This window comes from Streptomyces sp. NPDC059454 (assembly GCF_042749965.1).
Taxonomy (GTDB): Bacteria; Actinomycetota; Actinomycetes; order Streptomycetales; family Streptomycetaceae; genus Streptomyces.
Genome location: NZ_JBHYVC010000014.1, coordinates 1 through 56,919 on the forward strand (window position 1 = coordinate 1; position 56,919 = coordinate 56,919).

Annotated in this window: 46 protein-coding genes and 6 pseudogenes (1 of these 52 only partly in view); 22 read left to right on the top strand and 30 right to left on the bottom strand. The window is 70.7% G+C overall.

Annotated features, from left to right (window positions below; all coding sequences use genetic code 11):
* Positions 1 to 1,029: 1,029 nt before the first annotated feature.
* Positions 1,030 to 1,563 carry a GNAT family N-acetyltransferase gene (locus ACFXAE_RS12705; RefSeq protein ID WP_384712327.1) on the top strand — a complete coding sequence of 178 codons (534 nt, stop codon included), beginning with the start codon at positions 1,030 to 1,032 and terminating at the stop codon, positions 1,561 to 1,563.
* A 514-nt stretch (positions 1,564 to 2,077) separates the two neighbouring features.
* Here the strand turns inward: ACFXAE_RS12705 and ACFXAE_RS12710 are convergent.
* Complete coding sequence (locus ACFXAE_RS12710; RefSeq protein ID WP_384712330.1) at positions 2,078 to 2,947, bottom strand: alpha/beta fold hydrolase; 870 nt, start codon at positions 2,945 to 2,947, stop codon at positions 2,078 to 2,080.
* Positions 2,948 to 3,177: 230 nt separating this feature from the next.
* Between ACFXAE_RS12710 and ACFXAE_RS12715 the strand changes: the two are divergent.
* Positions 3,178 to 3,270 (top strand): annotated as a pseudogene (locus tag ACFXAE_RS12715) (formylglycine-generating enzyme family protein); the annotation flags it as partial.
* Between the two features lie 650 nt (positions 3,271 to 3,920).
* Here ACFXAE_RS12715 and ACFXAE_RS12720 read toward each other — a convergent pair.
* Positions 3,921 to 4,601 (bottom strand): TetR/AcrR family transcriptional regulator, encoded by a 681-nt coding sequence (locus ACFXAE_RS12720; protein ID WP_384712333.1) that lies wholly within the window; start codon positions 4,599 to 4,601, stop codon positions 3,921 to 3,923.
* A 102-nt stretch (positions 4,602 to 4,703) separates the two neighbouring features.
* Here ACFXAE_RS12720 and ACFXAE_RS12725 point away from each other — a divergent pair, with 102 nt between their 5' ends.
* Positions 4,704 to 5,669, top strand: a complete 966-nt coding sequence (locus ACFXAE_RS12725) for an NAD(P)-dependent alcohol dehydrogenase (RefSeq protein WP_384712336.1) — start codon at positions 4,704 to 4,706, stop codon at positions 5,667 to 5,669.
* A 334-nt stretch (positions 5,670 to 6,003) separates the two neighbouring features.
* Entirely contained in the window at positions 6,004 to 6,315 is a 312-nt protein-coding gene (locus ACFXAE_RS12730) for a hypothetical protein (protein ID WP_384712339.1), read from the top strand.
* Between the two features lie 399 nt (positions 6,316 to 6,714).
* Here ACFXAE_RS12730 and ACFXAE_RS12735 read toward each other — a convergent pair whose 3' ends face one another.
* The 3 genes from ACFXAE_RS12735 to ACFXAE_RS12745 are packed head-to-tail and all read right to left on the bottom strand — an operon-like array spanning position 6,715 to position 11,491.
* The gene (locus ACFXAE_RS12735; protein ID WP_384712342.1) at positions 6,715 to 9,816 is read right to left on the bottom strand and encodes a lantibiotic dehydratase; all 3,102 of its coding nucleotides are present in this window, start codon (positions 9,814 to 9,816) and stop codon (positions 6,715 to 6,717) included.
* Positions 9,813 to 11,120: a lanthionine synthetase C family protein gene (locus ACFXAE_RS12740; protein ID WP_384712345.1), complete on the bottom strand. Its 1,308-nt coding sequence runs from the start codon at positions 11,118 to 11,120 to the stop codon at positions 9,813 to 9,815. Before ACFXAE_RS12740 ends, ACFXAE_RS12735 begins: the two co-directional genes overlap by 4 nt.
* Positions 11,120 to 11,491: a hypothetical protein gene (locus ACFXAE_RS12745; RefSeq protein WP_384712347.1), complete on the bottom strand. Its 372-nt coding sequence runs from the start codon at positions 11,489 to 11,491 to the stop codon at positions 11,120 to 11,122. Before ACFXAE_RS12745 ends, ACFXAE_RS12740 begins: the two co-directional genes overlap by 1 nt.
* A gap of 171 nt (positions 11,492 to 11,662) precedes the next feature.
* Here ACFXAE_RS12745 and ACFXAE_RS12750 point away from each other — a divergent pair, with 171 nt between their 5' ends.
* Positions 11,663 to 12,208 (top strand): transposase, encoded by a 546-nt coding sequence (locus ACFXAE_RS12750; RefSeq protein ID WP_384712611.1) that lies wholly within the window; start codon positions 11,663 to 11,665, stop codon positions 12,206 to 12,208.
* Between the two features lie 123 nt (positions 12,209 to 12,331).
* Here the strand turns inward: ACFXAE_RS12750 and ACFXAE_RS12755 are convergent, their stop codons facing one another.
* Positions 12,332 to 12,901, bottom strand: coding sequence for a TetR/AcrR family transcriptional regulator (locus ACFXAE_RS12755; protein WP_384712350.1), 570 nt, complete (start codon positions 12,899 to 12,901; stop codon positions 12,332 to 12,334).
* A gap of 100 nt (positions 12,902 to 13,001) precedes the next feature.
* Between ACFXAE_RS12755 and ACFXAE_RS12760 the strand changes: the two genes are divergently transcribed.
* Positions 13,002 to 13,868, top strand: a complete 867-nt coding sequence (locus ACFXAE_RS12760; protein ID WP_384712353.1) for a hypothetical protein — start codon at positions 13,002 to 13,004, stop codon at positions 13,866 to 13,868.
* Between the two features lie 280 nt (positions 13,869 to 14,148).
* On the opposite strand, the gene ACFXAE_RS12765 is transcribed toward ACFXAE_RS12760, so the two are convergent.
* Complete coding sequence (locus ACFXAE_RS12765) at positions 14,149 to 15,102, bottom strand: LysR family transcriptional regulator (protein WP_384712356.1); 954 nt, start codon at positions 15,100 to 15,102, stop codon at positions 14,149 to 14,151.
* A 70-nt stretch (positions 15,103 to 15,172) separates the two neighbouring features.
* On the opposite strand from ACFXAE_RS12765, the gene ACFXAE_RS12770 reads away from it, so the two are divergent.
* Both ACFXAE_RS12770 and ACFXAE_RS12775 read left to right on the top strand, forming a co-directional pair.
* A complete protein-coding gene (locus ACFXAE_RS12770; protein WP_384712359.1) occupies positions 15,173 to 16,114 on the top strand; it encodes an NAD-dependent epimerase/dehydratase family protein in 942 nt (313 codons plus the stop codon).
* Between the two features lie 14 nt (positions 16,115 to 16,128).
* A complete protein-coding gene (locus tag ACFXAE_RS12775) occupies positions 16,129 to 17,013 on the top strand; it encodes an aldo/keto reductase (protein ID WP_384712362.1) in 885 nt (294 codons plus the stop codon).
* Between the two features lie 21 nt (positions 17,014 to 17,034).
* Here the strand turns inward: ACFXAE_RS12775 and ACFXAE_RS12780 are convergent.
* Positions 17,035 to 17,295 (bottom strand): annotated as a pseudogene (locus ACFXAE_RS12780) (GDSL-type esterase/lipase family protein); the annotation flags it as partial.
* A complete protein-coding gene (locus tag ACFXAE_RS12785; RefSeq protein WP_384712365.1) occupies positions 17,282 to 17,851 on the bottom strand; it encodes a PadR family transcriptional regulator in 570 nt (189 codons plus the stop codon). The pseudogene ACFXAE_RS12780 and the gene ACFXAE_RS12785, both read right to left, overlap by 14 nt.
* A 74-nt stretch (positions 17,852 to 17,925) precedes the next feature.
* On the opposite strand from ACFXAE_RS12785, the gene ACFXAE_RS12790 reads away from it, so the two are divergent.
* Positions 17,926 to 18,381 (top strand): nuclear transport factor 2 family protein, encoded by a 456-nt coding sequence (locus tag ACFXAE_RS12790; RefSeq protein ID WP_384712368.1) that lies wholly within the window; start codon positions 17,926 to 17,928, stop codon positions 18,379 to 18,381.
* Positions 18,382 to 18,462: 81 nt separating this feature from the next.
* On the opposite strand, the pseudogene ACFXAE_RS12795 reads toward ACFXAE_RS12790, so the two are convergent.
* A pseudogene (locus ACFXAE_RS12795) lies at positions 18,463 to 18,684 on the bottom strand (DUF1062 domain-containing protein); the annotation flags it as partial.
* 88 nt (positions 18,685 to 18,772) lie between these two features.
* On the opposite strand from ACFXAE_RS12795, the gene ACFXAE_RS12800 reads away from it, so the two are divergent.
* Both ACFXAE_RS12800 and ACFXAE_RS12805 read left to right on the top strand, forming a co-directional pair.
* A complete protein-coding gene (locus ACFXAE_RS12800) occupies positions 18,773 to 19,135 on the top strand; it encodes a DUF1304 domain-containing protein (protein ID WP_384712371.1) in 363 nt (120 codons plus the stop codon).
* On the top strand, positions 19,132 to 19,698 hold the full coding sequence (locus ACFXAE_RS12805) for a TetR/AcrR family transcriptional regulator (RefSeq protein ID WP_384712374.1): 567 nt from the start codon (positions 19,132 to 19,134) through the stop codon (positions 19,696 to 19,698). Before ACFXAE_RS12800 ends, ACFXAE_RS12805 begins: the two co-directional genes overlap by 4 nt.
* Positions 19,699 to 20,099: 401 nt before the next feature.
* On the opposite strand, the gene ACFXAE_RS12810 is transcribed toward ACFXAE_RS12805, so the two are convergent.
* Entirely contained in the window at positions 20,100 to 22,094 is a 1,995-nt protein-coding gene (locus tag ACFXAE_RS12810) for a flavin monoamine oxidase family protein (protein WP_384712377.1), read from the bottom strand.
* A 291-nt stretch (positions 22,095 to 22,385) separates the two neighbouring features.
* Here ACFXAE_RS12810 and ACFXAE_RS12815 point away from each other — a divergent pair.
* Positions 22,386 to 24,280 (top strand): annotated as a pseudogene (locus tag ACFXAE_RS12815) (NAD-binding lipoprotein).
* A 740-nt stretch (positions 24,281 to 25,020) separates the two neighbouring features.
* Positions 25,021 to 25,239, top strand: coding sequence for an EF-hand domain-containing protein (locus tag ACFXAE_RS12820; protein ID WP_384712380.1), 219 nt, complete (start codon positions 25,021 to 25,023; stop codon positions 25,237 to 25,239).
* Between the two features lie 190 nt (positions 25,240 to 25,429).
* On the opposite strand, the gene ACFXAE_RS12825 is transcribed toward ACFXAE_RS12820, so the two are convergent.
* Together ACFXAE_RS12825 and ACFXAE_RS12830 are read right to left on the bottom strand one after the other, a co-directional pair.
* Positions 25,430 to 27,598, bottom strand: coding sequence for an MMPL family transporter (locus tag ACFXAE_RS12825; RefSeq protein WP_384712383.1), 2,169 nt, complete (start codon positions 27,596 to 27,598; stop codon positions 25,430 to 25,432).
* A gap of 26 nt (positions 27,599 to 27,624) precedes the next feature.
* A complete protein-coding gene (locus tag ACFXAE_RS12830; RefSeq protein ID WP_384712386.1) occupies positions 27,625 to 28,173 on the bottom strand; it encodes a TetR/AcrR family transcriptional regulator in 549 nt (182 codons plus the stop codon).
* Positions 28,174 to 28,593: 420 nt separating this feature from the next.
* Here ACFXAE_RS12830 and ACFXAE_RS12835 point away from each other — a divergent pair, with 420 nt between their 5' ends.
* Complete coding sequence (locus ACFXAE_RS12835) at positions 28,594 to 30,765, top strand: TerD family protein (RefSeq protein ID WP_384712389.1); 2,172 nt, start codon at positions 28,594 to 28,596, stop codon at positions 30,763 to 30,765.
* Between the two features lie 447 nt (positions 30,766 to 31,212).
* Here the strand turns inward: ACFXAE_RS12835 and ACFXAE_RS12840 are convergent, their stop codons facing one another.
* The 6 genes from ACFXAE_RS12840 to ACFXAE_RS12865 all read right to left on the bottom strand — a co-directional run bounded on the left by ACFXAE_RS12840 (position 31,213) and on the right by ACFXAE_RS12865 (position 36,281).
* A complete protein-coding gene (locus ACFXAE_RS12840; RefSeq protein WP_384712392.1) occupies positions 31,213 to 31,695 on the bottom strand; it encodes a GNAT family N-acetyltransferase in 483 nt (160 codons plus the stop codon).
* 250 nt (positions 31,696 to 31,945) lie between these two features.
* Complete coding sequence (locus ACFXAE_RS12845) at positions 31,946 to 32,509, bottom strand: dihydrofolate reductase family protein (protein ID WP_384712395.1); 564 nt, start codon at positions 32,507 to 32,509, stop codon at positions 31,946 to 31,948.
* 529 nt (positions 32,510 to 33,038) lie between these two features.
* Entirely contained in the window at positions 33,039 to 33,461 is a 423-nt protein-coding gene (locus ACFXAE_RS12850; RefSeq protein WP_384712398.1) for a hypothetical protein, read from the bottom strand.
* Positions 33,462 to 33,463: 2 nt separating this feature from the next.
* Complete coding sequence (locus tag ACFXAE_RS12855; RefSeq protein WP_384712400.1) at positions 33,464 to 33,853, bottom strand: hypothetical protein; 390 nt, start codon at positions 33,851 to 33,853, stop codon at positions 33,464 to 33,466.
* A 629-nt stretch (positions 33,854 to 34,482) separates the two neighbouring features.
* Positions 34,483 to 35,937, bottom strand: a complete 1,455-nt coding sequence (locus ACFXAE_RS12860; RefSeq protein WP_384712403.1) for a M14 family zinc carboxypeptidase — start codon at positions 35,935 to 35,937, stop codon at positions 34,483 to 34,485.
* Positions 35,937 to 36,281, bottom strand: coding sequence for a hypothetical protein (locus tag ACFXAE_RS12865; RefSeq protein WP_384712406.1), 345 nt, complete (start codon positions 36,279 to 36,281; stop codon positions 35,937 to 35,939). Before ACFXAE_RS12865 ends, ACFXAE_RS12860 begins: the two co-directional genes overlap by 1 nt.
* 390 nt (positions 36,282 to 36,671) lie before the next feature.
* Here ACFXAE_RS12865 and ACFXAE_RS12870 point away from each other — a divergent pair, with 390 nt between their 5' ends.
* Positions 36,672 to 38,006: a S8 family serine peptidase gene (locus tag ACFXAE_RS12870; RefSeq protein WP_384712409.1), complete on the top strand. Its 1,335-nt coding sequence runs from the start codon at positions 36,672 to 36,674 to the stop codon at positions 38,004 to 38,006.
* The gene (locus ACFXAE_RS12875) at positions 38,003 to 38,251 is read left to right on the top strand and encodes a hypothetical protein (RefSeq protein WP_384712412.1); all 249 of its coding nucleotides are present in this window, start codon (positions 38,003 to 38,005) and stop codon (positions 38,249 to 38,251) included. The genes ACFXAE_RS12870 and ACFXAE_RS12875 overlap by 4 nt, the downstream gene beginning before the upstream one ends.
* A gap of 94 nt (positions 38,252 to 38,345) precedes the next feature.
* Here the strand turns inward: ACFXAE_RS12875 and ACFXAE_RS12880 are convergent.
* A pseudogene (locus ACFXAE_RS12880) lies at positions 38,346 to 38,468 on the bottom strand (IS5/IS1182 family transposase); the annotation flags it as partial.
* Between the two features lie 170 nt (positions 38,469 to 38,638).
* On the opposite strand from ACFXAE_RS12880, the gene ACFXAE_RS12885 reads away from it, so the two are divergent.
* Positions 38,639 to 39,715 carry a M12 family metallopeptidase gene (locus tag ACFXAE_RS12885; protein WP_384712415.1) on the top strand — a complete coding sequence of 359 codons (1,077 nt, stop codon included), beginning with the start codon at positions 38,639 to 38,641 and terminating at the stop codon, positions 39,713 to 39,715.
* On the opposite strand, the gene ACFXAE_RS12890 is transcribed toward ACFXAE_RS12885, so the two are convergent.
* The 6 genes from ACFXAE_RS12890 to ACFXAE_RS12915 all read right to left on the bottom strand — a co-directional run bounded on the left by ACFXAE_RS12890 (position 39,670) and on the right by ACFXAE_RS12915 (position 46,351).
* On the bottom strand, positions 39,670 to 40,335 hold the full coding sequence (locus ACFXAE_RS12890; protein WP_384712418.1) for a hypothetical protein: 666 nt from the start codon (positions 40,333 to 40,335) through the stop codon (positions 39,670 to 39,672). The genes ACFXAE_RS12885 and ACFXAE_RS12890 overlap by 46 nt on opposite strands.
* The gene (locus ACFXAE_RS12895) at positions 40,332 to 41,663 is read right to left on the bottom strand and encodes a DUF58 domain-containing protein (protein ID WP_384712420.1); all 1,332 of its coding nucleotides are present in this window, start codon (positions 41,661 to 41,663) and stop codon (positions 40,332 to 40,334) included. The genes ACFXAE_RS12890 and ACFXAE_RS12895 overlap by 4 nt, the downstream gene beginning before the upstream one ends.
* Entirely contained in the window at positions 41,660 to 42,658 is a 999-nt protein-coding gene (locus tag ACFXAE_RS12900) for an AAA family ATPase (RefSeq protein WP_384712423.1), read from the bottom strand. Before ACFXAE_RS12900 ends, ACFXAE_RS12895 begins: the two co-directional genes overlap by 4 nt.
* Before the next feature lie 12 nt (positions 42,659 to 42,670).
* Positions 42,671 to 43,231 (bottom strand): hypothetical protein, encoded by a 561-nt coding sequence (locus ACFXAE_RS12905; RefSeq protein WP_384712426.1) that lies wholly within the window; start codon positions 43,229 to 43,231, stop codon positions 42,671 to 42,673.
* Positions 43,228 to 44,157, bottom strand: coding sequence for a DUF4129 domain-containing protein (locus ACFXAE_RS12910; protein ID WP_384712429.1), 930 nt, complete (start codon positions 44,155 to 44,157; stop codon positions 43,228 to 43,230). Before ACFXAE_RS12910 ends, ACFXAE_RS12905 begins: the two co-directional genes overlap by 4 nt.
* A gap of 106 nt (positions 44,158 to 44,263) precedes the next feature.
* Positions 44,264 to 46,351 (bottom strand): BTAD domain-containing putative transcriptional regulator, encoded by a 2,088-nt coding sequence (locus tag ACFXAE_RS12915; RefSeq protein ID WP_384712432.1) that lies wholly within the window; start codon positions 46,349 to 46,351, stop codon positions 44,264 to 44,266.
* Between the two features lie 153 nt (positions 46,352 to 46,504).
* Here ACFXAE_RS12915 and ACFXAE_RS12920 point away from each other — a divergent pair, with 153 nt between their 5' ends.
* The gene (locus ACFXAE_RS12920; protein WP_384712435.1) at positions 46,505 to 47,386 is read left to right on the top strand and encodes an alpha/beta hydrolase; all 882 of its coding nucleotides are present in this window, start codon (positions 46,505 to 46,507) and stop codon (positions 47,384 to 47,386) included.
* 575 nt (positions 47,387 to 47,961) lie between these two features.
* Here ACFXAE_RS12920 and ACFXAE_RS12925 read toward each other — a convergent pair.
* The 4 genes and pseudogenes from ACFXAE_RS12925 to ACFXAE_RS12940 all read right to left on the bottom strand — a co-directional run bounded on the left by ACFXAE_RS12925 (position 47,962) and on the right by ACFXAE_RS12940 (position 52,820).
* Positions 47,962 to 49,702: pseudogene (locus ACFXAE_RS12925) on the bottom strand (pyruvate dehydrogenase).
* A gap of 302 nt (positions 49,703 to 50,004) precedes the next feature.
* Entirely contained in the window at positions 50,005 to 50,343 is a 339-nt protein-coding gene (locus tag ACFXAE_RS12930; RefSeq protein ID WP_384712438.1) for a GNAT family N-acetyltransferase, read from the bottom strand.
* 22 nt (positions 50,344 to 50,365) lie between these two features.
* Complete coding sequence (locus ACFXAE_RS12935) at positions 50,366 to 51,355, bottom strand: pirin family protein (protein ID WP_384712441.1); 990 nt, start codon at positions 51,353 to 51,355, stop codon at positions 50,366 to 50,368.
* A gap of 694 nt (positions 51,356 to 52,049) precedes the next feature.
* Positions 52,050 to 52,820 carry a GNAT family N-acetyltransferase gene (locus ACFXAE_RS12940; protein ID WP_384712444.1) on the bottom strand — a complete coding sequence of 257 codons (771 nt, stop codon included), beginning with the start codon at positions 52,818 to 52,820 and terminating at the stop codon, positions 52,050 to 52,052.
* Between the two features lie 721 nt (positions 52,821 to 53,541).
* Between ACFXAE_RS12940 and ACFXAE_RS12945 the strand changes: the two genes are divergently transcribed.
* From ACFXAE_RS12945 to ACFXAE_RS12960, 4 genes are all read left to right on the top strand, one after another.
* Entirely contained in the window at positions 53,542 to 54,612 is a 1,071-nt protein-coding gene (locus ACFXAE_RS12945; RefSeq protein ID WP_384712447.1) for an LLM class flavin-dependent oxidoreductase, read from the top strand.
* Entirely contained in the window at positions 54,609 to 55,277 is a 669-nt protein-coding gene (locus ACFXAE_RS12950; protein WP_384712449.1) for an NADPH-dependent F420 reductase, read from the top strand. Before ACFXAE_RS12945 ends, ACFXAE_RS12950 begins: the two co-directional genes overlap by 4 nt.
* A gap of 77 nt (positions 55,278 to 55,354) precedes the next feature.
* Positions 55,355 to 55,747, top strand: coding sequence for a GNAT family N-acetyltransferase (locus ACFXAE_RS12955; protein WP_384712452.1), 393 nt, complete (start codon positions 55,355 to 55,357; stop codon positions 55,745 to 55,747).
* A 122-nt stretch (positions 55,748 to 55,869) separates the two neighbouring features.
* Positions 55,870 to 56,919: the 5' portion of a glutaminase gene (locus ACFXAE_RS12960; RefSeq protein ID WP_384712455.1), read on the top strand. The gene runs 294 nt beyond the window's last position; 1,050 of the gene's 1,344 nt are visible here — the first part of the coding sequence; the start codon lies at positions 55,870 to 55,872; its stop codon lies beyond the right edge, outside the window.

Sequence of the window (56,919 nt, forward strand, 5' to 3'; positions counted from 1 at the left end):
GCCGGAGACGGATACCGGCCGGCCCTCCCGCCCCCCGACCAGTACCTCCTGTAAAGGACCCTCACAGTCATGTCCGATCAGCACGCGGCTGCCGCGTTGACCGCTGCAGCAGTGATCGCTGCAATCCTGGTCGCCCGGGCAGCCGTCCTCCACCAGGGCAGTCGAAGGCGTGCCGCGCACCGAGCGCACCTGGTGCGCGGTCGCACCGCACCGTGCGCCGACAGAGCCACGTCATCTGCGACCGCGCTCTCGGACGCCGCTTCCCGCGTCGTGCGAGAGGCTGAACAGCATGTCCACCACTGCTGGCAGCAGCTCCGAACACGGGTCGACCCACCCGAGTGACCTGCAGGAGGGCGAGAGGGGAGGCGCGTATGCCTCCTACTGCATCGGTTCGCCAACCACCCATTGTTGTGCAGCCTCGAGGTCGAAGGCGATGCCCTCCGGGACGTAGGCGAAGCCGTCCCCGGGGCCCTCGCCTCTCGGGCCGTACGTGGCTAGGTCCTGTCCGGCGAGTCGGCAGGATCCTCTTGCCTGCTCCCTAGGCTGCCGCCATGAACAACGAGCTCACTCACGGGGAAAGCGCCTTCAACAACGCTGACGGCCGACGTGCGCTCCGGCCGGGAGCATCACCTACCCCCAGGTGTTCAAGGCCGAGGTCGGCCGGGGGCGCGATCATCACCAAGACCTGGTCCTGCTTGCAGCCGGCCCGCCCGTTCTTGGACGCGCCGTCACCCTCGAGGGTGATTACGCCGTCATCACGCAAACATCGCGGGGCGTGATGGCGCTCGCTGAAAGCGGCTCTGACCGCGGTTCCGTGAACAATCCCGGTGCTGCGGCAGGCTGCCACCGAATCGGTCCGGCCGCTCGACCACGCTGCCGAAGTGGCACGTCGTCTGGTCGGCCGCCGGCCCGGCGCTTCCCGCTTCACGATGTGCGGTGCAGGCGGCTTGACGCCTTGTGGTTGCGGAGCGGCAGCGCGGGCGAGCGCCGGATTACCGATGCGGTGCTTGTCTTCGGCAGGATGGGCACATGACCGAGATCCGCACACCCCGTCTCCTCCTCCGTAGCTGGCACGACGACGACCTCGCGCCGATGGCGGACATCAACGCGGACCCACGGGTCATGCACTGGGTCGACGACGGCTCGGTGCGCGACCTGGACCACACGGCCGAGGACATCGAGCGGTGGGAGGAGGAGTGGGACGAGGAGGGCTTCGGGCTCTTCGCCGTCGAGCTGCTGGCCTCGGGTGAACTGATCGGCTTCACGGGGCTGTCCGTGCCCGAGTTCCTGCCGGAGGTGATGCCCGCCGTGGCGATCGGCTGGCGGCTCGGCTCACAGTTCTGGGGCCAGGGATACGCGTCCGAAGCCGCGCACGCCACATTGGAGTTCGCACTCCAGGACCGCGGTCTGGACCGCGTCATCAGCATCAGCCGGGTGGGGGACGACGCCTCCGAGAACGTCATCCGCAAGCTCGGCATGGAGCCCGAGCGGGAGACGGCACACCCGGTGTACGGCTATCCGCTGCGCGTTCACGCCATCGACCTCACCGAGTTCCAGGTGTGAACCGGCCGAGTCGTCGATCGCCACAAAACAGCCGACCGCTGTCCCCACGTCCCCGAGCGCATCGACCGCGGCAGTACGGACACCCGTGGACGGATGGTGTCTTCCCATCGTCGGCCTCCGCTTTCGCAAAACTGCGGACAGAGCCTTGAAAGCGACCAACCCCAGCACGGGGACGACCCACCCGTGCTGGGTGAATCTCCTCACCCGAAGCACGCCCTGCCTCCGGATGGATGCCCCAAAACCCCCCATAGCCGGCCAGGCCCAGAGGCGGACTGCCGTCCGGGGTGGCCGAGGCCGACGCGTGACCACAGCATCAGCTCACCGCCACCGCCACCGCCACCGCCACCGCCACCGCCAGGAACTTTCACCGCCTCACTGCCTCACCGCCTGGTGAACCGGCACCCCACGGGCCTGCACCCGCAGATCTCATCCGGCAGTCCCGCGGCCCGCCGAACAGAGCAGGTGCGCTGAGCACTCCCCCGCGTTGTTCCACAGGAGACGGCCCGGACGTTCCTTACTCAGGCCGCCCGGCGAGGAAGCCCGCGAGGGAGGACGTAAGCGCTTCTGGAGCCTCCTCGGCCACGTGGTGCCCGGAGTCGATGCCGTGGCCGCGTACGTCCGGTGCCCATTGCCGCCAGATCTTCACCGGGTCCCCGTACAGGTCCTCGAGGTCGTCCCGGAGTGACCACAGGATCAGCGTCGGGCACTGGATCTGTGTCCCGGCGGCACGGTCGTCCTCCTCGTGCCGCCGGTCGATGGTGAGGCCGGCCCGGTAGTCCTCCAGCATCGCCCGCACCACGTCGGGGTTCCTCATGGCCGCGCGCCACTCGTCGTAGTTCTCCTGCCCCATGCTCTGGGGATCGCCGCGGTACCAGCTGTCCGGATCGGCGTTGATGACCCGCTCGGGGACATCCGGCTGAGCGAAGAAGAACCAGTGCCACCACTGCGTGGCGAACTCGGTCGTCACACGGGACAGGTGTTCGGTGAGGGGCAGACAGTCGATCAGCGCCACCCGCGAGACCGCGTCGGGGTGATCGAGGACGAGACGCAGCGCGACAGCGCCTCCGCGGTCGTGCCCGGCGAGCGCGAACCGGGCATGGCCCAGGGAGCGCATCACCTCGACCACGTCACCGGCGACGGCCCGCTTGGAGTGCCCTGCGTGGTCCGGGGTGGGCGCCGGGCCGGTGGACCGGCCGTACCCCCGCAGATCGGGACAGACCACGGTGAAACCACGCCGGACGAGGAGCGGGGCGACGCGATGCCAGGTCGCAGACGTCCGGGGATGGCCGTGCAGCAACACCACCGGCGGCCCTTCCCCGCCGTAGCGAACGAGGATCGATGCTTCATCGACCTGAACCCGCTTGGTCTCAAAGTCTTCGAACAAGACCCGAATCTCCCGCCCTCGTTGACACACCGCCCACGGCACCCACCGGCCCAGGACAACCCCTCGCTCGCCCACGAGGACGACCGGGCCAACAGGCTGCACAAGCTGCCCTCTGTCTCGACAGTTGCCCGTCTTTGGTGATTCACATTCTGTGAACCACTTCTGAGCAGGCAGACCGTCTCCCATGGCAGGTCGTGTCCGGAAGCCCCCTCCCCCAACAAAGCCGCCGGGATCTGGCCCGCTGCGCCCGCCGGCACGGCGCCTACGAGCCGGATCTCGAAGCGATCGGCGTGGGCTTCCGCCTGGCGGCACCGGACGCGTAGAACCGGACACCGTGCCGGCGTCGCATACCGGACGGCATGTCCTCGAGACCGCGCGTCCTCGGCCGTCCCGGCCTGTGCACATTCCGGGGGACACCGACACGTGATCCTGGCGCGCGGGGAAGAGGCCACGGAGGATGTCCAGCACTCATGCGATGTGCGGTGGAGCAGGCGGGTGATCACGACGTGATCACCCGCGCCGGGGAAGTGGCGTCAGCGCCGGGAGAGGGCGCAAGCGAGACCGGCAGCAACAGTGCTGGCCAAGATCCATCCTGCGGCGATCAGTCCCGCCGCGAACCACTGCCGCCGGCCGTACGGGGCGAAGTCCTGCTCCTGTCCAAAGCTCACAACGGGCGGCAGCAAGTCCAAGTGCCGGGCTTTCCGCCCTGATCCTACCGGCGCTCCATGAGGCGTTCAGTGTCTCCGCCCGTCCGGCGGCGACGGTACGGCATCCCTCGAACAGGGTGTCGCGGGCGGCGTTGTGGTCACGGCCGTGCACGGTGCCATGGACCTGAAGCCGACACCGCAGACGTGAACCCGGACCACACCGAAGCTCGCAACGTCTCACTGCCTACCGTGCACGAGCTCGTAGGGCCTGTTGCGAAAGTGGAGTTGCCGGACTGGACGTGCCCTGCGGCCGGTACCGTTTCATGTCAGGCTCTGGGGAGCCGCCGCCTCTGGGGATTGTCAGTTGCAATCGGGAGGCTGCGCAGTGTCAGCGCAGCCGGCGGGGGCAGCGGTTCGTTGGCCGTGTCGGTGCGGAACGACTGGAGCAGATAGGCCACCAGGCGCCGGGACGCTGCACCGTCATCCGGTAGGGCGGTCACCAGAGCGCAGTGTGCCAACAGGACCACGGCGAGGTCGGAAGGGTGAAAGTCGGCCCGCAGCGCGCCCGATGCCTGGGCCCTGCGTACCAGGGTCGTGAAGTCCCGCTCGGCTCGTTGCCGGGACTGCGCGTGTTCCGAGGTGCTTTCCGGGAAGGCCGCGACGAACGCTGCCGGGAACCCGCGTTCCTCCCGTTGCAGAGCGCAGACCGTCTCGACCAGCTGCTGGAAGCCCTGCCATGGGTCGGGGGCGGCCAGAGCCTCGGTGAGCGCCCGCGCGCAGGTCTCCATCTGCTGCGCGAACGCGCCCCTCACCAGAGCGTCCCGGGTCGGGAAATGCCGGTACAGCGTCGCCACACCGACCCCGGCCCGACGGGCCACGGTCGCCATCGGTGCGTCGATCCCGTGCTCCGCGAAGACCACGCGGGCCGCGACGAGGACGCGCTCCCGGTTGCGCCGGGCGTCCGCCCGCACCCCGCCCCGGGCTGTGATCCGAGAGGATTCCGCCATCACTGTCTCTCGCTTCCGGTCCAAGCGGACGATCGCGTCCGCTTAAGAGCTTACGGTCGATGCCAGACCCCTGTACGGCCCCCCGGCGGCAAAGGCAGAACGATGAACGACCGTATGATGAAGGCAGTGCTCCACGACCGCTACGGCGGCCCCGATGTGCTCTACACGGGCCGTGTGCCACGCCCCGAGCCGGCCCCCGGCGAGGTCCTCGTGAAGGTGTGCGCGTTCAGTGTCAACGGCGGCGAACTGGCAGCCCGTGCCGGTCGTCTCCGCCTCCTGAGCGGCCGGAAATTCCCCAAGCGTGTGGGCTTGGACTTCACCGGCGAGGTCGCCGCACTGGGGGCCGGAGTCACACGGTTCGCGGCCGGTGACCGCGTATGGGGGGTCTTGGGCCGCACCTCCGGGTTCGGCAGCGCCGCCGAGTACGTGACCGTGCCCGCCGAGCGGGTCGGCCTGGTCCCTGACGGGCTGGATCTGGTGGACGCCGCCGCGCTGCCGGTGGCCACCACGGCCGTCACCGCGCTGCGGGACAAAGCCGGTCTGCGCTCCGGCGAACGACTCCTCGTGCGGGGCGCGGCGGGCGGTGTCGGCAATGCGGCTGTCCAGCTCGGACGGGCGTACGGTGCCGAGGTCACGGCCCTTGCCCGCGCCGCCAACCTCGACTTCGTCCGCGGGCTCGGCGCGCACAAGGCCGTCGACCACCGGACCATGCGGCCGGCGGAACTGGGCCGCTTCGACGTGGTCCTGGACACGGTGGGGACCGACCTGCGGGCCTTTAGGCGCCTGCTGAATCCCGGCGGGCGCATGGTCACCATCGCCTTCGACCTGAAACGGCCCGCCGCGTCACTCGGCTACCTCGCGGCCAGCACGGTCCACGGACACGGCCGGGTGCGCTTCTTCAGCGGCAACCCCACGCGGGCGGACTTCGACGACCTCGCCCGCCATGTCGTCGAGGGCAAGCTGAGCCCCGCGGTGGACACCGTCTTCCCCCTGGAGGAGACAGCAGCGGCACACCAGGCGCTGGAGGCGGGCGGTGTTCGGGGCAAATACGTGGTCAGAGTCGCATAGGACGTCCCTGGAAGTGCTGATCACAGCCACCCGTTGATGGCAGCGATGAGGACGGTCGCCTCGTAGCGGACCGCCGGCTTGTCGTATCGCGTGGCGACGGCGCGGTGCCTCTTGAGGCGGTTGATCCAGCACTCGACCGCGTGCCGCTGTTTGCAGTCGTCCTTGTCGGACTTCGGCGGCCGTCCGCCACGCGATCCACGCTTGAGGCGGTTGTGCGCCCGGTCGGCTTTGCCGGGGATGGTGCAGCGGATCCCGCGGCGGCGCAGGTAAGCGCGGTTTCCGTGGGAGGCGGCGGGCAGCCGCCGCCGAGCTCTTCCAGGAGCGCGGTCTCAAGGTGCCCCTGAAAGAAATCGCCCGCCGGGCCGGTGTCGGTCACGGCACCCTCTGCAATCCCTTCGGCACCCGCGAGGCACTCATCGACGAATGGGACTCCAGCAAGCGCCGCAACGGGCCTGGCCGACCACCGACTGCGCAGACCGTCGAAGAGCTGGCGCCGCGGCCGGCCGAAGAAAATCCACGCCGGGGCTGTCGCAGGATCCAGGGCGAGCTCGCACGACTCGGCCATCAGGTCGGAGCGTCCACGGTCTGGCCGATCCTGACCTCCGCCGGCGCAGACCCCGCTCCCCACCGGAGCGGCCCGGCCTGACGAGAGTTCCTGACGGCGCAGGCCGACGGCATCATCACCTGCGACCTCGCCCATACCGACCTGGTGGACCTCCGTCGGGTCCACCCACTGGTCTTCCTCGATCCGGCATCCGCTCTCTGCTGCTACGAACGGCTCCTCAAACTGACCGTGCAGGACACAATCTCAGCCCCTTGGAGTGGCTCACCGGGCAGGACGTCCACAAGGACCGAAAGTTCCGACGTGAAGTCACCGCCCGGCCGGAGCGCCGACTCCGTCACCCGCGCCATCAAGCGCATCTCCCTGCGGCCGGTGCGCCGATCCTTCCACCGGCCACTCCCCGCGCATCGGACGCGCGACAGGCCATCACATGCGGACGGCATCCTGTGTGCCCCTCACCAGCCAGTCACCGCGAATCGGGGTTCAGGCTCCTGATGCCAGGCTGTGGCGGGTGCGGTAGAGCAGTTCCAACGCTGTGTCCTCGGCAGCACGGTCCGCGCCCAGGAGGCGGTTGCAGTGCAGGTGAACGTAGCTGTGGCACAGCTCGGACAGCGTTTTGCCGAGTTGCCGGCAGCGATCCGGACCGGCGAGCCGGTGGGCGGCGTCTGCCAGGTGAGGACGGCGCCGGGTGAGGATGTCGCCGATGAGACGAGGAGGTGGCCCGCGTAGCAGGTCACAGAATTCCGCCTTGCGGATGCGGTACTCCGCGCCCGCCGGCCGTCGCTGGGGAGTCTCCCGGTGGTAGAAGCGGAGCCTCTCGACTTCGCTCAGACCGAGCCCGGTCAACAGGTCGTCAATGGTGAGCAGGGCCAGGCCCGTCCTGTCGGGCTGAGACCTGCCGGCGTGGTCGAGGGAGAGCAGGTCGAGAACGGCGGAGCTGTCGGCGGAGTACAGCTGTTCGGTGACGTCCATCCCGATGAGGCCGCCATAGCGTTCGATCTCACGATCGTAGACGTCGAAGGTGAACCGTGAGAGGTGGCCGTCGGCGAGGAGGGCGCCGGCCCAGTCGCTGACTGCGGGGACGAGCACGGAGGGGTTGCCACGCAGGCGTAGCCGCAGGTGGGGTTCGGGGTCCGCATAGCGCAGGAAGACGCGTCGGTCGGAATGGCGGTCCAGCGAGCGGATCAGCTCTCGGATCCCGCCGACGAGCAGGGATTCCTCTTCCTGCCGGTCGCCGTAGAGCTTGACGAAGGTCCAGTCGCTGCCCGGGGGGCGCAACCGGTCTGCCCTCGTCACGCGGGCGCCGGCGGTACGGAACGGAACGGAGCGAGGAGCAGAGGCGTTGCGGGTCATGGACACCACGAGTTCGACGGTGTGGCGGCCGTCCGGCCCACTGACCCAGGCGTCGTCGAGGCCAGGTACGGCCTCCTGGAGGACCACGCTGCCGCCGGGCCGCAGACGACTCAGGGCTCGTCGTATCTCGTTGGCGTGGGAATGCGCGGTGACGTCGATGAGGAGCCGGTGGTCCGCTGCCGTGTCGCTGCTCGTGAGGTACGTGTGGCGGGGCACCCGCCACTGGCGGCGCCAGTCGTCGAACACGGCCGGGAACCGGTCTGGCTGCCCGGCCATCTCGTGCGCCGCAGCATGGTCGATGCGCCACTGGGCCGGGTGCAGGATGACGGGGCCGGAGGTGACGCGGGGCAGGTAGGGGAAGTCGCGGGCCGGGCCCCAGTCGAAGCCGATGAGCTGTGCGGTGCCGTCGCGGCTCACATCGGCGAGGAATTGGCAGACTGCGGGGGCTCGGCTGTGGTTGAGCATGTGTCCCGAGCAGACGGTGACCTCCCGGAGTTCCCCCGTGCCGTCGTCCCAGATCAGTGCGAACCTGCCGTTCGTGACGCGGACCGCGAGTTGCTCAAGGGGGATGTAGCGGGCAGGTCCGTCCTCGGCGCTGGTGCGGATGCCGACCTCGTAGTCGCGGATCGCGGGCCGGACGACGACGTTCGCCGAGCGGGTCTTCTCGGGGAGGTAGACCAGCTCGGCCAGAACGCGGCCGGTTTCGACGGCTTGTTCGGCGTCGGCGATGTCGCCGAGGGCGGGCACGGCGCCGGTGAGCATGCCGGCGAAGCGGCCGAGGTTGCGTCCGGCGGCTCCGGCGCCGACGTTGGGCCCCACGACCAGGTGGAAGTCGCCGGCGTCGATGGCGGCGGGTGACGGGGCAGAGACCATGGCGTAGAGGTCGAGCGACGTGGGGAGCCGCTCGGGGGCCACATCCCAGAGGGCGAGTCCGTCGATGGTGTCCTGGTCGAGGTCGATGCTGGTGAGGTGGTCGTGGAGAGCACCGGTGGCGAGGCGGAGCAAGGTGTCGGCCCGGGCGGCCTTGGCGGGAATGACCGGAGGGAGGAGGGACGGTGAGCCGAGGCCTGTGACGGGATCGAGGAGTTCGAGGACGGATACGTCGCGGTCGGTGCCGTAGCGGATCTCGAACGCGCTCCTGTACGCGCTGATCTGCGGCAGACCAAAGGGGAACGGGGTGAGCCTCAGCAGCAGTTCGGCCGCTCGGACCGCTTCGTCGGCCACTTTGCAAGACACCTCGCAGGCCGCCAGGGGCAGAACCGTGTCGACCTGGAGCGGTGTGGCCGTTTCGAAGCCCGTGACGCGGCGGGCGTGGTCGGCGAGCGCCGGGAAAGCGGCGGCGCCGGTGCCGGCCGGCTGCCTCTCCCAGTCCTGGACCGCGGCCAGCAGTTCGCCGAGGTCCGCAGCGGCGGTGCCGGCTGCCGGTATCCGGCTGAGGTGGTCGAGGACATGTCCCGCGGGGTCGAGGTGGGTCAGCGGAGGGCGGAGGTCCGTCAGGAGGAATGCGTGCCGCCACAGCCGGTACAGCAGATCGTGGACCTTGTCGGGAGTGGCTCCGGGGACGGCTTCCAGAAGGTCGGCGGCGAGGTCGGCGTAGGCCATGGGGGTGCGGGCGAGGGCGAGGGCGCGAGTGACGGCGCCGGTGGCGCGGAGGGTGACGTTCTCGCCGCCGTTCACCCCGAGGACCGCTTCGACACCGCTCAACGTGATCCGGCCGGCGCGGTGCAGCACGGCCGGATTGGCGATGACCGTAGTCGCCTCCCGGATCTCGGTTCGCGATTCGAGCGCGGTGACGAAGTGCACGAGGGCGTGCATGTCGACACGGGTGTGGACGTCGGGAGGCCGGTCAGCGAGGCGGACGTCGGTGACCGGGCCCCACCGCCCCAGGGCCACGCCTGCGTTCAGCCCGAAGGGAGTGGGCCGGGTACTGAGGCGAATGAGGTAGCGCAGGAGGCTCGACTCGAGGCGCCGCCGGTCGCGTTCGGTGCGTGCGGGCCCCAGCAATGAGGTGGCGAGGGACAGTGAGGACACGACGACGGCACGTCGCGCGTGCTCGTTGTCCCGGATGCGAGCGGTTGCGGGCGCGCGCCTGAGATCCTCGGCCGCGGGGTAGTCCGTGACGGGGAGGATCGGGGTGCGGATCACGAAGTGGTCGAGACAGCGGTAGAGGCCCGATGCCCGGGGGGCGGCTCGTCGCCGAGTGCCGGGACCACTGGAGGCGTCGGCTCTCATGACATCAGGAAGAACCGGTCCCAGGCGGGTGGTTCGAGGGTGACGGCGGCAAGAAGGGTGAGGGCTACCCCTGCGGCGCCTTCGAGGAGGCCGGACCGGTCCTCGCGGGTGCCGTCAGGCTCGACACTGCGATAGCCGAAGGGCGCCTGCGGCTGGTATTCGCCGAGCAGTTGGTCGACCAGGCGGCGCGCGCCGTCGTTGATCTCCTCGTCTCCGGTGTCGACGGCGAATCGCAGGGTGACCTGCAGGAGCCCGGCGATGCCGTGGCAGAACCCGGGCGAGTCGATGCGCCGCCGGGCGACGGGTCGCCGCAGTACGGCCCGCATGGCCGCGACGGCCGTACGGGTCAGGCCGGGGTCGCCGAGAGCGGTGCCGGCGAGCCAGAGGGCGCGCGCGACACCGGGGCTGCCGTAGCACCAGGCGTCGCGGGCTGCCGAGGGTGCGGCGGAGTGCTCACCGAGCGGGACGACCGACGGGTATGCCCCTCCTCGGACGTCGTCAACCTGGTGTGAGGCGAGCCAGGACGCCGTGCGGCGGATCGCCTCGGTGTGCCCCGCGCCGATCGGGCCGTCGGCGTGGGCGAGGGCGAGCAGGGCGAGGGGGCCGGTGATGCCGTGGGCGAGACCGCAGTTGGCGACCGCGGTCCGGTACCGGTCGCGGATGCTCTCGTCCGTGATGAGGGCGTGGGGGGTGTGCCAGGCGGGGACCCCGTCGACGACACGGGACAGGTCCACGAGCCAGGCGAGCACGTTGTGGAGAGCGCGGTCCCGGGCTGGGCCGGCCGGCCGGGAGTGGAGATAAGCGGCCACGCCGGTCCACCCCGACACGAGGTCGAACGTGCCGACGGCGAGGCCTTCCCTGGTGATGTCGGGAAGTCGTCGGGGAATCCGGGCGTAGAGGCTGTCATCGATGTCGCCGAGCAGGGTGCGGTACCGCTTTGCGCCGTGAGCCAGATACGAGGTGGTGAAAGCCACTCCGGTGAGGCCGGCGAAAAGTCCCAGGGTGCCCACGGGATTCGACGCGGTGCCGTCGACCGCGCGGCTGAGGTGATGGTGGGCCACGAGATCCCAGCCCTCGCCGGGCAGGCACCGGTCGAGATGTCCGAAGGCGAGGGCGAGGCCGCAAGTGCCTTGGGCGGTGCTGTGGGTCGTCCACCGCGGACGTCCCTGGAGCGGCGCCGTCCGGGCCGTTCCCTCGACGATGTCGGGGTCACGCAGCCGCGAGAGCACGTCCACGGAGACGGCGCGCGCCGAGGCGGCGGTCTGCGGATCACTGATGGTCGGCTGCCAGGCGGGCGGGGCCATCAGCCTTCCTGCGGGGTGTGCTCGACGACGCGGCGGATGACATGCTCACCGGCGACCCTGCGGGTGACCCCGTCGGCCCGGACCTGACTGACTTCCAGGACGTAGTGATCCTCGTAGAGACTGCGGTCGCACTCCGAAGTGCAGGAGCCGCAGGTCTCACAGGTTTCGGTCTCGTTGGGGGTGTCGAGCACGGGGCAACTGCCCGCACAGGTACTGGCACAGCTGTTGGTGCATTCATCACCACAGGTACTGGCACAGCTATGGGTGTCCTGGATGACGAACCTGTCCACTTCCCGCGTCGTCATCTTGACGCGGATGTCCAGGTCGAACTGGTCATCGCTGTATACAACGTGTGCTTGCTCGTCTTCCATGGCTCACCCTTGGCAGGAGCAATACCTCTGCTTCCACGATGGCACCTCGGGTGAAGGTCGCAACCCGGGGCGGCGGCGGATCGCCGAGCGGTTGTGCGCGGCAATCCGGCCCGAGATGCGGGTGGTCGATGATGTGTCGCTTCCCAAGTGCGGCACGGCGCGTCGGCCGGGGTGGCCCGGCAGTACTGCGGGGCGTCGGGCAAGTGGGCCAACTGCCAGGTCGCGGTCAGCGTGTACGCGGCCGCCGGCACCGTGCCCTGCCCGCTGGAGTGGGCGCTGTTCCTGCCCGGGAAGTGGGCGCACGATGACCAGCGGCGCCGACGGGCCCAGACGCCCGAGGAGGTAGGGCATGTGTCCAGGGCGCGTTTGGCTCCGGGCCTTCCGGACCGGCCAGCCGGCCAGGGGTTGGCAGTGCCGGTGATCACTGCCGATGCCGGTCACGGCCGCAGCGTCTCCTTCCGGCTCGCGCTGGGGGGAGGCACTTGGTGCCGTCTCTCGCTTCCGCACGGAAGCGACGCGCCGCCGGCACGAAGACCGGCTCCTCAGTCGGGTCACCGACGCCGCAGAAGGCCGGGGCCGCCTCGAGCGAGTGCGGCAGAACGCACCGTCACCCGCTGCTGTGCCGGCCGTTGCCCCGGGACCGGCGGCGAGACCGGCCCATCCGCAGCCTGTGCTCAGCGCAAGAGGTCGGGGCGTCACCGCGTCCTGCGGAAGTGACGAAGCAGGGGTCGTCTCACCTGCGGGAGCGGCTCGGCGGGCCGCCGCGGTCAGGACAGGTGGGGCGGTACGGATTCGTTGGTGCCGGTGGTCACGGCCGGCCCCTGCCTCCGCACGTACGAGTCAGCCCTTCGCGGGGTCTCCAGTCGGCCGGAACATCTCGCCTGCCAGTGCCCGGAAGGTTTCTTCGGGGTCGCGCCCGTCCAGCGGGCCATCAAGGTTGCGGGAGAGCAACAGCGTCGCGAAGCCATGGGCCAGCGACCAGGCCGCCATGAAGCCGATGGCCGGATCGTCGCCATAGCCCTCCACTGCCGTACGGAGCCGGCTTCGCGTCCGTTCACGCGCCGCGAGGAGCTCCGGGGCGTCAGGACACAGGAGTTCCGGGCGGAACATGATCTGGAAGTGTGCCGGGTGCGCAACAGCGAACTGTACGTAGTGGACGCCCAGACCGCGCAAATCCTCCGCCTCACCGAGGGCTGCGTCCAGGAGGTCGTACCCCTCGGTGGCGATGGCGGTGAGGAGGCCCGCGCGGTCCTTGAAATGGTGCGCCGGCGCGGCATGAGAGACGCCCGCACGGCGGGCCAGGTCGCGCAGGGACAGGGCTGCCGGCCCTTCGGTGGCGATGACGTCGAGGGCTGCGGTGAGCACGGTCCGCCGCAGGTCTCCGTGATGGTAGGTGCGTTCGGTAGCCATGATGAGCAGGCTAGCGCAGTCTAGGCATTGACAAGATTGCCCCCGGAGCACAATCTAGTCGGCGACAAGATGAGAGTCCCGGGGAGATCGAGGAACCGTCATGGGCAATGACAACGGACGCGTACGGCAGATGTGGCACCTCCTGGAGCCCCTGCACGCCGTCCTCTACTTTGCGCCACAGGTCTTCGAGGAGACCGAGTCGCTCGGTTACGACACCGGCGAGCGCTGGCCGAGCTACTTCGCCCTGCGGGCAGCGCCGCTCGGGACATCCGGGCCCCGCCAGGTCGCCTCCGCGTTCTACAGCTTCAGCCCGCGCATGGTCGCCGAGCACATCCCCGCCATCTGGGACGTCGCCGCACCGGGCAAGGTGATTGCCGCCCGGACGCGCGGCGTCGACCGGACGTACCGCGCGCTCTTCGGCGAGCGGACGGACAGTCCCGATCTCGCCGAAGCCGCCGCGCTGGCCCGCCGGGCAGCGGAGGCCGCGCACACCGAGGGCCGCCCGCTCGCCGCCGCCAATGCCGAGCTGCCCTGGCCCCGGGCGCCGCACCTCGTGCTGTGGCAGGCTGCGACGATCCTTCGCGAGCACCGCGGCGACGGCCATCTCGCCGCGCTCCTGACCGCAGGCCTTGATTCCGTGGAGGCGCTGGTGTCCTTCGCTGCGATCGGCGCGGCGCCGGCCGACGTCTTCGCCAGCCGCGGCTGGAACGAGCACGAGTGGGCGGCCGCCCGCGAGCGGCTCTTCGTACGGGGACTGCTGAACGCCGACGGCACCGCGACCGACGCGGGTCGCGCCCTGCGCACCGAGATCGAGCGTCGCACCGACGAACTGGCCGCGGCCCCCTGGCAGTCGCTCGGCGCGGACGGGACCACGCGGCTCGCCGAGCTCCTTGGCCCGCTCTGGCTGGAGGTCCTCGGCTCAGGGATGCTGCCCCGCGAGACCACGCTCGGCATCGGGAAGGTCTGACATCTCCTGCCCCACGGTGATCGCGTCGCGGCGGATCGCAGACTTCGAAGGGCCCGGCGTGGTGGCCGGGCTCCAGCGGCTCACGGGCGCCATGCGGGCAGGCAGCCAGGACCGCCGCGGAAGGCCGGGCGCTCCGGGGTGAGGCAGGAGGAAGCCTTGTCCGCCCCACCTGTCACCCCACTCGACCCACAGGCTCCAAAGCGCACCTGCCACTTCACGAACACCACGGCCTCGCCTCCGACAACCGGCCCGTTCCCCCTGCGATGCGGGGTGAAATGACCTACCGGCTGCGTACGGACGAATGGGACCGAGTCGTGCGGTGCGGGTCGGTTTCGTCCAGCGCTGCCGCCTGTCCCTGGAGGGCTCGTACCAGTGTCATGACCTGGGGGAGGTCACGGCGGAGGAGGGTGGCAACGCCGATGTGCCGGGTCGGAGCCGGCGGCACGATCGGGATGGTGCGTACACCTGCTACCTGCGGGATCTGCGCGATGGAGGGGATCAATGAGATTCCCAGGCCCGCGGCGACGAGCGAGCGGGCGAAGAAGTAGTCGGTCGTCGTGCTGCGCACCTCCGGGTCGAAACCGGCACGTTCGGCGTAACGGCGCAGGTAGGTCTCGGTCTTGAGGCAGCCGAGTACCCAGGGCTCGGCTGCCAGCTCGGCGATGTCGAGTGACTCGCGGCCGGCCAGGGGGTGGGCGTCGGGCAGGACGACATGCAGGGGGTCTTCGAGGAGCGCCGTCCACGCCAGGCTGGAGGCCGGGCCGAGCCGGCCGGGCAGCGGGCCGTCGAAGTGGTAGGCGAGTGCGAGGTCCACGGCGCCCTGGCGGACCAGCGGCAGGCTGTCCTCGGGCTCGGCTTCCCTGACGTGGACCACGGTGTCGGGATGGGCGGTGGTCAGGCGGGCGAGTGCGCCGGGCAGCAGGAGCCTGCCTCCGCTGGTGAAGGAGGCGATGGTGATCTGGGTGCGGCCGCCGCCGAGTCGGTCGACCTGCTGCTGGGCGTGCGCGAGCTCCGCGGCGACCGACTCGGCGGCCCCGACCATGATCCGGCCGGCCGGGGTCAGGGTGACTCCGCGGGTACTGCGCACGACGACCTGGGAGCCGAGGCTGCGCTCGAGTGCGGCGACGTGCTGGGAGACGGCCGAAGGGGTGAGGTGGAGGGCTGCTGCCGCCTGACTGAAGCTGCCGTGTTCGGCCACAGTCCGCAGGACGCGGAGCCGCTGCACATCGATCAACAGTAATCCTTAATGCGTGGCCAGCAGTTGGGCACTTCTGCTGATGACTGTAGGTGCTCAGGATGGGGGCATGAAAAGGATCTGCGTGATCGGCGGAAGCCGCTACTTCGGCAAGGTCCTGGTGCGGCGCCTGCAGGCGACAGGGCACCGGGTCACTGTGATCAACCGCGGCTCCACCCCGCCGCCGACAGGGGTCGAGCACCTCGTTGCCGACCGCGATGAGGAGGCTGCCCTGATCGCCGCGCTGGGGTCCCGCAGCTTCGATGCGGTCGTGGACCAGGTCTGCTACACCCCGGTGCAGGCCGCGATCGCCACCCGTGCGTTCAGCGGCCGCACCCGGCGCTACGTCATGACCTCCACGATCGAGGTCTACGATCCGGTGACCGCCGTGCTGCCTGCGGTCCCGCCCGGAACAGCGGTGCCTGAGGAGACGGTCGATCCGGCCACCTGGCTGGTGCGGACGGACCTGCCCTGGCACGACGCGGCGTACCTCCAGGCGCATTACGCCGAAGGCAAGCGCCAGGCGGAGGCCGTCTTCGCCCGGCACCACGGGTTCGCTTTCGCCGCCGTACGCAGCGCCCACGTCCTCGGTGGCGGCGCGGCGGAGTTCACCGGCCGGCTCATGCACTACACCGAGCGCATCACCCACGGCACGCAGATCGCCGTGCACGCGGAGGCGCTGCCCACGGTCTTCATCCACTACGAGGAGCTGGCAAGGCTGCTGGGGTGGGCGGCCACGCTCACCGATGCCACCGGCCCGGTCAACGCCTGCTCCGACGGCCCACTCGACGTCTACGGCCTCGGTGCTGTCGTCGCCGCACAGGCCGGCAGGAAGGCTGCGTACCGCAGCGTCGCCGCGGGCGAACCGGCCTCGCCGTTCTCTTTCGACCGCCACTACGCCATGAGCAACGCCCGCGCGAAGGAACTGGGCTTCGCCTTCTCCCGTACCACCGACTGGCTGCCCGGCGTCGTCGCCGAAGCCCTCGCCACAACCGCCGCCCCCGCCTCCTGAGGAACGGACACACCATGCGGTACCGCACCGTCGGAGATACTGCCGTGAGCGCCGTCGGCCTGGGCGCCATGCCCCTCTCCATCGAGCACCGCCCGGACGAACAGCGGGCCATCGCCACCGTCCACGCCGCCCTGGACGCCGGGGTCACGCTCATCGACACCGCCGACAGCTACCACTGGCACGCCGGCGAAGCCGGCCACAACGAACTCCTCGTCGCCCGCGCCCTGGCCCGCTACGGCGGGGACACCTCCCGCCTGCTCGTCGCCACGAAGGGCGGCCGCGGTCGCCCCGGCGACGGCAGCTGGACCGTCGACGCCACCCCCGGCCACCTCAAGCGCGCCGCCGAGGCGTCCCTGAAGCGCCTGGGCGTGGAGGCCATCGGCCTGTACCAGTTGCACAAGCCGGACCCGGCCGTGCCCTGGGCGGAGTCCGTGGGCACGCTGCGCGAGCTGCTCGACGCCGGCACCATCCGCGCCGCCGGGATCTCCAACGTCACCGTCGGCCAGATCCGCGAGGCGCACGCGATCCTCGGCGACGGCCTCGTCTCCGTACAGAACCAGTACTCACCAGCAGTCCGCGACAGCGAGCCCGAGCTGCGGCTGAGCACCCGGTTGGGGCTGGCCTTCCTGCCCTGGAGCCCACTGGGCGGCATCTCCCGAAGCTCCCTGGACGGCACCCGCGGCCCGACCGCCGCGAGCACCGCCTTCCACCGCATCGCTGCCGTGCGCGGCGTCAGCCCGCAGCAGATCGCCCTGGCTTGGCTGCTGGCCCGCTCCCCGGCGGTGATCCCGGTGCCGGGCGCCAGCCGCCCCGCATCGATCCAGGACTCCGCCAAGGCGGCCGGGCTCGAGCTGAGCGAGGCGGAGCAGACCCTGCTGGACGACGCACTGCCCGGCTGAACCGGCATCACTCGCCGACCGGTTGACGCCGGCGAGGACGGTGGCCGGGTCGGGTCGCAGGGAAAGGGCGGGGGCCGGCTGTTCGGCGTGAACCCGCGCGGCGAGACGGCCTCGTACGGCCAGGTTGGCGTACTGGAGCGAGGGCTGGTGCCGGGCGAGCTGTTCGGCGAGCCGGTCGGCGAAACCACGCAGGCCGGTGAGGTCGTCGCCGGCGCCGAGGCCCTCGGTCTGGCTGTCGCCCCATGCGACATGGCGCAGGTACGCCGCGTCAGCGCCGGGCATGGACCTGCCGCCTCTCCTCGAGGACGGCGATCGTGCGCGCGCACCAGTCGCGGTTCTCCTGCTCGAAGGCCACGCCGCGCAGACAGGTCAGGTACGGGCCGACGCGGTCGCCGTGGCGGAGGAAATCCTCCTCCGTACGGTCGCCGCGCAGGCGGCGCAGCAGTGTCCCGAAGAGGTCGATCCTGGCCTGGGCCACCTGGGCGCGTTCGGTGAGCTGCGCGACGAGGGCGGCGATGTCGACACGGTCGGCCGCCTGGACCTTGACGAGCAGGTCGTCGCGGACGAAGGCCGGCTTGGCGGAGGCGGCCGTGAAGCTCTCCAGCTCCGCCAGGCCGGCGTCGGTCACATGGAACAGCCGCTTGTTCGGCCTGCTCTCCTGCACCACCTCCCGGCCCGCGACCAGCCCTTCCTTCTCCAGCCGGTTCAGCTCGGCGTAGAGCTGCTGCGGCTGGGCGTACCAGAAGTTGGCCACACCGACGTCGAATGCCTTGGCCAGCTGATAGCCGCTGAGCTCGCCGTCGAGCAGCGCCGCCAGCACGGCGTGCCGTAGTGCCATGGGGTCGCCTCCTCGAATGCCTCTGTCGCCGTACAGACCATCCATGATAGTCATGAAAATGACTACTCATATTCATGACCAAGGAGGTGGGGCCGCCCGTGAACACCCCGGACCGTTTCCGCGCAGCCGTCGCCGACCGGGACCTCGCGGCCCTGGACGACCTGTTCACCGACGACATCCGCCTCTACAGCCCCGTCAAGTTCACGCCCTTCGAGGGCAAACCGATGGTGATGGGACTCTTCGGGGTGCTGCTGCGGACCTTCGAGGACTTCCGCTACATCGGCGACCACAGCGGCACCGCGCAGACCAGCACGGACGCCGTTGAGGCACCTTCCGCGGTGCTGCTCTTCCGCGCCCGGACGGGCGGCAAGGAAATCCATGGCATCGACCTGATGCACTTCGACGACGACGGCCGGATCAAGGAGTTCACCGTCATGGTCCGGCCCCGATCCGCCGTGCACGCCCTCGGCGAGGCCGTCCTCGCCGGTCTGGTCGCGGACGGCCTGGTCCCAGCCCCCACCCGTCCGTAGACGACCCACGGACCGACCTGACGCGTCGGGCGGCCGGGGCCTGTCCGGCGGATCCTGCCGGACAGACCCCCCGAAGAGGGCTCAGCGTTTGAGCGTGAAGGTGAAGTCGCCGGAGAGCCTGCCGCCCAGCCGGACCGCCGAAACGAGTTTCCCCGCCGTGATCAGTCTCTCCACCTCGGCCCGAGAAAGACCGCATCCTTCAGCGATCAGTCGCACCGGCCGGACAGGGATGCGCGCCGCAGGGCGGACCGCGACGTCGATCACCTCGTGGTCCGGGTGATCCGATCCGCCGGTGTCGAGGCGCCGGCTTCGAACCGGCTCGACGTGTCTCCTGGACAGCTGTCCATGTATATTGGACACCTGTCCAAGTGAGCGAAGAGACGGGTTCTTGATGGAGACGACGGCGAACGCCCTGGTCGCACTGGTGGCTGTCCTGCACGCCTACATCCTGGTTCTGGAGATGTTCCTGTGGGAGAAGAGCCCGGGTCGCAAACTGTCGGGCTTCGACGCGGAGTTGGCGCGTGCCAGTGCGCCGCTGGCGGCCAACCAGGGCCTCTACAACGGGTTCCTGTCCGCCGGGCTGGTGTGGGGTCTGATCGCTGACGACCCGACCGGGTTCCGCGTTCAGGTCTTCTTCCTCGCCTGTGTGCTCCTCGCCGGGCTCTACGGCGGTTTCACCGCGAACCGGCGCATCCTGCTCGCCCAGGCCCTGCCCGGTGCGCTCGCGCTGACCGCGGTTCTCCTCGCCCGATGACGGATCCGCACGGGGACCCCCGAGCCGTGCGCACGCGGGCCAAGCTGCGGCGGGCGCTGCTGGAGGAGTGCGCACAGCGCCCGCTGGCGCAGATCAGCGTGGCCGCGCTGGTGCGGCGGGCAGGGGTCGGCCGCGCCACGTTCTACCTCCACTACGCCGATCTGGAGGCGCTGGCCGTCGACGCCTGTGCCGACGTGGTCCGCGACGCGGTGGACGCCTTGCACGCGTGGCGCGGCACACCCGACCCCGCCTCGCCTCCCCTCCCCCTCATCGACTTCTTCACAGATCTCACCCCGCACGCCGGGCTCTGCAGGACGCTGCTGAGCCCTGGCGGCGGTGGCCCGCTCGGCCACGTGCTCCATCAGGATCTCCGCGCCCGCAGCAGCACCGAACGCAGCCTGGCCGGCGCGCCGGAGCCGGATCTGATCGCCTCAGCCGTGGCCGCGACCTTCACGGGAGTGCTCGCCGACTGGCTGCACGGCCTCGTCCCGGCCGACCCCGACACGATGGCCCACCGGGTCTGGCGGCTGCTCGTCACCCTGCACCGCACTCCCCTGCCGTGACGGGCTGCGCAGCATCGGCCCCGTCCGGAGCGCGGAGCGGGGCCGATCAGCCGGGTGGTCGTGAAGGGCGGTCGCCTGCGCGGCGAAAGGCACTGCAGGGCTTCAGGTCGTGGACGCGGCGGTTGCCGGCGCGGAACGTTCCCGGCCGCCTGGAAGGCGGCCTCATCATCGGCGAGGACGGCGGTCCCGCCCTCGCCACCGACGCACTCGCGATCACCCGGCAGCCACGGCCGCCGAACTCGACAGCCGCCCGTCCGGGACGCTCGGCTGGGAAACCCCGGCCGAGCGCCCGCACAACCTGCTCGTGGCCCGATCGACCGACCACGTGCTGCAGCGATCCCCGGAATCCACCCGATGCGCCGGGGTCCGAGCCCGCGTCGTGGTCCAGCGGACCGCTCGGCTCATGCCGTGTGGATCTCCAGGGCGACACGCACAGCGGACTCCACGGCTCCCTCGATCCATGCTGGCTTGACGGACGTGTGGTCGCCGGCGAAGTGCAACGGTCCTTCGCGCGCGGGGATGGCGGGCAGCAACTCCGTGTGCTGCCCGGGCAGGAGCACGGACGCCTCCCCGTAGGCGTAGGGGTCGCGCAGCCAGCTCTGCGTGCGGCCCGCGCCGGTGTAGAAGACCTCGATGCGCCGGCCGTAGACCTGCTGGAGGCCGCACAGGGCGTGCGGGTACCGTGCCTCGTCGTCCAGGGAGTCCCAGCGCAGCGCGTCGTCCGCCCAGCTGTAGGACGCCAGGACCACGCCCCCCGCGCTGCCGGGAACCGGATGGGAGGGGTGGAACATGAACCGGTTGGCGTTGTCCGACACCGATCCGCCCCCCACGACGTCGACCGCCTCCGGCTGGTCACGCACCAGCGCGCGGTTGGCGGCGTAGTGGGTGCGCTGGCCCGCCGAGATGTGCCCGGCGGGCACGGAGGGGTGGGCGCCGAGCAGGCTGCCGTCCGCGGCGGTGCGGCCGGTGCGGTAGGCGTCGTACAGGCCCGGTTCGACGGCGTTCAGCTCGCGTTTCCAGTCGGCCTCGCCGAACTCCCACCAGCGGCGGCTGAACTCCAGCAGCACCTTGGTCGCGCTGTCGTAGTGCAGCTCGCAGACGGCGCGGCGCTTGCCGTACGACAGGGGAGGCTCGATCTGCACGTGGCGCAGTCCGGAGAACGGCACCGTCACCACGGCGGCGTCCGCGGTGAACTGCTCGCGCACGACGGGTCCGTCACGGCCCTCGGACACGGTGTCCACCCACACGTGCGGCCCCTTGCCCCGGACGTGCTCGGTGTCCGGCGAAGGGCGGTCGGGGTGGTGGTACTCGATGCGTGTGACACGGCGGTCGAACCGCACCTCCTTGCGCACGCGTTCCAGCAGGGCGTCCGGCAGTACGGCCGTGCCGCCCTCCAACTCGTAGAAGGGCGTGTCGGGGCTGATGAGGGAGGAGCCGATGAAGCTGTGGATGAAGGACAGGGGAAGGCGGGAGGTGAGGTTCTCCAAGGTGCCGATCAGGTCGATGGTCCGCTCGTCGAGGCCGGCGTGCTCGGTCAGGAAGCGGAACATCGACCAGTCACCGAACCGCTGCACCACTCGGGCCCAGCCCCGCAACTGCTCGGGGAGCGGCTTGCCGACCCGCTTGCCGTCGCGGTCGGCGTGACTGAACTCGTCGCGCACCGGGTCCAGCGCGGAGCGCAGGATGGCGGCGGCGGGGGTGTCCCAGTGGGCCCGGGGGACGCCGAAGGACCGGTTCACGCGCCGGGGCGCGCGGGCATAGTCGGCGCGCCGCACTCGGATGCCGTTGACGTGGATCCAGGTGCGGTGGGCGGGGCGTCCCTCGGTGTCGACGTCGACGTAGTGGAAACGCCGCTTCTTCAGGTCGAACCGGTCGATCAGCTCCATCACCAGGGGATGACTGCCGGGGATGCGCATCGCGCCCGCTTCGGCGTATTGACGGGGATCGGCGAAGGGCTGTCCGGCGTGCTCGTGGCCGCCGTTGCGGAAGGTCTTGATGCGTCCGCCCGCACGGTTGCCGTTGGCCTCCAGCACCGTCACCCGGTGACCGGCCTCCTTCAGCAGCCATGCGGCCACCAGCCCGGCCGGGCCGGCGCCGATGACCAGGACGTCCATGGGGCGTGTCCGCCGGTGAGCCGGCAGTCCCTTCCGGAGGACGCGCCGGTAACGTGGGACGAGGGGGCGGTCGTCGGAGTCCAGAACGAGCAGTGCGCGGGCGACGGCGAGGCACCGGTCGAAGTCGGGGCCACGGCTCCCGTCCGGGGCGGCGGGCGCCGGCAGAGCCGCGGCGACACCGCCGGTCAGGGCCGTAGCCACCGTGGCCGTGCCGGCCGCCGCCGCGAAGCTCCTCCGGGACAGGCCGCCGTCCGAGCGCACCACTGCGTGATCTTCAGTCATGGCGGCCTTTGTACTGGCGGCTGTGACCGGGCACCCGTCTTTCGCTCCACAGTTGACTCGAAGGAGCGAAGACGGTGACGAAGCCTGACGTCACAGTGGGTCCACCGGTGCGGACGGCTCGGGGAACCCGAAGGAATGAATGCCGGGCGACCCCGTAATACCGTCGCGATCGTTCCCGCACACTGCCGGATGCGTATCCACATCCGTGCTCTCCGGCGGGTTCGCGCGGCGCATCGCGTACACGGCGGCGCCCGGACCCACGAGGAGCGCGGTGCGACCAAAGGGGGAAGGGTGGCGCAGCCGCGCACTCGGTTCGGTGACAGGGTCCGTTACTGGTTCGACAGCACACTGACCCGCGGCGCATCCGCCCTCGTCGGCTGGATGGCACTGTTGTGTCTGGCCGTCGTCGTCCCGGCCAGTGCGGTGCTCGTGTGGACCGACCCCGGCGCGCCGGCGTCCCTGACGGACCGGTTCGCGCAGGTGTGGCGCCTGACCGGGGAGACACTGCGGCTGGGCGGTTCGACGGGCCCGCCGCTGCGAGTGACGATGTCGCTGCTGCTCGCACTGGTCGCCCTGCTGTACGTCTCGACCCTCGTCGGTCTGATCACGACGGTGTTGACGGAGCGGCTCACCGCGTTGCGCCGGGGCCGTTCCACGGTGATCGAACAAGGGCACGCCGTGGTCCTGGGGTGGTCGGAGCAGGTCTTCACGGTGGTGAGCGAGCTGGTGGCCGCCCATGCCAACCAGCGGCGGGCGGCGGTGGCCGTACTGGCCGACCGGGACAAGACCGTCATGGAGGAGGCCCTGGGTACGAAGGTGGGCCCCGTCGGCCGTACGCGGCTGATCTGCCGCAGCGGCCCCACCACCGACCCGGCCGTGCTCGGCCTGACCAGCCCGGAGACGGCCGGTGTTGTGCTGGTGATGCCTCACGACGAGCCCGACGCCGACGCCGAGGTGGTCAAGACACTGCTGGCGCTCAGGGCGGCCCTGACCGGGAAGGCCGCCCTCCCGCCCGTCGTCGCCGCCGTCCGGGACGACCGTTACCGCCTGGCTGCCCGTCTCGCCGCCGGACCGGGCGGCGTCATCCTGGAGAGTGACACCGTCACCGCCCGGCTGATCGTCCAGGCCTCGCGCCGCCCCGGGCTCTCCCTCGTCCACCAGGAACTCCTCGACTTCGCCGGCGACGAGTTCTACCTGATCACCGAGCCGGCCCTGGCCGGCCGTTCGGCGACACGCTGCTGGCCTACCCGACGTCGAGCGTCGTCGGGATGGTGCGCTCGGGTGCCCCTCTGCTCAACCCGCCGGGGCAGACGCCCCTCGCTGCGGACGACCTGCTCATCGTCATCTCCCGCGACGACGACACGGCCCGGCCCGGTGACTGCGCGGAGTTGGTCGAGAGGGAGGCGATGGCGTCCGGCCCGCCGGCACCCGCGCGGGCGGAACGGGTTCTCCTGCTGGGCTGGAACCGCCGAGCGCCGCTCATAGTCGACCAGTTGCGCCGCCGTGCCCGGCCCGGATCCACCGTCGACGTGGTGGCGACCGGTGACGAGGCGACGGTCCGGCAGGTGAACGAGGCCGACGCCCACGGCGGGACCGGCCTTGTCCTGACACTGCACCACGGGGACGTCACCCGCCCCGAGACCCTGCGTCGTCTGGACGTTCACTCCTACGACAGCGTGATCGTGCTCGGCCAGGACCCCGCTCCCGGACAGCCACCGGACGACCCCGACAACCGCACGCTCGTCACCCTCCTGCTGCTGCGTCAGCTGGAGGAGGCCACCGGACGCGAACTGCCGGTCGTCACCGAACTGATCGACGACCGCAACCGGGCGCTGGCCCCCATCGGTCCCGGAGCCGACGTGATCATCAGTGGCAAGCTCATCGGTCTGCTCATGGCGCAGATCTCCCAGAGCCGTCACCTGGCAGCGGTGTTCGAGGAACTGTTCTCCGCGGACGGCGCCGGGGTCCGCCTGCGGCCGGCCACCGACTACGTACTGCCAGGGCGTGAGACGTCCTTCGCCACAGTCGTGGCCGCGGCACGTCATCGCGGCGAATGCGCCATCGGTTACCGAAGTCACGACGACTCGCCCACGGGTCCCGGCCACGGCGTGCGGATCAACCCGCCCAAAACCGAGCGGCGCCGGTGGGCGGCCGCGGACGAGGTGATCGTCATCGGCAAGGACTGAGGGGGTGGTGCGGCCACACGAACAGCTGTGCGCCGGACCGGATACGAGGGGCACCCGAGGAGTCCCGGGCCCTCCTCGAAGTCGGCACTCGAACGACGAGTGGCGGCCCTGGAAGCCCTTGGCGTCGGGCTCCGCGTGACGTCTGCCGGAGTCCGGCGCGGACCGATCGTCCCGGCTCGGCTGCCGTCGGCTGCCCCTGGATCACGGAGGGCTGCGAAGGAAGTCGTCGCCGGTGCCCGGGCGTTACGCCCTTCGACGGCCGAGGTGTCCTCGGGCTGTGGTGGTGCGGCCGCCGCAAGCGTCGCCAAAGGCATCAAGGGTCTCAAGGCCGTCGAGACACGGCTCCGCGACACTTTCGGCGTCGGATCCCTGAGGGCCCCTGACCGATTCCGCCCTGCTCGGGTGAGCTCGGGCAACGCCCTCGCAGGCCGGCGGCCATGAGCCGCCCTGTCCGTACGAGGACCCGGCGGAGGTTCGTCGAGCGGCTGCTCCAGCGGCAGTTCGTCGTCCTGTGGCAGTTCCTGCCTCTCCCGAGGTCCGGCAGCGATGAATCGGGGGCCACGTCCTCCGCCCTTCGGCAGGGGTGCTTTCCCGGCACCGTGTCGACGAGCGTGGGGTCGCACATCGCGTGAATCCGCGAGATCCGGTGTACGGGTCGGGGGCGGGCCCGCTCGCTCGGTCGCTCGGAGAGCGATGGATAGGCTGGCGCCGTCAGCGAAGATCGCGGAAGGAAGACGCACATGGCGGACATGGTGGAGAAGGCGGCGCGGAGTGTCTTCGAGCGCTACGACCTGGACGGTGACGGCCTGGTCACCGCAGAGGAGTACCGGCAGGTCGTGGCGGAGCTGGAGGGCGGCGAAATCACCGAGTCGGAGGCCCAGGGACTGATCGACTCGCTCGACACCGACGGTGACCGCCGGATGTCCTTCGACGAGTTCTGGGCAGCCATGAACCGCTGACACCGGCGACCGGCCTGGCCGGCAGCCACGGCAAGCGCCGTGGCAGTCACCAGGGTCTGTCCGAGAGGCGCGTGACGGCCGGTCGGCGAATCGTTCCGTTCCGTGTGCGGGGCGGGGCGAACAGGAGAGGACGGGACCACTGTGCGGGTCCCGTCCTCCGAGGTGCGGTCCGGGCCGGCCGGTACGCGGGTCAGACCGGGACGGGAGTCTCGTCGCGCGTCTTCGCGTCCAGCTGCCGGTTCAGCTTCTCGCCCTCGATGTCGAGGTCGGGCAGGGCCTTGTCGACGGGCCCGGGCAGCCACCAGGCGGCACGGCCGAGCAGCGACATCACCGCCGGGACCAGCGCCATGCGGACGACGAAGGCGTCGATGACCACGCCGACGGCGAGGGCGAACCCGATGGATTTGATGATCGGGTCGTCCATCAGGACGAAGCCTCCGAACACGGAGGTCATGATGAGCGCGGCGGCCGTGACGACGCGGGCGTTGTGGCCCATGCCGCTGACCATGGCCGCCTGCGGGTCGGCGCCGTGGACGAAGTCCTCGCGCATGCGGGAGACGAGGAAGACCTCGTAGTCCATGGCGAGGCCGAACAGGATGCCGATGAGCAGGATCGGCAGGAAGCTCACCAGCGGACCGGGGGTGTCGACGCCCACCAGGCCGGCGAGGTGCCCCTCCTGGAAGATGGCGACGGTGATGCCGAAGGTCGCGCCCACGGTGAGCAGGAAGCCCAGGGCCGCCTTCAGCGGCACCAGGACCGACCGGAAGACCAGCATGAGCAGCAGGATCGACAGGCCCACCACCAGGAGCAGATACACCGGCAGGGCGTCGGCGAGCTTCTCCGAGACGTCGATGCCCAGGGCGGTCGCGCCGGTGAGGGCGATGTCGGCGCCCTCGATGTCCGCGACCCGGTCGCGGATGTCGTGGACGGCGTCCTCGGTGGCGACGGCGGTCGGGCCGGCCTCGGGGATGACGGCCAGCAGGGCGGTGGTGCCCTGCTCGTTCAGCTGCGGCGGGGCCACGGTCAGAATGCCGTCGGTGTCCTTGATGAGGGCGGTGGCCTTCTCGGCGGCCGCCTTGGTGGACTGTGCGTCGTCACCGTTGACGACGGCGATGAGACGGCCGTTGAAGCCCTCGCCGAAGCCCTCGGACGTCAGGTCGTACGCCTCGCGTGCCGGGGTGCCCTCGGCGGCGGTGCCCGCGTCCGGCAGGGCTATGCGCATGTCCTGGGCGGGGAGGGTGAGCGCGCCCAGTCCGAGGATGCCTGCGACCAGGAACGGCACGCGCAGCTTGGTGACGAGCCGGCCCCAGGTGAAGCCGAAGCCTTCGGCGGCGGTGCCGTCCTCGGCGGTGGGCCCGTCCGCGCGGCGCTGCTTGCGCGGCAGGATCTTCTTGCCGGCGAAGGAGAGGAAGGCCGGCAGCAGGGTGAGGGCGACCAGCACGGCGACGGCGACGGTGCCCGCCGCGGCCAGGCCCATCACGCTCAGGAAGGGGATGCCGACGACGGAGAGGCCGGCCAGGGCGATGACGACGGTGGCACCGGCGAAGACGACGGCGGAGCCGGCGGTGCCGGTCGCGCGGCCGGCGGCCTCCTCGGGCTTCAGGCCCTCGGCGAGGTACTGGCGGTAGCGGGAGGTGATGAAGAGCGAGTAGTCGATGCCGACGGCCAGGCCCAGCATCAGCGCCAGGACGGGGGCGGTGGAGGTCAGTTCGATGACACCGGTCAGGGAGAAGAGGCCGGCCATGCCGACCGCGACGCCGATCAGCGCGTTCAGCAGGGTCATGCCGGCGGCGACCAGCGAGCCGAAGGTGACGACCAGGACCACGGCGGCGACCAGGACGCCGAGCGCCTCGGTGGAGCCGATCTCCACCTCACCGCCCATGACCTCGCCGCCGTGCTCGACCCGCAGGCCCTCGGCGTCGGCGCCGACTGCCTCGTAGGCCGACTTCTGCTCGTCGGTGACCTCGTCGGCGGCCTTGTCGAACTGCACCTGGATCAGGGCGTAGCGGCCGTCCCGGGAGACGGAGCCGGTCTGGAACGGGTCCATGGCGGCGGTGACGCCGTCGATCCCGGCGGCTTCCTTCACCACGGGCGCCACCGCGGCGGGGTCCAGTTTCCCGCCCTCGGGTGCGGCGAGGACGATGGCGCCGGTGGCTCCGCCGGCCTGCGGGAACTGCCGGTCGAGGTCGTCCAGCGCCCGCTGGGACTCGGTGCCCGGCATGGAGAACTTGTCGCTGGTCGGGCCCATCAGGGTGGCGGCGCCGACACCCAGCAGGGTCAGCAGGAGCAGCCAGAGGGCGGCTATTCGGCCTCTTCTGCGGAAGGAGAACCGCCCGAGCCGGTACAGCAGGGTCGCCATGGAGGAGGAGTCTTTCCGTTAGGGGGTCAACTGGGGGTGTGGTCAAGCGTCCGCAGCGCGCTGCGGATCATTTCGGCGCGCAGCACCTCGTCCGGCGCCACCTCGTCGTCGGTGGCACCGGTGATGAAGACGGCGCCCAGCACCATCCACGCCGCCACCCGGGCCGGCGGATGCTGCGAACGGCCGGCCAGCGCGTCCAGCAGCCCGTCCGCCAGTTCCATGACGTTGAGGTCCTGGTGGCAGGACATCTCGGCGATGTCCTCGAAGAGGAGCCGGATCTCGCGGCGGAACCGCAGCGTCAGGTCGACGTATCCGACGACGGTCTCCTCCACCAGCCGGTCGCCGGTCAGCCCGGCCACGCGGTCGAGCAGTGCGGCGAGGGCGTCCCGGGCCGGGGCCAGCAGCTCGGTGAGGATCTTCTCCTTCCCGGCGAAGTGGTAGAGGAGTGACGCCTTCGAACAGCCCGCGTCGGAGGCGATGTCCTGCAACGAGGTGCCGCGGAAGCCGTGCACGGCGAACAGTCGCAGTGCCGATTCCAGGATCTGACCGCGCATGGCGGAGGCGGAGCGTGCCATTCCTCAACCATAACTGTCCGATCGGTCAGAGCTGACCGATCGGACAGCATGTCGCTATGGCTTACGTCACTCCTCCCGCCCGGGACGTGCGTAGGGCGCACACGGCCGGCTTCGTCGACCCGCGCACGCGAGCGCCGGCCCTCGAAGAGGGCGGCACCGCGGGGCGGTTCGCCGCGCCTCCGGCACCGTGCCGGGCCGGACGGCGCTCGCCATGGGCCGGACGAGGCCGCGAACAAGGACCTCGGCGAGCGGGACGAGCCGGACGAGCCGCGGAACGCCTTCGCCAAGAAGGCCGGCCGACACCACCCGGTCTGAACCGGAGAGCAGGCCCTCCGCCCGGGAACGGGCGCGATCACGGCGGCGGAGCGCGTACAGAAAACTCCCGTGCACCGCCTCGCATGCCTCTGCGATCATCCCCGAATGGCGCACCGTCTCGAATCGCTGGTCATCCGGCACACCCACCGCCTTCCCTCCCCCCAGGGCTCCGCGGGCGAAGGAGCCACCGCCGCGCGGCAGTTCGACGCGGCGTTGACGTCCGTGGGCTTCAAGCTCTCGGCGAAGCTGCTGGAGCGGCTGTCCGGGCTGTCCGAGGCCGCGGTCGTGCACACCGCCGAGCGGACGCTGCGCACCGTGGGCGAGATGGTGGGCGACCACGTCCGGCACAACTCGTACTTCATCGACTTCCCGGCGAACGTGCCGGACACCGAGGAGTTCTGGATGCGGTGTGTGACGAAGGCGCTCGGCGACGACACAGCGCGGGAGAACGTGCTGACGCAGCTGGCACACGGGGTACTGGACCTGCTCAGCCTCCCCGCGTACGGCCGCTACCAGCACACCTACGAGGAGATGCTCGCGGCGCAGGACGAGCTGATCGCCTCGGCCGGCGACCGGGTGACCGTCCTGCACCTCGGGCGGGACCTGGACGACGAACTCACGGATCTGTACCTGGCCCTGGCGGGCAGCACGACGCCACTGGGCGAGGACCACCTGCGCGACCTCAAGGTCCTCGCCGAGCGGTGCGCCCTCGGCCCCCAGCCGGATTCGATCCCGGTCCGGGAGAACCGGGCGGTCGTCAACGAGGCCCGTCTCGCTGTCGGCGCGGACCTTCTGCTGGACACCGTCACCGATGTGCTGCGGCTGGCCTGCGCACTGTCGGGCGGCGACGTGACGCTGCGGGAGCCGACCCGGTTCCGGGCTCTCTCGCGGCCGGCCCGCCGTGCGCTGCTCGCGGGCCTCGACGCCGTGGTCGCGGCGAACCCCGCCAAACTGGCCGATGTGCACGCGCACCGTGAGCCCTTCAAGCGGCTCGGTGAGCGCCTCCACCCGCACGAGTACCCGCGCTGGCCGCACGCCGCCGAGGTGTTCGCCGTGGCGCGGGGCGAGAAGGAGGCGCGGTCCTTCGACAGCCGCGTCGAGGAACTGCTCGACGAGTTCGACGTCCTCGGTGCGGTACGGCTGCTGAAGTCCGCTCCCGGCAAGCTGTTCCGCTCCCTGGACCTCCTGCTGCGCATCGCCGCCGACCAGGAGCAGCGGGACGCGGTGGTGGCCGCCGCGGTGCGGGTCGCCCCCGAGGTCTCCGGTCGGCTCGTGCTCTCGGTCCGCGAGCACTTCCAGAACCGGGAGCGGGAGACCGACGAACCCCGGGTCTTCGTCAACCGCCGGGGCCGCGGCTGGGTCGCCCCCGACGTCCGGCCGCCGGTCCCCGCCGCCGACCGCGATTCTCTGATCGCCGCCCTCGACGCCGAGATGCGCCGCAGGCTCCCGACGCCGGACCGGCTGCTGCTCGGCCCCGACGTCCTCGACGTGGCGCTCCCGCTCAGCGGCAGGGCGACCGCGGCCGGGCTCGGCGTACTGCCGCGAGGGTCGCTCTCGGCAGTCGACGGCGAACAGCTGCGTTTCTTCGTGTACTGGAAGGAGACCGGGCACCGGACCGACTACGACCTCTCCGCGCTGCTTCTCCACGCCGACTACAGCACCGACTCCTGGCTCTCCTACACGTCTCTCACGGCTGTCGGGGGCGAGCACTCGGGCGATGTCACCGAGGCTCCCGACGGGGCCTCGGAATTCATCGGCCTGTCCCTGGACCGGGTGCGCAGCAGCTTCATCGTTCCGCAGGTCAACATCTACGCCGGCGAGGGCTTCGAGGAGGTCGAGGAGTCGTTCTTCGGTTTCATGCTGCGCGACGGTGAGCAGCGGGGCCGGCCGTTCGAGCCGCGCACGGTACGCATGAAGTCGGAGCTTCGCGGAGTGGGCCGAGTGGCGCTGCCCCTGGTGTTCCGGCGCGAGGACGACGGCCGGTGGCGCGCGAAGTGGCTGCACCTGTACCTGAAGGGCATCTCGTCGGCCAACCGGGTCGAGGAGAACCAGGTCTCGGTGTCCAAGGTGGTGCGCGCCGTCGTGGAGCGCGAATATCTGACGGTGCGTTACCTGATCGACCTGATGTCCGGCGACACCACGGCCGTGGAACTGTGGGACGGCGGGCCGGTCCCGGACGAACCCGTGACGTACATCGGTCTCGAACGTCCCGAGGGGCTGCACCCGGAGTCCCGGGTCATCACCCTCGAAAATCTGCGCGACCTGATCCCGGGCTGAGTGCTAGCGTTACCCACGGCGAGGCCATGAAGGGGCTTCCTTCTCAACTCCTTTCCTGAAACAAGTCCTTTCGCTTCCCTCGCCCTCGACGTCGCTCCGGGCGGTGCCCGCGCTCACCGCGCGGGTGCCGCCCGAGCCGTTTTCACGCCTGTTCCGCGCAGCCGTGGTCGAGGGGTACCACCCACTGGTAGCCGTCAGAGCGTGCTCCAGAGCCGGGGCACCTGTCTGCCCGCATGCGGCGAAGCGCGTCGAGGCGAACCCTGACGTGAGACCGAGGGACCGGAGGCGGTGACGAGGCCGGGGCGCTGCCACCGTCCTCGCACACGGCCCGATCGACCTGGAGCCGATCGAAGTCCTGACGGCCTTCCGCAAGGCCCGATGCGGCCCTGATCGAATGAGTCGATCGCCGCGGTCGTCCTCACCCCGGAGCGACAGCGCCGGAAAAGCTCACGGAATCAGGAATTCCAGCTCGGGCCGGTCCCACGCCACCGCGGGTGGGTTCGCAGAGGCGGTCCCGGTGAACAGCGCGCCCACCCTGCGGTAAAAGCCCTCGGCCGGAGGATGGGACACCACGCGGACGCGGTCCAGCCCCGCCGCCCGCGCCTCCGCCCTCATATGCTCGACCAGCAGCCGCCCGATGCCGCGTCCCTGCGCCCGGTCGGCGACGAAGAGCAGGTCCAGTTCCGGCGGCACGAGGACCAGCGAGTAGAAGCCGAGCACCCGGCCCGCGGGATCATCGGTGTCGACGGCCACGAAGACCTCATGGGCTTCGATGTAGTCGGGCCCGACACGGTAGCCTGCGACCATCGCCGCGTACCGGCCCTCATAGGCGCGCGAGCCGCGCACGAGCCGCGTGAGCTGCTTGGCGTCCCGGGCGACGGCCCGTCGTACGGCGGTCCCACCACGCACAGGCGTACCACTCGACTTCATGAGGAGAGTATGACGCATCCGCGAGTTCGTCAGCGCCCACCGGGCCCGCCGCAGCCGCTGCCACGGCCACCGCAGAACCCACGTCCAGCACGTCCTGACCTGCATCGACATCGGAGGCCGAACCGGGGCCCGAGCCGGACAGGCGGCGCCGCCCGCGCCGCCCTCGTCCTCGACGGCCGGTGGGAATGATCTCCGTTGAGAATCCCTTGCCGCCTGTCCCGTTCTTCCCAGGGCTCGGCGGACGGGCCGGCTAGCGCGTCACGCGGTGGCGGAGGTAAACGACTCCCGAGTCGAAGGTGCGGGTCTCGACGAGTTCGAGATCCACCCGGCGCTCGCGTCGGGGAAAGAACGGAATGCCACCACCGATCAGCACCGGGTAGACGATGGCCCGGTACTCGTCGATCAGACCCGACGCGGCCGCCTCGGCGGCGAGAGTCGCGCCGCCGATCGCGATGTCGCCCTCCCCCGGCTCGGCCCGCAACCGCTCGATCTCCTCCGCCAGACCGCTCGAGGCCAGGCGGGCGTTGCCCTGCACCGCCGAGAGCGTGGTGGAGAACACCACCTTGGGGAGCGGATTCCAGAGCGCGGCCCACTCGAGCTCCGAGTCGTCGAGTGGGGGATCCCGGTCGACGGTCTCCCAGTACAGCATCGTCTCGTACAGCCGTCGTCCCAAAAGGTGGACGCCGACCTCCCGGATCTCGTCGATCCAGAAGCGGAAGACCTCCTCGTCGGGCACCGTCCAGTCGATGCCGCCGTCCGGCCCGACGATGTAGCCGTCGAGCGAGACGCTCATCGAGTAGGTCACATCGCGCATCAAAAGTCCTCCTCGGTAACGGGTTCGACAGTACGACCGCCGGACACCGCAGGACTCATCGCGGCGCGCAGGATTTCTTGGGCGGAGTCACCTCACGAGATCACTTCCTTGAGGAAATCTCATGTCTCCGGAGCTTTTGGACCTGCTCGGGAGCGGGTCCGGTCGCCACGGCGCAGGTCCTCGTCGGCTGGTCCCGCCCGGGCCGTTCCCGGCCTGAGCGGCCTTTGTCTCCTTCGCCGGTGCCTCCCCGATTCCCGCCTCCTCCGGGCTGACCGACCGCCACCGGATCAGCCGCCGGGTAACGGGACGGAACCTGGTCGAGGATCCTCACTCGGCTCGTTCCCCCGGCCCTCTGGCCGGTCGCCCCCGGCCCGCCGGCCATGACGGCACCGGCAGCAGATCCCGCGCCAGGGCTCCTGTTCGCAATCCACCGACCACACGGACGGAAAGGGAGCAGCCGGTCGGACCGTCCGTGTGGTGGCCGTCGGTGTGATCGCCGCGGCCGCTTCCAGGTTCCGAACCGGAACTGTCAGCGCCGCCCGGTGAGCCCTGCCGAACCGGCGGCGGTCACTTCGAGCTGACCGGGTACGGCGGCCGGCAGCGCGGTGAGTGCTCCGGCGGGCGGGTTGAGGTTGACGGTGCCGGACCGAACCTTGACCGTACTGACCACTCGGCTCTGCGTGTCGCCGATCAGCAGGCAGGAGTCGAAGGCCTCCTGACGGACGTGGATTCGAGGGCCGTTCGCGTCGGTCCAGAGGGTGCCGTCGGCGGCTTCTCCGTAGATGTAGGACCAGGTGTTGTTGGTGTTCAGGACGTGCGCCTCGCCACCGGGCGGGATGTTCCACCAGCCGCGCGTTCCCCAGCGTCCGTATTCGGCGCAGGTGTCGGGGCTGAAGAAGAGGATGGCGGTGGAGACGGTCAAGTGGTACCGGTTTCGGATGCGAAGTTCCATGATCAGTGCTCTTCTTCCTGGAACCGTATGCGGAGTGGCCTGAGGTCTACGGTCCCCTCGCCCGGGGGGAGTTCGTGGTTCGACGTGCCGTCGGCCTCGGCGGAGCGGGACGGCAGCGGGGCGGCGCCGAAGGCGGACGTCGGATCCGTCGGCCGCGGCTCGCCTCCCTCTCGCTCCTGGAACTGCTGCCGCAGCGGCCTGGGTTCGACGACCCCGTCGTCAGCCGGAAGCTGCTCGCTCGTCTGCGGAGCAGAGCCGCTGCCCCCCGAGGATTCGGCGTCCTGAGCCGCATGGAATGCCGCCCACAGGTCGGTGTCGGCCCGAGGTGACGATCCTTCGGTGTCGAAGCCGCTGGTGGGATCGGGCTGCTTTCGCAAGGCGTTGTCGCTCATCTTTCCTCCCTTTGTCCGTTGACCCGGGGGATGACAGAAGAGTGCGCGAGGGGACATGAGTCCCGTGCATCGAGTCCCGTTCATATTTCCCATTTACTACGATAGGCCCATTTGGGCGATTCGGCACCGGTTCGAACGGGGCAGGCTCCACTGGAGTGCAAACACGACAGGCGGACGAGGCCCTTACGGCAGCAGGGGACGACGGCGAGGCCCTGCCGCGCGCGGCCCGCTCGACGAGGCCCGCGGCCTCATCGAGCGGGCCGCGCGCCAACGCCCGCCATGGCGGCGCCTGTTCGCTCTGCTGAAGCGCACCGGGGCTGATCAGGGCTCCAGGTCGTGACTGTGAACTGAAATTCCGTCGTTCCGTGGTAGGAGCCGGTCCCGTATCCAGCGGGCGGAATGTACCCGTCTCACCGTGGAGTCGGCGGCGGCAGTGCCGGTCCACCCGTTCGGCGGTGGCGGGCTCGACCCGGGAGAGCGTCTTCCAGGACCGGCCGGGTCCGACGAACTCGGTCCCGCACCCGCCGACGCCATGTCGGACAGCCCTTTTCATCGTCCGGAGGCCAACAGGCGGACAGACATGAGCCGTTGTCCTCTCGCTGCGGGGCAGGGCGGCGCCCGGGCGACCGCTACAGCGGACCCCGGCTCGTCAGCTGCTTCAGCACCTCGGCCACCGGCGCCTTTCTCGCCCGCTCCAGAGCCGCGCCCACGGCTTCCAGATCGGTACGCACCCGGGCGTCCTCGGCTCCGGCCGGCTCCGCGAGTTCGCCCAGCAGGGCACGTCCCAGGTCGACGTCCTCGTCACCGACGACGGACCTCTCGTCCTCGAACAACTTCCCCGCGCGCTCGATCAGCGCAGCGGCCCGGCCGGCCAAGTGCTCGTCGGTGAACAGAACAGAAGCGACGGGCAGTTCGACCCGTTCGATGAGGGCCATCCACTCGCGGCCGGCCTCGGTGCTCGCGAGCACTTCCTCACGGACCCGGCGCAGCGCGTCCACCTCGGTCTGCCGCTCGAGCAGTCGCGGACCGATCAGGTCGAAGGCGTAGACGCTTTGCTGGGCGAGGGCCAGCAGACCGGCTTTGGCGTCGCGCTTGATGAGAGTGGGGTCCGGCGGGTGGAAGGAGTCCTCCACCGTGTCGACCCGCGGGCCCGTCTCGAGGGTGAAGCCGTAGACCTTGTGCAGCGCGGGATTCGCGATGTGGCGGCTGTAGGCGTAGTCGCTCTGTACGCCGGTGGTGGCGTACAGAGCCCGGCCCGTCTGCGGCGTGTACGCCCGCCCGCGTACCGCCGCGATCGCGTCGACGACCCGTTGCCCGACCGTCGTGAAGCGGAGCAGGTCCTGGGGTGTGATGTACTCCCGATAACCCGGGACGCCGAGGGGCGCGCAGGTTCCGGTGGGCAGGCCCGTGAACCGCTGCGCCGGATCGCCGGTCTGGTTGTGGGCGTGCCCCCACGGATACAGGACGAGCTCCGAGAACGAGTGCACGTCCACGAAACTGCGGATGGGCTGCGTGTCCAGCAGGTACTTGACGTTACGGGTCTCCGGTTCGGAGAACGCGCCGGACCCGACGAAGACATCGCTGCAGGGACTGCAGGAGGTCTGCCCCTCGGTCACTCCCCAGAGGAGGTCCGCGTTGCGGTTGAGGTCGACCCCGTCGCACGGGGTCCCCGGGTTGTCGCGGAGGTTCTTGCGCCACATGTTGTCGACTGTCAGCACCTTGTCGCGGCCGTCGGGGTTGGAACAAGGCACGAACCAGAGGTCGAGGCTCTCCAGGATGAGTTCGACCTCCTGAGCCGTCCAGGTACGGCCGCCGTACACGACGTCAGTGCCCTTCAGGCAGCTCACGACGAGGTCCACGGCGAGTTCCACCAGGGCGTCCGGGTTCATCAACTCGCGTGCGTGGGTGCCGCCCACGAACAGGACACCTCGACGGTCTCCGCCCTCGCCGGCACGCAACCGCAGGGCGAACACCGGGCGGCCCCCGACGGAGGGCTCGGGCAGCCGGGTCCTCGTGCACAACTGGGGGAACCATGAGGCGAGCAGCGAGATCACGGAGTCGAGTTGGGGGACCGTTCGGTACATCACGTGCCTCCCGACCGCTCGATGCCCTGGACGCGCTCCTCCAGCCAGGACCTCACCGAGTCGTCCTGCTCCACCAGTTCGGCGGGAAGCGGCCGCACGGGCACCTGGGCGTGCAGACGGACTTCGTAGCCGCTCTCCAGCAGTCGCCGGCAGTCCTCCGCGTGGACGACCACCCGGACCTCGCCCTCCCGATCGGGGATCCGGTCCAGATCCAGGTCTGCGACGCCGAGGAGATCACGGTTCGTCGCACCGGGGTGGACCGTGGCGTCGAAACGCACCGTGGGGTTCTCACCTCCGGCGCCCTGGAACGGAGGCCGCTGTGGGCGTTCGGACGGTTCGTTCATGTCCGTCTCCCTCGATGCGTTCCCGTCCGTCAGCAGGACCGCTGAAACTCGGTGAACCCGGTCAAATGAGACTCGGCAAAGCCGGCCAAATCAGACAATTCGCCGCCACTGATGATACTGGGACAGGGCTGGTCCATTGTCAACTCCCGCACCGCAAGCGGCAGTCAGCACCTCCGGAACGGCTGAGGCGGTGTCGTGTTGCGGGCCCCTGCACCCGGTGCGACGGTGGACAGGAGGGCGTTGCCCAGACAGCGGCCCGGCAGGGACAGCCTGCAGGCGACAGCTCACGCCACCACGCGGCCGAACGGCGACCCACCGCCCCCGGCGGCCGGCACTGTGCGCGGGCGCGCGTCCGCTGGTCGGGGAAGCACGTAGAAAGCGGGAAATCCAATGGCGAACGGACCCTTCAACAGGCATGCCTCCGGCGAACAGCCGCCCCGATCCAATGAGGTCCCGTCGGGCCGGGGCGCGGAGTACACCGGCCGGTACGTGGTCCTCCTCGACCCGGGCAGCCAGGAGAGCGGGCTGAACGCGCTGCGTTCCGCGGCCGACATCGCGCTCGTGGAGCGGGTCAGCGGAGCCGGGACCACCAACATCGCCGAACTCCTCGAGAACCCCGACGTATCGGTGTACTTCGAAGAACTCGGCGCCGCCGTCGTCGAAGTGCGGGCCGACCAGCGCCACGCGCTGGTGACCGCGGCCGAGGCCGATCCGTCGATCATCGCGGCCGAACCGGAACGCGTGGTCTACACCTCGGTGATCACCGCCCCACAGCAGGCACCGGCCGAGTTCTTCCCTGCCTACCGCAGCGACGAGGAAACGGTCGAGCGTCACACCAAGGCCGAAATGGCCGTCGCCCAGGGCCCCGCTCTCGACGAGCAGAAGTGGACGTGGGGCCTCCAGGCGACCCGGGCCAGCCTGACCAGCCTGACCGGACGCGGTGTGAAGATCGCCGTCCTTGACACCGGCGTGGACACCGGCCACCCGGACCTCGTCGGACGGATCGAGGACACGGCTTCCTTCGTACCCGGCGAGACCGTCGAGGACGGCCACGGCCACGGCACGCACTGCATCGGCACCGCCGCCGGCCCGGCCGGCCCTCGGCAGGGACCCCGCTACGGCGTGGCGACCGAGGCCGGGATACTCGCCGGAAAGGTGCTCAGCAATGCGGGCAGCGGCGCCGACGGCCAGATCCTGGCGGGCATGGCATGGGCCGTCGCCCACGGCGCACGGGTGATCTCCATGTCGCTCGGCGCTCCCGTCCGGCCGGGTGAGCTCTTTCCCCAGACGTACGAGCAGTTGGCCCTGCGCACGCTTCAGCGGGGGACACTGATCGTCGCCGCGGCGGGCAACGAGAGCCGGCGTCCTCAATCCGTCAAGCCCGTCGGCCGACCCGCCAACTGCCCCTCCATCCTCGCGGTGGCCTCGCTCGACCAGTCACTCACGACATCGTTCTTCTCCTGCGGCGCCATCAACGGCGCGGGCGGCGAGATCGACATCGCCGCGCCCGGCAGGGACGTGCACTCGGCCGCTCCCGGCGGCGGGTACCAGTCGATGTCGGGTACCAGCATGGCCACGCCGCACGTCGCGGGTGTCGTCGCACTGCTCGCCGAGGCCAACCCCAAAGCCCGCGCGGCCGACCTCAGGACCAGTCTCCTGTCCGGTGCTTTCCCGCTGACGCAACCCGTCGAGGACGTCGGATCGGGTCTGCTCCAGGCCCCGTGAACGGGTCTTCGCAGTCCGAACCGGTCGGAGTCATCCTCGCGGTCGACCCCGACCGGTTCGCGGAGGTGGTCGAGGCCTCGCGACGGGCCGGGCTGACCGTCACGGGCGAGCAACCGATTCTCGGCACGCTGTCCGGAACCATCCCCGAGGACCGGATCCCGGCTCTGCGGGAGGTCGCCGGAGTCGAAGCAGTGGACCGGGACCGCACCATCCGCCTCCCCCCGCCCGACTCCCCGGTCCAGTGACTGATCGTTTCGGAATGATCTGCGCGGGCGCCGAAGGCAGACGATCGAGCAGGCGGGTTCGAGCAGGCCCTGGTGAAGGCCGACGCGTCGCTCACGGCTTGCCACGGGGGCGTCCTCGCCGTCCGCGAACCGGTGGGGCCGCATCCGGCAGCGGCACGAGCCGGGTACCGCCGTACCGGTTTCCGCCGGTGGACATGACGGCGAGCGGAGTTCCGTCGCGGTGCACGACGAGGAGCCAGTCGCCTTCGCCGGAGCAGCCCGCGCACTGTCGGCACACCCTGCGACAGCAGCGTGCCCCCGCGCACGGCTTCGATGCCGGGACTTCAGCACACCCGAGGGAACCGACCACGACATGACCCCATGTGGCACCTGCGGAAGGGAAAGGCCATGACACTCACCCACAACGAGGCGGTCACGAGCGAGGCAGCGGGAGCAGCCCCCTTCTACTGCGCGCAACCCCCGGTGACCGAACCGGTTCTGCGCCCGGATCTCAGCCCCGGCCGGCTCAGTGCCATACTCCTGGGCCGGACCAAGTGGGTGAACGGCACGGTACTGCGCTACTGCTTCCTCGACGAGGCCGACCGCGCACCCGCCGAGCAGCTCGACGAGGTACGCCGGGCTTTCCAGGACTGGAAGGACATCGGCATCGGGCTGGAATTCCGCGAGGTGGACCGGCCCCCGGAGTCCGAGATCCGCATCGGCTTCCGTCAGGGCGACGGCTCCTGGTCCTACGTGGGCCGGGACGCGCTGGGCATCAGTACGCGCGAGCGCACGATGAACTTCGGCTGGGACCTGACCAGCCCGCACGGCAAGGCCACCGCCAGGCACGAGATCGGGCACGCGCTCGGCTTCGCCCACGAACACCAGAACCCGTTCGCGGGTATCAAGTGGGACGAGGAGAAGGTCTACACCACACTCGCCGGCCCTCCGAACCACTGGCCTCGGGAGCAGACCTTCCACAACATCCTGCGCAAGCTCTCCACCAGCGAGGTCGAAGGATCCGACTGGGACCCGGAATCCATCATGGAGTACCCCTTCCCTCCCGGCCTGATCCTCCGACCGGAGAAGTACCACCGGGACGGCATACCGGACCCCCTGGTCATCTCCGCGCAGGACAGGAAGTACGTCAAACGGTGGTACCCACCCCTGAAGGACAAGCCGACCGACATCCGCCCGTTCCAGTCGGTCGAGTTGGACCTCGCCGCCGGTGAGCAGTCGGACTTCGCCATCGTCCCGTCGGAGACGCGGATGTACGAGATCGGCACGCTCGGGGACAGCGACGTCGTCATGGTGCTGTTCGAGGAGATCGACGGTGAACTGCGCTACTTCACCGCCGAGGACGACAGTGGCGCGGACAGCAACGCCCGTCTGAAGGTCAGGCTCTTCGAAGGACGTCGCTATGTGCTCCGCACCCGGCTCTACTCGGCCTGGGGCCCCGGGAGGGCCGCGCTCATGCTCTGGTGACCGGGTGGCAAAGCTTCCTCCGATTCCCCGTCTTCCCCTCTCCTCCCGCCCCGCCACCGGGCGCCCGCCACTCCACAGCCGACCACCACCATCCCCGCCACCACACCAGCCGCGATCACCCGTCCCGCCCCGAACTCCGGCCCGGACATCGGAACCAGCGCGGCGGTCACCACGACCCCGGCCCCCGCGCACGCTCCAACAGCCTCTCCCCATACCCGCGCAGCCCCGCGCCCCCACCTCCACGGCCATGTCTCACTCGTCACCAGATACGCGACCGACAGCACCACCACACCGGCCGCCTCCCACCACGCCGGATCCCCGAGCGCCGCGATCACCACCACACCGCTCGCCAGTACGGTCGTCCGGTGCCGCAGCAGGACGTGGGACCAGCGCGCCGACTCCAGCGACGGCCGCCGGTCCACCGCCGGCGCCGCCCACACCGCGAAGACGACCGCGCATCCGAACAGCACCGCCCCGCGCGCCCCGCCCACCGCCGCCCACGGCCGCCACGCCACCACGACGGCCGCCACCCCGAGCACCCGCACCGGCACGGTCCCGGCCCAGTACCGCGCGTACTCCCGGAAGGCCACCCGCGCGTCGGGCACCCCCGTCGCACTCACCCCCGCCCCCCGATCCGCCCCGACAGCAACGGCGCCAACGCCAGATCCAACGACTCACCCACGACGTGCCGCAGCACCGGCACCCCGCTGTCCCGCAGGGCGAACCGCATCGCGTCCCGGTCCGCATGCCACAGCCGCAGTCCCAACTCGCCCGCCGCGTCCCCGGTCCCGACGTACGGATCCCCGCTCGGGATCTCCACGACGACCGGCCGACGGCCCCGCCCCTGCAGATCCCGCAGCACCTTCAGCATCCGTGCGTCGCTCAACGGAGTGAACACGTACACCAGAGCCCCCTGCGGCAGCGCGGGCGGCGGCACCCGTTCGAGCCCGGGCCCGTCGAACCGCCGGTCCTTGCGGACGTCGAGGACGCTTTCGACGATGCGGTAGAACGCCGCGTCCCCGGTCCCCGGTGTCAGCCACCGCGTGGTGCCCCCGGTCGAGACGACCCCCACCCGGTCGTGGGTACGCAGATACGCCCGGGCGAGCCCGGTGGCGGCCCGCACCGTCTCGTCCAGGGACGAGACCCCGGTCACCGGGTCGACGACGTCCCCGAACGCGTCGAGCAGCATCACCGTGTCGGCGGCCCGCTCGGCCGCGAACCGGTGCAGCTGCACCGCCCCGCGCCGGGTCGTCGACGGCCAGTGGATGCGCCGCTGCCGTTCCCCGGGCACCCACGGCCCCACCCCGATGACCTCGACACCCTCTCCGGCCTGCGAGGAGGCGTGCTCGCCGAGTCGCTGCGGCAGCCGCACCGGGACCGGCGTGAACCGGGCCTGCGCGGCGTGCGGGAACACGGACACCTCGGCCGCCTCGACCCGCACGGTGCGGCGCACGAGGCCCCCGGCGTCATACACGTCGAGGTCCACCGGGCCGAGCGACCAGCGCCCCCAGCGCAACGCGGTGTGGCGCAGCGTCACCGTGGACGGGCCGACGACGACCTCGTCGAGCCGCAGGCCCGGGCCGAGGGTGACGCCGGGGTCGAGGCGGACGGCGCCGCCGTCGTGCGCCACCGAGACGCGGAGGGTGACGGTGTCGCCCTCGAAGCAGCGTCTCGGTCCGGCGCTCGCCGACGTCTCGACACGACGGACGTGGGCGCGCGGCAGCGCGAGCGCGAGCAGCACCAGCGGTGCCGCCGCGAGCGCGAGCAGCCACGCCCGGCCGGTGAGCAGGGCGGCGGACAGCGCGACCACGGCGACGGTCAGCAGGCGCAGTGTCCGCTCGCCGGGACGCGGTCCGCCGGGCGGCGGGGGCGGTGGCTGCGCCGGAGAGGTGCGCCCCTCCAGGGCGCGGACCACCGCGGCACTCGGCCGCCGCGCGGGCACGGTCACGACGGCAGGGCGGCCGTACGCCGCGTGGACGGCGTGCCGACGCTGTCGACGATCTCCCGCAGCACGTCGTCCGTGGACATCTCACGCACCCACAACTCCGGCCGCAACGACACCCGGTGGGCCAGAGCGGGCACCGCGAGGTTCTTGACGTCCTCCGGAACGACATAGTCCCGGCCGTCCAGCACGGCCCGTGCGCGCGCGAGTTGCATCAGGGCGAGACCGCCGCGCGGCGAGGCGCCGATGCTGATCTGGGGGTGGTCGCGGGTCGCGCCGACGAGGGCGACGGCGTACTCCAGCAGGTCGTCGTCGATCTCCACACGTTCCACGGCGGCCCGCCACGCCATGACGTCGGCCGGTCCCGCGAGCGTGTCGAGCGCGGCCTCGGGTGCGGCCCGGTCGATCCGGGCCCGCAGCATCGCCAGCTCCTCCCGGGCGGCCAGGTAACCCATCCGCACGCGCAGCTGGAACCGGTCGAGCTGAGCCTCGGGCAGGGAGTAAGTGCCCTCGTACTCCACCGGGTTGGCGGTCGCGATCACCAGGAACGGGTCGGCGAGCGGCCGGGTCCCGCCGTCCACGGTCACCTGCGACTCGGCCATCGCCTCGAGCAGTGCGGCCTGTGTCTTGGGCGGTGTCCGGTTGATCTCGTCGGCGAGCAGGAGGTGCGTGAAGACCGGGCCGGGGTGGAACACCATCTCGCCGGTGCGCCGGTCGTACAGCGGCGTTCCGGTGACGTCCGACGGCAGCAGGTCGGGCGTGAACTGGATCCGGCGGAAGTCCAGGCCGAGCGTGGTGGCGAAGGACCGCGCGAGGAGCGTCTTGCCGAGCCCCGGCAGGTCCTCGACGAGGACGTGCCCGCCGGCCAGCACGGCCAGCATCACGAGTTCGAGGGCGTCCGACTTGCCGACGACGGCACGGCCGATCTCGCGCAGTACGGCACCGGCCTGCTCGCCGACCTGCCCGGCGGTGCGGGGCTGCGGCGTGGAGGGACTCGTCACGTGGTTTCTTCCTCACGGGTACGGGGGGGTACGTGTGCGGGGTGCGCCGAGTGCCTCGAGCCGGTCGACGAGACGGCGCAGCACGTCCAGGGGAACGTCGCCGTCGGGTCCGGTCCGGGGCGGCTCGTGCTCCAGCCACGGCCACAGCTCGGGCCCGATCAACTCGGCGGCGCGCCGAGGCTGGTGGTCGAGCGAGACATGATGGTGCTCGGCGAGCGCGGCGGCGAACAGGCGGCGCAGTTCGGGCCGGAGCACCGCGCGGTAGTAGAGGGCGCCGTCGGGTCCCGTGGCGGTCCCCACGTTCCGTCGCCACTCACCCATGCCCGGTGCTCGCGTCCCCAACAACCTTGCCTCGCCCCGCCGTCCGGAGTCGAAGGCGCCCGCCCCTGCGACGTACCGGGCGACGACCAGCGCCGCGACGACGAGCACGGTCACCACGGCGCCGGCCGCCTCGGGTCCGTCGAGGAGCAGGACGAGCAGGACACCGGTGCCGGCGACCGCGCAGCCGAGCAGGCCCAGCCGGCGCAGTGTGAGCATGTCCCGCTCCGGAGCCGGGGCCGTGAGCCGGTTCACCGCGCGGCCTCCCGGCCCTGGAGCAGCGAGGCGATCTCCTCCAGGGCGTCGGCCGCGGCCTCGCGGTGCGGGGCGCCCATCGGATGCGAGGAGTAACGGGCCTCGCGGAACAGCGCGGTGAGACGCGGCGCGGCCAAAGTCGGGGCGAGGCCCGCGTCGGCGGCACGGGTGAGCAGGTCGGAGGGGCTGTCGGAGGCGCGGCGCCGCACGCCGGACGCGGCGAGGGCGTCCTCCATCGCGGCGTAACAGGCGATGACGGCCGCCCGGGCGTCACCGGTGTCTGCCAGGGCCCGCCGGCCCGAGCGTACGGCGGACAGGAGCAGACGCGTGTCGTCGCCCTCCGTCGGGGCGCCCGCGAGACCGGGACGCGGCGGTACCGTCAGCCCGTACCGTCGCAGTCGCCGCACGACAACCACCGTGACGACCACGAGGACGACCGCGGCCAGCAGGCCGAGCAGGAGGTACAGCGGCACGGACGGTCCGCTCCCCGATCCCTCGCCGGGCGTCGGCCCGCTGAGGTCCGGCGGTGCGGGGGGCGGCTGCCGAAGGCCCTTCGGTGGGGTCGGCGGTGTGCTGTCGTGGTCGAACCGGTGCAGGACCAGGGCCAGGACACCGATGACGCCCGGCCCGGTGAGCAGCAGCGGCACGGCGGCCTGCCGCAGCCGCTCCTCGCCCTGCGGCAGTCCGGTGCGGCCGGCGCCGGCCCGGTGGCGAAGACGCCCGGTGGCGTACATGACCCCCACCACCCAGGCGACGGACGACCCGATCACGACCGGGCCCCAGTGGCCGAGCGGCCCCTTGCCGGAGTGCAGCAGCCCTTCGGCGGGCCGCAGCACGAGTGCGGCGACGGCCAGCGCCCCGACGACCCCGACGGCGACCACCGGCCCGGGCACCGCCCGGTGCCCTTCCCGCTCCTCTTGTTTCATCCCGTCCCCCGCTGAACGCGCCCTCCCCGAAGGTCGGTTCACCGCATCCTGCCACATGCCGAGCCACCCGCCACGGCACGGTTCGTGACTCCCGCTGAACAGACGCTCAACGGACGCCCCGCGTCCACTCCGCCGTCAGCCCGTCCGCGTCGGACGCGGAGAAGGACGGGTCCCGCACGCCGAGGGCCGCGTCGGCGGCCCGCAGATGGCGGGCGACCGGGCCGAAGGAGACCAGGCCGCTGCCACCGCCGGCCGACTCGCCTTCAGCGGCGGCGAGTTCGTCACGGGCGCGGCGCAAAACCTCCTGGTGTCCCACCGCCGCGGCGGTGCGGGCCAGGACGCACCAGAGCGCCTCCTGGAGGAGGTCGTGGGGTGGCCGGGGAACCGTCGTGAGTGCCTGCCGGGCCCGCTCGGCGGCGCCGGAGGAGGCCAGCAGCAGGGGGACGAGCCACGGCCGGTAGGGGCCGGCGTCGAGGCCGGCGAAGTCGTCGGGGTCGGGCAGGGTGTCGTCCCGCATGACCGGGACGAGCGCGACGAGGACGGCCGCTCCCCGGGTGAGTCCGGGCATGCCGTGGCCCGCGGTCTCCGCGAGGAGCTTCGCGTACCGGGGGCGGGCCGCCGTCCATCCGTCGGTCTCACAGGTACGCAGGGCCCGGTACCAGGAGGTGAACACCGCGGCGAGCGGCCGTTCGTCGCGGTGTGCCAGCCGGTCGACCTCCTCGGCCTCCGCGTCCGCCGCCGCGAGGTCACCGAGGCCGGCGAGGGCCTGGACGCGGACGAGGCGGCCCAGGACCTCGTGGCCGGGCAGTTGGTGGTCGACGGCCAGCCGGGTCAGTTCGGCGCCGAGAGCATCCCGGCGGGCGGCCGATCCGCAGGTGGCGAAGGACTGCATGAAGGCGCCGTTGAGGGCGAACGCGAGCACCGCGGGGTCACCGAGGCGGCGGGCGAGGCGGACGGCCTCCTCGGCGGCGCGTTCGGCGCGCAGCCGCCACGGTTCGGCGGCGGACGCGGCGGCCGCCCGGGGAAGCGGTGCGTCCGCGGCGGCGTCACCGCGTGACTCGACGGCGACGACCGACAGCAGCCGGGTCCGCAGCGCGGGCGGTCCGCCGGGGCCGAGCCGGGCGGCGGCGCGGGCGGCGGTCCGGACGAGTTCGCCGGCCTGGGCGGGGTCGTCGGCCCGGGTCCAAATCGCCGGGACGTCGTAGGAACCGATGATCCTCGCGGCCAGCTCCGTGTCTCCGGTCGTCTCGGCCGCGGCGACCAGTTCACGCCGGTGCTCACGTGCCTCTTGCAGGCCGGCGGCGCCGGTCACCGCGAGGTCGCGCAGCAGGCCGGCGGTGGCGTGCAGCCGGGCCCGGGACCGGGCGGGCACCGAGCGGTCCCACGCGGCGGCCGTGCGGTCCCAGACGCCGTCCACCGCCCCGGCCGGCTCGGTCGCGGAGCCGGTGGTGTCGCTGAGCAGGCGTGCCTCGGTACGCGCCAGGGCGGCTCCGGTGTCGGATCCGTATGCGCTGACGAGGGCCTGACGGGCGTGCCGCAGGGTCTCCAAGGCCTCGCCGCGACGGCCGGACCGGTCCAGGGCGGTCGCCAGCAGCACCCACCCGTCCTCCCGCCCCGGGTGCGCTGCGACGTGGGCCCGCAGATCGACGACGGCGTTCCGGGCGGCGCCGGTGGCCAGGAGCGCGTCGGCGCGACGCTCGACCGCGTCGAGGCGGAGCGCCTCCAGCCGGGCCTGTTCGGCGGCGGCCCACGCGGCGGCGGGGAAGTCGGCCAGGACCGGCCCGCGCCACTGGGCGAGCGCCTCGTCCCAGAGGGCGACCGCCGCGTGCGGTGGCGCCCCGGCGGCCCGCGCGGCCGTGTCCTCGAACCTCCAGGCGTCCACCGCCTCGCGTCCGGCGCGCAGAACGTATCCGGGGCCGTCGGTGACCAGCAGCCGCGACGGCTGCCGGGAAGGACGTCCGGGTTCCAGGGCGCGGCGCAGCCCCGCGACGAAGGTGCGGAGTGCGCCGATCGCGCCCGCCGGGGGTTCGTCCTCCCACAGGTCGGCCACGAGCCGACCGACCGGGACCACCCGGTTGCGGGCGATCAGCAACCGTCCGAGCACCTCCCGGTGGCGGGGCGCGCCGAGCGGCAGGGGCACGCCGTCAAAGTCCCGGGCGGCGACCGGTCCCAGCAGTCCGAACTCCACACCCACGGCACGGTCCCTTCGTGGGCGGCGTCGTCCCCGGGATGCCGCGTGGCCACTCATCGATCGCTGATCCGGAGCCCGCAGCCTGGGTGACGTCCCCGGACGACCCGGACCGCCGGGCCCGGAACGTCCACTCTGCCACGAGCCACAGGAGTCGCTGTGACACACCCGGGCATCCCCGGATTCACCGAGCACCGCGTACCGGTCGACGACGGCCTCACGCTGAACGCCGCCGTCGGCGGCAGCGGTGCTCCGGTCGTGCTGCTGCACGGTTTTCCGCAGACCCACCTGATGTGGCGGCACGTCGCCGCCGACCTCGCCGCCGACCACACCGTCATCTGCCCGGATCTGCGCGGTTACGGCGCCAGCGACAAGCCCTCCGAAAGCGGCCCTGAGGTCTACTCCAAGCGCACCATGGCCCGGGACGTGGTCCGCCTCGCCGCCGGGCTGGGTCACGACCGCTTCGCCCTGGCCGGCCACGACCGCGGCGCCCTCGTCGCCTTCCGCGCCGCGATGGACCACCCGGGCACCGTGTCCCGGGCGCTCTTCCTCGACGTCCTGCCGACCCTCGACATGTGGCACGCCCTGCACGGCGTGTCCGGCGCGGTCGGCTTCCACCTGTACCTGATGGCCCAGGCCCCGGGCCTGCCGGAACAGATGATCCAGGCGTCCGCCGACGCCTTCTTCGGCCACTTCCTCGACACCTGGACCACTACCCCGGACGCGATCCCCTCCGACGTGCGCGACCACTACCTCGCGGCGTCCGCGGCGGCTGTGCCCTCCATCGTCGCCGACTACCGCGCCTCGGCCGGCGTGGACGTGGACCACGACACCGCCGACCGGGAGGCGGGCAACCGGCTGGCCATGCCGGTCACCGTCCTCCAGCAGGACTGGGGCGCGGCACTCGGCTACCACGCCCAAGGGCTGTGGAGCGCCTGGGCCGGGGACCTGCGGCACCGCACGGTCTCCTGCGGCCACTTCATGGCCGAGGAGGACCCCGCGTTGGTCGCCGACGAGATCCGGGCCCTCGGCGGCCGCTGACGACCGCGGCCCCGCTCCCTCCCCCGGCCGGGACGGCGGGAGCGGGCACTGCGCCATCGTGCGTGGACGGCCCGTGGACGGGAATACCGACTGCGACCCGCAGGGGCCGCGCTCGTCGAGACGGTTGTCGCCGCGCGCCCCGGGCGACGATGTCCCCCAGCGCATCGCCCCGAAGTGGCCCCGGAAGGAGCCTGTGGTCCGGCCTGTCCGCCTGGACGGATCGGGCCACAGGGGCCGGGGCCGGACTTCCCCTTCGGCTGCTCCGGTGGCTGCTTGGCGGTCCCGAGATCGCTACGGTGGAGTGGCTGGGCGCACCATGCGTCGGCCCCCAGGCCGAAAGCGGCGGCTGTCGAATCGCCCATGTCCGCCTCCTGGTGCTGCTACGCCCGTTCATGACCCCACGCAGGGGAGATCGGTGGAGTACATGCGTCGGGCCGTGAATCCGAGGCCTCGCCAGGCGGACGGCCTCATTACGAGAGCCGGCGACCACCTGCGCCCCACCCGCGGTGTTCATGGGGAACCCGGTGGATCACGGAGAGCTGGGTGACTCGACCTCGATGAGGACGGCGGCCGTCTCAGGGGCGGGGAATGTTTCGCAGGTTGGCGCGGGCCAGGTCGAGCATCTTGCCGACGCCCCCGTCTAGCACGGTCCGGCCCGCAGCGAAGGCGAATCCCCTGACCTGGGCGGCCGAGATGTGCGGCGGGATCGACAGCGCGTTGGCGTCGGTCACCAGGTCGACCAGGAACGGTCCGTCGTGGGCGAGCGCCCGCTTGAGTCCCTCGACCACATCCCCGGGACGCTCGATGCGGATCGCCTCGATGCCCGCGCTGCGGGCGATCGCCGCGTAGTCCACCGGCTCGTGGTCGGTCCCGTGCTCGGGCAGTCTCTCGACCAGCATCTCCAGCTTCACCATGCCCAGGGAGGAGTTGTTGAAGACGATCGTCTTCACCGGCAGATCGTGCAGCTTCACCGTGAGCAGCTCACCCATGAGCATGCCCAGTCCACCGTCACCCGACATCGAGATCACCTGGCGGCCGGCGTAAGCGAACTGCGCGCCGATGGCGTGCGGCAGCGCGTTGGCCATCGTGCCGTGCAAGAACGAACCGATCACCCGGCGCCGCCCATTAGGGGTCAGATAGCGCGCCGCCCACACATTGGACATGCCGGTGTCCACGGTGAACACTGCCTCGTCAGCTGCGAGTTCGTCCAGGACCGAGGCCGCGTACTCAGGGTGGATCGGGGTGTGCAGCTCGACGTCGTGGGTGTAGGCGGAGACCACCTTCTCCAGCGACTTGGCATGCTTGTGCAGCATCCGGTCCAGATAGGTACGGTCCCGCTTCGCCTTGACCAACGGCAGCACGGCCCGCAGTGTCTCCCGGACGTCGCCGTGGACCCCGAGTTCGAGAAGAGTGCGACGGCCGAGGCGGCCGGCATCGTGGTCGATCTGCACGGTCCGCGCCTGCGGCAGGAAGTCGTTGTACGGGAAATCGGTGCCGAGCAGGACGACCAGGTCGGCCTCGTGCATCGCGTCGAAGCAGGCGCCGTATCCCAGCAGACCGCTCATGCCCACGTCGTACGGGTTGTCGAACTGGATCCACTCCTTGCCCCGCAGGGTGTGCCCGATGGGGGGCGGCGGCCTTCTCGGCGAGCGCCATGGCCTCGGCGTGCGCGTCCCGCACTCCCGCACCGCAGAACAGCATCACCTTCCGTGCCGCGTTCACCTTCTCGGCCAGCGCCCGAACCTGTGTGTCCGGCGCGACGACCCGGCCGCGCTCGGTGACCAGGTCGCTGATCCCCGTCGGGTGAGCCGCCTCGTCGTGCGCGACATCGCCCGGTATCACCAGGACCGACACCGCGCTGTTGCCGAGAGCCCGCTGCATGGCGATCCGCAGAACCCGGGGCAGCTGCCCGGGGGTGCTGATCATCTCGCAGTAGTCGCTGCAGTCGGTGAACAGCCGCTCCGGGTGCGTCTCCTGGAAGAAGCCGGTACCGATCTGGTGGGACGGGATGTGCGAGGCGAGTGCCAGCACGGGCGCACCGGAGCGGTGCGCGTCGTACAGCCCCTGGATCAGATGCGTGTTTCCGGGGCCGCAGCTTCCGGCACACACCGCGAGCCTGCCGGTCAGCTGTGCCTCCGCTGCCGCAGCGAAGGCGGCGGCCTCCTCGTTCCGTACATGCACCCACTCGATGCCGTCGGTACGGCGCACCGCGTCGACCACCGAGTTCAGGCTGTCACCCACCACGCCGTAGATCCGCTGCACGCCCGCCTGGCGCAGAATGTCCACCAGCTGCTGAGCCACGGCCAGATTCCGCATCGCCGGACTTCTCCCCTCAGGCTGCACGCCTGCCCCATACGACTCTCGACAGCCCCAACATAGTTGATGTATCCACTTTAGAGCCACGGGCTCCGGGCGAATGCGCGCTCCCGGACGCCATCGGCTTCCGGATGGACCACGACGGACCGATCCCGTGGCAACGATGCGCCCCGACCAGGCCAAGGGACCAGCCGATGAACATGACCGCGGCAGCCTGATCGTGTGGCGGTCCACAGGTGGGTGGAGTCGGCTTCTCCGCACACGGTGCGTTCGTGACGTGTGGCGGAGCACCGCTGGCGAACTCAGCCGAGCTGTGCCCTCAGCCACCGCCGGACATCAGGTGTGACCGGGTCGGTGATGTCCGCGAACTCGTCGTGCCGCTTGAGGAACTTGGCGACGTAGGGGCAGACCGGGACGATCCGCATTCCGGATGCGCGCACGTCGACGAGTGCCTGCTGGACCAGCTGCGGGCCCAGCCCTTGGCCGGCGAAGGCCTCGTCGACCTCGGTGTGGAAGAAGACACGCTGCACGCCCAGGTCACGGTAGGCGGTCAGACCGGCACGTCGGCCGTCGACCAGGATCTCGTACCGGCGATCGGCGTCCGCACGCTCGACGACCGTGGTGGTGGAGGACTCGCTCATGGTGTGCCTTTCGTAAGGGAGGTCAGTGGGTCGGTGGGTTCCGGCGCGGTGTGATAACGGCGTTCGGCAGGGCGGGTGCGGGAAGGCGGCCGCCGGGAAAGTCCTCGATGACGCCGAAACGGCCGGAGGAGGCCTCCCAGTCCTCGCGGGCCTTCACGATGTCCTCGTGGCTGCGGCCTATGAAGTTCCACCACATGACGATCTCCTCCCCGAAGGGAGGTCCTCCGAGGAGGACGGCCCGCGCCGGGGCGTCGGTCTCGTTCACCATCGTCAGGGTGTCCGCGCCGCGAGGGACGTAGCCGAGTTCGGCAGGCCGCAGCACCGTGTCGATCAGGCGGATGTCCCCGCTGTCCACGAGGAGGCCGTGCTCGAAAGCCGCGTCCACGGCGAGAGTGAGCGTCACGTGCGGTTCGACGACGATCTCGGCGCCGAGCAGCGGCGTGAAGGTCCCGACCGGGGAGGCCCTGCCGACGAGCGAGCCCAGGAAGACCCTGATCTCGGCCCCGTCGACCTGCGCGGGTTCGGGCACGTAGTGCTGGAAGTCCCGGGCGGTGTTGCGGTGTCCCTCAGGCAGCGCGACCCACAACTGGACGCCGTGGAGGACGGTGGTGTCCGGGGTGGAAACCTCCGAGTGGGCGATGCCGTGTCCGCCGGTCATGAGGTTCATCTCGCCGGGCCGGATCAGGGAGCGGGTGCCGAGGGTGTCGCGATGTTCGATCTCTCCGCTGAACAGCCAGCTCACCGTCTGCAGTCCGGTGTGTGGATGCGGGGGCATGTTCATGCCCCCCGAGACGGCGACCTGGTGCGGGCCGTAGTGGTCGGCGAAGCACCAGGCGCCGATGAGTGTGCGCGCCCGCTGGGGCAGCGTCCGCCGCACGCGCATCGCGCGTGGACCGCCGAGGGGGACCTCGCGCGCCGACAGGACATCGACCCGGGGCGCTCCGGCCGGCCGGCCGCCTTCGACGAGCGCGCCGCAGCGCAGCGCCGCGGCATCGGTTTCCGCATTGCTCACCGAGAGCACCTCCCACACAATTTGGTTGTCAGGTCAACTAGGATGCCACAGCGGCAGGCCGACGGCCACAGCATCCGCACGGACGCGGGCCACTCCGAGCACGGCCCGAAGGAGGCCCGACGTGAGCAACCAGACCCACGGCTCCCCACCCCGCAGGATCTCCATCGGCAAACAGAGCCCCCATGCCTTCCACGCCCTGCCACAGACCCCGGAGGCGGTCCGGGTAACAGCCCACGAACGCGCCACGGCCGCCTTCGGGACACTTGTTCCGCACCACCAGACCGCGCTTCACCATCCGGGCGACGTGATGGAACGTCCGGCTCTTCTCCGGCCCCAACACCCCGACCGTCTCCAGATGCCTCATCGATGACCGGCGGTGACGCCCATACGCCACTGCGATCGTCGCCGTCCGGGCATCTCGCTACGCAGCACAGCCTCCGCAACGCACGGTCCCGGCCCCGATCCGGGACCGGGAGAGATCATCAGCCTGCGCATTCCGCCCCGGACCGCCGGATGATCCAACGATCAACCGTCAGGAGGACCACCCTCGACTGTCCGCATGCCGACGGCTGATCGGCCCGGAAGACCGCGCACTGCTCCACCGGCCCTGGACACCCTGGTCCACATGCTCACCGGAGTGACCGTGTCCACCGCCGACGCGGAGTCGGCCTGGAGCCATGACGACCGGGCCGGCTCAGCCGGGGAGGCGGGTGAACTCGTTGCGGAGACGACTGATGAGCCCTTGAGCGTCGAGCGTGGCGTGTTCCACCCCGGCGACGGTGATGAGACTGCCGTCCGTCTTGCGTGCCGCGCAGACCCACTCGGCCCTGAGGGTGCCGTCATCAAGGACCGTGGTGTTCCAGAAGTGCTTCATCTCGGCGTGGGCGGCGAAGTGGGCACGGTAGAAGGCGGCGATGGCCGCACTGCCGTGCGCCGGCTCCGGGCCGATCTCGACGGTCGCGTCCGCCGCGAAGAGCGCCAGCGCTTCGTCCAGAGCCGCTTCGTCATGGACCGCCCGGTCGGACAGCCCCATGTAACGGTCCAGCGCGGTGGAGATCGTGGTCATGATGGTCGTCACACTCCTCTCGTCATGTCGGGGTGGGTTCTTGAACGATCGGCCGGACGGAGTCGTGAGCACCGTCAAGTGCTCCTCGGCACGGAAACCCGCGGAGGCCTGGAGCGGCTCCCCCATCGAGCCCGCGTACAGGTAGGCGGTGCCGGCGCCCGCGGCGAATCCCGAGCGGACCAGTTCCGTCGTGAATATACGCCCGTAGCCGTTCCGGCAATGGCGCGGAAGCGTCGCGATCTCGAAGAGACCAGTCACGTTCCCCGTCACCGCCGCCATGCCGGTGCCGACCGGCTCGCCGTCCAACTCCGCAAGGCAGGCCGCGCATCCGCCGGCCTTCGTCAGCGACGGACCGGCGAAGGCGCGGAACATCCCGTACGGCGCTTCTGACTCCTTCACCAACGTCCCAGCCCGCACGCCCGGTTCATCGGCGCCGACTGCCCGGACCCGCAGTGCGCCAGGGGTCGTTTCGTCAGGCAGGCCCTGTCCGGGCAAGCGGACCAGCAGCGGTTCGGGTGCCACGCGGGTGAGCCCGTGCCGCGCCGCCGCCTCGGTGACGAGCGGCCCCGGTTCTCCCCGGACCTGAGTGCCTCAGGGGAGATCCCGCAAAAGCTCCGAGTCCGCCAACCGTGCGCTGTCGTCGGGTCCGGCTCCGGGGCGGGGCAGACGGCCGCGTCCAGCGTGACGATCGGGGTACCGGTGATCGCCGGCACTTCGAGGGCGGTGGCGTACGTGAGGACGACCGGCTCCAAGGCGTCACTCATACGGCTGAACGAGGCCGAGGAACTGGGCCATCGATGGCACCCGGGAACTCGACGCGGCGTCCGATCGGGCGCCAACGGCTCCATCCGCGCCCACCGCGCAGCCGCCAACGACACGCCAGACCCATCCTGACCGGCGACGTGCGGGGCCGCATCCACCGCGACACGATCTAGTTGACATATAAACCACAGAGGTGTCATGGTTCACATATCAACTAGATCGGCGGAGGTGGTGTGGGCGCGGGACCTGGCCGGCGGGGAACTCACGCAGGTCGCCCGGGACGGAGGTCCCGCCCGCTCGTCACGAAGCACGCACCGCCACACCCGACACAACGAAAGCGTTGAGCGACGTGAACACGATGGATGTTTCGCAAATCGAGTTCGGTATCGACAGCTTTGGAGACCGGCCCCGAAACGACCGAGGCGTGATCGTCTCGCACGCGCAGGCGATCCGCGCCGCGGTGACCGAGGCGGTCCTTGCCGACGAGGTCGGTATCGACGTGGTCGCGTTGGGCGAGCACCACCGGCCCGAGTACGCGATCTCCAGCCCTGAGACAGTACTGGCGGGCATCGCGACAGCCACGAAGCGCATCCGGCTCGCCTCGGGCGTGACGGTGTTGTCCTCGGACGACCCGGTGCGGGTGTTCCAGCGGTTCGCCACGGTCGACGCGCTCTCCAACGGCCGCGCCGAGGTGATCCTCGGCCGCGGTTCCTTCACCGAGTCGTTCCCCCTGTTCGGGTACGACCTGAAGGACTACGAGGTGTTGTTCGAGGAGAAGATCGACCTCTTCCACCGGCTCCTGGACGAGAAGCCGGTCACCTGGGAGGGCACCACGCGTGCCGCCCTGCAGAATGCAGAGGTGTACCCGAAGACGGATTCGGGACGCCTCAGCACCTGGGTAGGGGTTGGCGGGACACCGCAGTCCGTGCTCCGCACCGCTCAGTACGGCTTCGGGCTCATGCTCGCCATCATCGGTGGCGCCCCTGACCGGTTCGCTCCCTACGTGGATCTGTACCGGCGTGCCGGCCAGGAGTTCGGCACGACCGCACAGCCGATCGGGATGCACTCGCCCGGCTTCGTCGCCTCCACGGACGAAGAGGCCAAGGAGCTCTTCCACCCCGGGTACAAGGAGATCCGCGACCGGATCGGGGCGCAGCGCGGCTGGCCGCCGCTCCGCCGGGAAGAATTCGACGCCGAGGTGAACCACGGGTCGCTGTACGTCGGCTCGGTCGAGACGGTCGCGGCCAAGATCGCTCATGCTGTCCGGGCACTGGACGCGGGCCGGTTCGACATGATCTACTCCGCCGCCGGCACCGTCTCGGCCTCCGCACGGCTGCGTTCGGTCGAGCTGTACGGCACCCAAGTCATCCCTCGGGTCCGCGAGCTCCTGGCCGAGCAGCCCGCGGCCACGGTGGGAGCGGCGCGATGACCACCCCCGTTACCACTATCGGGATCCTGGGAGCCGGAAAAGTCGGCACCGTCCTGGCGCGCCTGGCGGTCGCCTCCGGCTATCGGGTCCTGATCTCCGGGTCCGGCGATCCCTCCAAGATCGCGCTGACCACCAGAATCCTCACCCCCGGAGCGACCGCCGTGTGGCCGGCCCAGGCCGCGGATGCCGCCGACGTGGTGGTCCTGGCTCTCCCGCTCGGCAGACACCGCGACCTCCCGGTCCCGAGGCTGGAGGGAAAGCTGGTCATCGACGCGATGAACCACTGGTGGGAGGTCGATGGCCCCCGCGACGCGATCCTCCCGCCCGACGCCTCTTCGAGCGAAGCCGTTCAGCGGTTCCTGACGGGCGCCCGTGTGGTGAAAGCCCTCAATCACATGGGCTACCACGACCTCGAGGACGGGGCTCGTCCAGCAGGCGGTCTCGGGCGCAAGGCGATCGCGATCGCCGGTGACTCGCCCGAGGATCTGGACGTCGTGTCTGCGCTGATCGACACGCTCGGGTTCGACCCCCTCACCATCGGCGACCTCGCAGCGGGCGTCCGGCTCGAGCCCGGAACTCCTGCCTTCGGAGCCAATGTCGACGCCGACCGGCTTCACGTGCTTACCTCCGCCCCTGCTCCGGCAAGACTTCTTGAGCACTCGTAACAGAAGACCAGGAGCGCCTCGGCCGGACCGGGGAACTGTGGCCACGCCGTGACGCCCTCTGGAGAGAAGGCAATCAGATGACTCAAGGATTGACCGGCAGCACCGGTGCAACCGTGATGGTCAAGCTCGGTCTTTCCCACCCGATCAGCTCTTACACCATTGTTCGCGCCGACGAAACACCCGTCGGCACGGCCGACTTCGTCGTCATACCTGGTGCAAGCGAAGAACGAGTATTCTTTCATACCGAGGTGTGCCAGGAGTTCGGTGGACGTGATCTGGTTGCGCTGCTGGTGAGCAAGGCGCTCACGGACAGCATTCGCGAAAATGTCACCGTCGTGCCCTTGTGCCCGATGTTCGCTCGCCACCTGCGGGTGCATGGCGACGATTTTGTCGCGAACGGTGGCATGTTCCGCCAGCCGATACCTGACGACATAGGAGTGATCACGCGCGCCGCGCTCGGCGAAGTGTGAGGCCATCTCCCTGATGCATCGCCAATGTGCTGCGGTGAAGTGTCGCCGGGAACGGCCTCGCACCACGGCGGATGCGGCGCTGATGTCATAGCACGGAGATTGCACCTACGCATGGAGGACGAATGCGGCCCATCATTCCCGACTATCTGGCCGAGGTACTGGGAGATGTGGAGTCGGACACGTCCGGGGAGACGGCGGGATACATCCCCGAGCTCGCGGCAGCGGACCCCGAGCGCCTCGGCGCGGCCTTCGCCATGAGTGACGGAGAGGTCTACGGTGCCGGTGACATCGATATCGAGTTCACCATCCAATCGATCTCCAAGCCGTTCGTATATGCACTGGCCCTGTCTGATCGCGGATTCGACCCTGTGCTCGCCAAAGTCGGTGTCGAGCCGTCCGGGGAGGCGTTCAACCAGATCTCACTCGAAAGCGATACCGGGCGCCCCCTCAATCCCATGATCAACGCCGGCGCGATCACTGTTCATTCGCTGGTCGGCGCGAAGGACCTGAATCCGACAGAGCGTGTGGAACGCGTGCTCCACGGCCTCTCGGCGTTCGCCGGCCGCCGGTTGAAGGTGGATGAGGCGGTATGCGTGTCAGAGATGGAGCACGCGCACCGCAACCTCGCCATTGCCCACATGCTCCGCAGTCACAACATCCTCACCAAGGACGCAAGGGCCGTCGTCGACGGCTACACCCGCCAGTGTTCCGTGCTCGTCACCACGCGAGATCTGGCCATGATGGCCGCGACGTTGGCCAACCGAGGGATGAATCCCCTCTCGGGTGAGCAGGTGGTGCCGGAACCGGTGGTGCGTCAGGTGCTGAGCGTCATGTTCAGCTGTGGAATGTACGACGCCGCTGGTGACTGGGCGACCCAGGTCGGTATTCCGGCAAAGAGCGGAGTGGCCGGAGGCCTGATCGGCGCGCTCCCCGGACAGATCGGCATTGCCACGTTCTCACCACGACTGGATGCTCACGGGAACAGCGTTCGCGGGGTGTCGCTGTTCGAACGATTCTCTTCGGACATGGGTCTGCATGTGATGGAGGTCCCCGCCGCCGCGCGTGCCGTCGTGCGGTCCCACCATGTCGTTGGCAGCGGACCGAACGCGCTCCGGATCCTGCAACTGCAAGGTGGCATCGGCTTTGCCGGAGCCGAGAGAGTTGTGCGGGAA

Coding starts and splice junctions, on each gene's coding strand:
- ACFXAE_RS12705 (WP_384712327.1), top strand. CDS start 1,030: ATGACCGAGATCCGCACACCCCGTCTCCTCCTCCGTAGCTGGCACGAC.
- ACFXAE_RS12720 (WP_384712333.1), bottom strand. CDS start 4,601: ATGGCGGAATCCTCTCGGATCACAGCCCGGGGCGGGGTGCGGGCGGAC.
- ACFXAE_RS12725 (WP_384712336.1), top strand. CDS start 4,704: ATGAACGACCGTATGATGAAGGCAGTGCTCCACGACCGCTACGGCGGC.
- ACFXAE_RS12735 (WP_384712342.1), bottom strand. CDS start 9,816: ATGAGAGCCGACGCCTCCAGTGGTCCCGGCACTCGGCGACGAGCCGCC.
- ACFXAE_RS12740 (WP_384712345.1), bottom strand. CDS start 11,120: ATGGCCCCGCCCGCCTGGCAGCCGACCATCAGTGATCCGCAGACCGCC.
- ACFXAE_RS12745 (WP_384712347.1), bottom strand. CDS start 11,491: ATGGAAGACGAGCAAGCACACGTTGTATACAGCGATGACCAGTTCGAC.
- ACFXAE_RS12755 (WP_384712350.1), bottom strand. CDS start 12,901: ATGGCTACCGAACGCACCTACCATCACGGAGACCTGCGGCGGACCGTG.
- ACFXAE_RS12760 (WP_384712353.1), top strand. CDS start 13,002: ATGGGCAATGACAACGGACGCGTACGGCAGATGTGGCACCTCCTGGAG.
- ACFXAE_RS12770 (WP_384712359.1), top strand. CDS start 15,173: ATGAAAAGGATCTGCGTGATCGGCGGAAGCCGCTACTTCGGCAAGGTC.
- ACFXAE_RS12775 (WP_384712362.1), top strand. CDS start 16,129: ATGCGGTACCGCACCGTCGGAGATACTGCCGTGAGCGCCGTCGGCCTG.
- ACFXAE_RS12785 (WP_384712365.1), bottom strand. CDS start 17,851: ATGGCACTACGGCACGCCGTGCTGGCGGCGCTGCTCGACGGCGAGCTC.
- ACFXAE_RS12790 (WP_384712368.1), top strand. CDS start 17,926: ATGACCAAGGAGGTGGGGCCGCCCGTGAACACCCCGGACCGTTTCCGC.
- ACFXAE_RS12800 (WP_384712371.1), top strand. CDS start 18,773: ATGGAGACGACGGCGAACGCCCTGGTCGCACTGGTGGCTGTCCTGCAC.
- ACFXAE_RS12805 (WP_384712374.1), top strand. CDS start 19,132: ATGACGGATCCGCACGGGGACCCCCGAGCCGTGCGCACGCGGGCCAAG.
- ACFXAE_RS12810 (WP_384712377.1), bottom strand. CDS start 22,094: ATGACTGAAGATCACGCAGTGGTGCGCTCGGACGGCGGCCTGTCCCGG.
- ACFXAE_RS12820 (WP_384712380.1), top strand. CDS start 25,021: ATGGCGGACATGGTGGAGAAGGCGGCGCGGAGTGTCTTCGAGCGCTAC.
- ACFXAE_RS12825 (WP_384712383.1), bottom strand. CDS start 27,598: ATGGCGACCCTGCTGTACCGGCTCGGGCGGTTCTCCTTCCGCAGAAGA.
- ACFXAE_RS12830 (WP_384712386.1), bottom strand. CDS start 28,173: ATGGCACGCTCCGCCTCCGCCATGCGCGGTCAGATCCTGGAATCGGCA.
- ACFXAE_RS12835 (WP_384712389.1), top strand. CDS start 28,594: ATGGCGCACCGTCTCGAATCGCTGGTCATCCGGCACACCCACCGCCTT.
- ACFXAE_RS12840 (WP_384712392.1), bottom strand. CDS start 31,695: ATGAAGTCGAGTGGTACGCCTGTGCGTGGTGGGACCGCCGTACGACGG.
- ACFXAE_RS12845 (WP_384712395.1), bottom strand. CDS start 32,509: ATGCGCGATGTGACCTACTCGATGAGCGTCTCGCTCGACGGCTACATC.
- ACFXAE_RS12850 (WP_384712398.1), bottom strand. CDS start 33,461: ATGGAACTTCGCATCCGAAACCGGTACCACTTGACCGTCTCCACCGCC.
- ACFXAE_RS12855 (WP_384712400.1), bottom strand. CDS start 33,853: ATGAGCGACAACGCCTTGCGAAAGCAGCCCGATCCCACCAGCGGCTTC.
- ACFXAE_RS12860 (WP_384712403.1), bottom strand. CDS start 35,937: ATGTACCGAACGGTCCCCCAACTCGACTCCGTGATCTCGCTGCTCGCC.
- ACFXAE_RS12865 (WP_384712406.1), bottom strand. CDS start 36,281: ATGAACGAACCGTCCGAACGCCCACAGCGGCCTCCGTTCCAGGGCGCC.
- ACFXAE_RS12870 (WP_384712409.1), top strand. CDS start 36,672: ATGGCGAACGGACCCTTCAACAGGCATGCCTCCGGCGAACAGCCGCCC.
- ACFXAE_RS12885 (WP_384712415.1), top strand. CDS start 38,639: ATGACACTCACCCACAACGAGGCGGTCACGAGCGAGGCAGCGGGAGCA.
- ACFXAE_RS12910 (WP_384712429.1), bottom strand. CDS start 44,157: ATGAAACAAGAGGAGCGGGAAGGGCACCGGGCGGTGCCCGGGCCGGTG.
- ACFXAE_RS12930 (WP_384712438.1), bottom strand. CDS start 50,343: ATGAGCGAGTCCTCCACCACCACGGTCGTCGAGCGTGCGGACGCCGAT.
- ACFXAE_RS12945 (WP_384712447.1), top strand. CDS start 53,542: ATGGATGTTTCGCAAATCGAGTTCGGTATCGACAGCTTTGGAGACCGG.
- ACFXAE_RS12950 (WP_384712449.1), top strand. CDS start 54,609: ATGACCACCCCCGTTACCACTATCGGGATCCTGGGAGCCGGAAAAGTC.
- ACFXAE_RS12955 (WP_384712452.1), top strand. CDS start 55,355: ATGACTCAAGGATTGACCGGCAGCACCGGTGCAACCGTGATGGTCAAG.